Raw genomic sequence first — 57,671 nt, 5'->3', positions numbered from 1 at the left:
TGTGGTGCCGCCATTCTTGGTCCTCGGATTGGTAAATACCAAGACGGTCAAATCAATGCCATCCCTGGCCACAACATGAGTATTGCTACTCTTGGCTGTTTGATTCTTTGGATTGGCTGGTTTGGTTTCAACCCTGGTTCTGAATTAGCGGCTGATGCGGCTGTACCTTACATTGCAGTAACTACTAACCTGTCTGCTGCTGCTGGTGGTGTTGCTGCCACATTTACCGCTTGGATGATGAGCGGTAAGCCTGACCTGTCCATGATTATCAACGGTATCCTCGCTGGTCTTGTGGGTATTACCGCTGGTTGTGCAGGTGTTGGCTTCTTTGGTGCCGTTATCATCGGTCTGATTTCTGGCGTATTAGTTGTCTTCTCCGTTGGCTTCTTCGACAGCATCAAGATTGATGACCCCGTTGGTGCTGTCTCCGTCCACCTTGTATGTGGTATGTGGGGAACTCTAGCCGTTGGTCTATTCGACACATCCGCTGGTCTTTTCTACGGCGGTGGCATCGGTCAGCTGATTTCTCAAGTTATCGGTATTGTTGCCATTGGCCTCTTTACCGTTGTATTCAGCTCCATCGTTTGGACTATTCTTAAGTCTGCCTTTGGTCTACGTGTTTCTGCAGAAGAAGAACTCAAGGGTTTGGATATCGGTGAGCACGGCATGGAAGCATATAGCGGTTTCCTAAAGGACACTAGCGATATGGGCGGTGTTGCATAGGAAAAACTTTAATCGCTGACGTTTGTACAGCTGATTAAGCGCTATTTGAAAGCGATTTCCTCAAAATGCGTAGCTTCTTTTTGCAGAAGCTACGCATTTTTTATGGGGTCTACACCAACAGAGAAAGGACGTTTGACCTTTAGTGATGGATGCTTAGGGGTGTGCATAGTGATAGCTTCCCCTAAGCTTAGTTACAATTCCACCACGGCTTGAATCGGCGCTGATAATGTTGGTGAAGTTAAGGTCATTACTACTAGCATTAATTCAAGCGTAGAGTGAATGGGCAATCCGTCGTCAGTTCTAGATGAGTTGCTTGAGGTCCTACCCTCGTTAAGGCCTCAAATGTACTTCAAAACATCGCTGACGGCTCTTTCCCATGCGATGGAAGATCAGGTGTTGGCAGGAAACGAGCAGCCTTTGATGATTGCGAGTTTTCAGCAGGAACGCTTTTATCGCCAAGAGGCCCATAGATATTTACGTCTAGCTGAGATTACGCCTCAAGTTTATGTGCTGGCAGCAGCGGATACTCAATTTGCCGATAGTCACGGCGCTGCGGCCCATGAAACCATTGCCTTTAACTCAGATGATGCTTTAGTGCACGAATGGCATTTGGTGGTTCTAGGCCAAGAATATACAGCGTGTTTAATCTGTAGGGAACACCATCAAAGCAGTGCCAAGCAGCCAAAAATCTTAAGCGGTGCACCGGCCCTAGACCAGAGTCGTCGATTCGAGGGTATTTGGACGCTAGATCGTCATGTTTGTGAGCGGGCCGCCCAGATTTTGCTCCAGCGCATTGGTAGCTATCGGTCTGATCTGGCACAGAAAGTTTCGGCGGCCCAAGCGCAGTTTTTGCCCACGGGCCTATTAGAAGATTCATCTCCTGACGATGAAGTGGCAGAAGCGTCTCCGTTTGCGCAGCGACTGGTGACCTATGTTCAGGCGAGTCAGTACAAGCTGCTGAAGGCCTATAAGACTATGGCCGCGCAGGAAAGTCGAGAGCGGTTAATTAATTCCATTACGGCGGCCATCCGTCAATCGTTAAATCCAACTGAAGTATTTGCGATCGCAACCCACGAACTCGGCCAACAAATCAACGCCTGCCGATGCATCATCTATCGCAGTAGCCGCCGGTCCACCAGTGTTGACATTCACCACGAGTTTCGCCAGCCCAACGTAGATCCCCTCAAAGGCCAAACATGGCCTCTACTAGACAATCCCCTCTTCCAACAGGTAAAAAACGACCGCGAATCGATCACCCATATCGTAACGCCCCCCACCCCGTCCAAAAGCAAGAAACTGAGCGATAACTCACCCATCCACACCCTGTTTCAAAAGTGGGATATCAGAGCCTGCCTATTAGTGCCCTTAATTTATCAAGACCGCCTACTGGGAGTAATCGAACTACACCAATGTCAAACGCTCCCTCAACCATGGAATAAAAACGATATTCGCCTGGTCGAAGCCGTTGCCGCTCAACTCAGTGTGGCCGTTATCCAAGCAGAAGCTTACGCCAACCTAGAAAACCTCAACCAGCAACTAGAAGCCCTCGACCGCACCCGCAGCAACCTAATTGCCATCACCGGCCACGAACTACGCACCCCCCTATCCACCATTCGAGTGTGCTTAGAAAGCATTTTTACAGAACCCGACATGCCCCTAGAAATGCGGAATGTCATGTTGCAAACAGCCCTAGAAGACTCGGAACGGATGCAAAGTCTAGTTCAAGACTTTCTCACCCTTTCCCGTCTAGAAAGTGGTCGTATCGAATGGAATTTAGAATCTCTCTCTCTCAGTGAGTGCATTGCCCTAGCGTTGAGTAGCCGTAAAACGGCCCATCACTGCTCAAATATTGCGGTCAATTGCCCTGACAACTTGCCGCTCATCCGGGGCGATGGGGAATGGATTGTGGAAGTCCTCACAAAGGTGCTGGATAATGCCTGCAAATTTACCTCTAGCAACGACAGCATTTCCATCGACGCCACTGTCCAAGACGAGACCCTGGTCAAGGTATCTGTCAATGACACCGGCCGTGGCATTGAACCCGAACGTCTAGAAACCGTATTTGAGCGTTTCTATCAAGAAGAAGGCGCACTGCGTCGCTCAGTGGGTGGCACAGGCTTAGGTCTCGCCATTTGTCGCCAGATTATCGAAGCTCAGGGCGGGAAAATTTGGGCCATCTCTAAAGGGAAAGATCAAGGGACACAAATTAACTTCACCCTCCCCATAGCCACCCAATCATCATCCGCTAAAACACCGGGTCAGACCAAAGGACGAACATCGTCAAAGTCAGTCAAAATTTCGGTCTAACCCCAGGCATCATGGCGTCCTATCGGGCAAAGGTTGACCAAAGGTGATCGGTGTTGGCGTCACGGTTTGTACAATGGTCCGTTCCGCCGCAGGTTGTTGAATTGTCTCCCAAGATTGAGGCGCATTGGGCTCAGCAACCAATGCCGGTTCTACCGACTCTTCCACTAAAGCAACCTGAGGTTCTACAGGCTCTATTTCAGGGGGCGTCACTTCAGATACCGCCGCCACAGGTTCACCAACATCTGCAGCAGGCGAGATAGCAGCCACATCAATGGGCGCCGCCTCCACGGGCTCAGCAGCTGCTACCGGTGCGTCCATGGGCTCAGCCACTACCGGTTCATCAATGGGCGCCGCCTCCATGGGCTCAGCTGCTACCGGTGAGTCAGACGGCACCTCGGCTGGCTGCGCAACCGACACTTGATCGCCCGCTGTCTCTGCCAATAACTCATCGGCTCCAGGTGCCTGCATTTCATCATCGTCATCGACCTGTACCGCCGGCGGCGGCTCGTTCTGCAAGTCAGGCAGAGCGGGCACCACTGGAGCCGATTGATCAGGCGCTGGGTTGGTAGCAGCCACCGCTGCAGTGTCCGCCTCTAAAACAGGCACGGTCATGGGTGGCAGCTCAGGTGTGATCCCAGCGCCATCACTGCCCCCAGCGTCGTTGTCTAGCGGTGGCACACTCACCACCTGACTCGTCCCAGACTCATAGGGGTCAATGGGCAACACCGCCTGGGAAGACTGCTGGGGTATTAAGTTCTCGGCAGCCACACTAACGCCAGGCTCCACATTCAGCGTTGGCGCACTGGCAGACCGATCGCGCTCAGATAAATCGGCAGTCTCCACCTCCCCGGAAATCAGGGGCCGAAAACGCCACTGGCGCTGACCATCTTGATCGTCAAATTGAATATCTGCTTGCTCAGGAGAAAGGACGATATCGGGCGATAATTCAATCACGACCCTCACTTGGTCATCGGCCTGTTGAGCCACACGAATCGTCTGGACAGAACCGTCGTAGCGCTGTTCAGCGGACACCTCACCCACCTGTGTTTCAGGGATATCCAGCACCAGTCGAGGAGGCTCTGCTAAGAGAAAAAATTCTGGCAAAACCGTATCTGGCAAAGAAAAGGTGAGCTCATTGGTCGCTGAATCAAACGACCAATTTTGTAATTCTTCCGCCATAGCAGGGGTCGTCGCCATTGCGATCGCGAACAAACTGCACCCCCACGACCGATAAACCAAGTGCTTGAGCCCCATAATCATCCCTCAGCCCAAACAGGGCAGCAGACTATCAAAAGAATACGCTTCAAGATTAAGGGGATATCGTCAGTTGTCAAGGGGAACCGATCTTTTTGATAAAAATTCCCCCAACTCCTTCCATTCATCGTTCAGGATAGAACCATTAGCCACGTACCTACTTGGAGACATCCCACACCATGGAAATGCATGAACTCTTTACCCTCATTCTGCTCCTCAGCCCCGGTCTGCTGCTATCTGCCCTAGTAATGTCAGCCATGGCCTTTGGTGGCTAATTCTTGGTGGTTAATTCCAAGGCAAACGCTACAGTTTTCTTGTAAATCAAATTTTTGAGGTATTGACCATGGTGATGGTGGAATCCACCATGCTGGCATTGGGCACCAAAGCTCCAGCATTTTCCTTAGCAGATGCTGTTTCTGGCAAGACAATTACCCTCGACACCTTTGCCGATAGCCGTGCTCTGCTGGTGATGTTTATCTGCGTGCACTGCCCTTTCGTTAAACATATCGAGCAAGAGCTAGCAAAAATTGGTCAAGACTACAGTACCAAAGGCCTAGGTATCCTTGCCATCAGTGCCAATAGCCTGCAAACTCATCCCCAGGATGCCCCTGAGCACATGAAAACCCAGGCCCAGCAGCAAGGGTTTACCTTTCCCTATTGCTTCGATGAGCACCAGACTGTTGCCAAAGCTTACACGGCCGCCTGCACCCCCGACTTTTTTCTATTCGACGCAGACAAAACACTCGTCTATCGAGGGCAGCTAGACGATAGTCGCCCGAGCAATGGCAAACCCGTCACCGGGAAAGACCTAAGGGCAGCCATTGACCAGGCACTAGCTGGACAAACGCTTTCTGACCAACAGATTCCCAGCGTGGGCTGCAACATTAAGTGGGCCCCTGGCCAAGCACCGTCTTACTTTGGTGCCTAAGCGGACGGAAGATAAAGTAGCTACACGGTCTAGAACATATGGGAACGCGGATTATGGGCTTCCACAAGTCTAAGCTTTTCATATAGCTCGGCTTCTTGCTCGCCCAGCACCTGGGGAATGGCTATACCAATTTCAACAATTTGGTCTCCGCGTTCCTCCGACAACCGACCATAGCCTTTCCCAGCTAAACGCAGTTTCCGCCCAGGTTGAATACCGGCGGGAATGGTCATGGCGACTGGACCATCCAGGGTGGGGATCGTGACCTGCCCCCCCAAAACAGCTTCTACGGGCGTCAAGGGTAAATAACAAACCACATCTCGCCCTTGAATCGTCAAAAAGCGGTGAGTTTCCACCACAATATTCAGGTAAAGATCCCCACCCTTAATCCCCTGACCGCGGAGGCGCAAACGCTGACCCGTCACCATACGTGGGGGCATATCCACCTCTAATGCCCGACCATCCTCTAGCCGCACTCGCTCAGAACCACCATGGAAAGCACGTTCTAAAGGAATCTCTAGGGAAGCTTCAGCATCTCGTCGTCGGAGACTACTTGTGTTGGGGCTACTCGATTTTTTAGGCGCCGCTGGGGTAGGCACGGTGGGGACCTGGGGGACTCCTTGACGATTGAGCAACTGATCGACAAAGCGATCAAAATCCTCAAGATCGCGATAGTCGGCTTCAGACTTTTGCTTTAGCCAATAGCGGCGATAGTCATCGTACTGAGCTCTGCGCTCTACATCCGACAGAATTTCATAGGCTTCACCTAGAGATTTAAAGCGATCCTCTGCTTCTTGGTCGCCTGGATTTAGATCTGGATGAAACTGACGGGCTAACCGGCGATATGTATGCTTAATCGTTTGGGCATCGGCCCCCGGATCAATGCCGAGAATCTCGTAATAGTCTCGAAAGTTTTGCATAGCTGGAGACGTTACCAGACCTCATCCTGGTCACCCCATTCGTCATCGTAACGCTGCGAACCCGCTGAACCGGAGTTAGCGGAATAGCCTCCTGGACGGGGATTGGCAGGTGGGCGCGGCGATGGTCGATCGGTGGGTTTATCGGCCCAAGGATCATCCTCTACTGAGGTATCGGCATTGGGACGATCTCTACCAACAGAGGGATAGTCAGCCGGGGGATATCCACCACCAGCACCGGGCGAACCATAGCCCGAAGGTGCAGGCGGGGCACCAGCAGCCCCTCGCGGGTCTGGAATTTGGCTAGGCTGGCCACCACGATCGTAGGGGGGATAGGCACTATCGTCTCGTGGACCACCGGACTGGTTATAGGCATCCTGACCGTAGGAATTATTGCCAGACCCTTGCCACCTATCGTAATTAGGCTGTTGTCTGGCAGACCCTAGATTATCGCTCTGACCATCGCGCCCCTGGCTGTCGCGCCCCTGGCTGTCGCGCCCCTGGTTGCGATCGCCCGAAAAAGCATCATAGTTATTGGAGCCGCTGTAGCTTTGGCCCTCGTTATAGTTTGGCCCCAAATTGCGATCTGGGTAACGATCTTGATTTGGAGGCGTGTAAGCGTCTTGGCCATAGGCGCTATTCCCCGCCTGACCATAGGTATCTTGAGGTGGACGGCCCTGATGCTGGTCATAGCGATCGCGGGGCTGGGAGCCATAGCCACCAGCACTGTAGCGATCTGATTGACTTGATTGATCGGACTGACTTGGATTTTGACCGTAGCCGCGATCGTAGGATTGCCCTTGGTCATAGCGCTGCTGACCATAGGCATCCTGCCCATAATTATTATTGCCCGCCCCGTGTTGGTCGGCAGACGCGTCATAGTTCCGGCGGTCGTAGCCACGATTGTCGTAACCTTGGCTGTTATTTTGGCCATTGTTGTAGCCACCGGCAGCAGGATTATTGTAGCCACCACCGGCGGCAGGATTGTCGTAGCCACCGCGGGGAGGAGGCGCATTGTAACCGCCCTGACGCGCAGCGGGACGATTCCAACTATCATCCCAATCATCCCAACCACTGCGATTGTCTTGGCGACCAGCCGACCAACTCGGGCTATCCCACTGGCTTTGGCCATTCCAGTCGTAGTCTCGACGATAAAAGTCGTCGTCATCTTCAAACGCTTTTTTGATGGTGTCGCCAATCTGGCTAAAGAGATTGCCGTCGTCGTTATCGGCGTCGTAGAGATAGGCTTCGCGATTGAGTTCGTACAATTCATCCTGCAGCTCAGACTGAATCATATCCACCATGCGTTCGTCTTCGCGTTTCAGGGCATCGCGCAAATCTTGCACCAGGTTATCGATGCGGCGTTTGCGATCGCGCGCAAACTGCAAACCAAAGTCAATAGATACGCTACGCATAGCGCGCTCTGCCTGGAATGTCAGCGTTTCAGCCCGGTTGCGCTTCTCAATGCGCTCCCGCTGGCCACGGTCCACATCGGCAAACTCTTCAGCTTCCTTGAGCATGCGCTGGATATCGTCATCGGACAGGTTGGACGCCTCCTGCACCGTGATGCTCTGCTCCCGCCCGGTGGTCTTATCCATGGCGGACACTTGCAAAATGCCGTTGGCATCAATGTCAAAAGACACCTGAACCTGGGCAATCCCCCGTGGAGCGGGTGGAATCCCCATCAGCTTAAAGCGGCCCAGGGACTTATTATCCATGGCCATTTCCCGTTCCCCTTGCACCACGTGCACCTCCACCACGGTCTGGTTATTTTCAGAGGTGGAAAATACATCCGAACGCCGTACGGGGATAGTGGTATTTCGGGGAATTACCCGCTTCATCACACCGCCAATGGTCTCTAAACCTAGGGACAGCGGGGTGACATCCAACAGCATGATGTCCTTCACCTCTTCGGTGAGGATACCGGCCTGGATCGCCGCACCAACGGCCACCGCCTCATCGGGGTTGACGTTCTGGTTAGGCTCTTTGCTCAGCAGGGAGCGCACCAGATGCTGAACCATGGGCATGCGGCTGGAGCCCCCCACCAGCACCACTTCGTCAATTTGAGACGGGGACACACGGGCATCCGTCATGGCCTGCTGCACCGGAGCCCGTAGGCGACTGATTAAATCGGCACAGAGGGATTCAAACTGCGATCGCGAAAACTTTTTCTCAATGTGCTTGGGGCCATCGGCGGTGGCTGTGATAAACGGCAGGTTAATTTCAGCCGTGGGTAGCCCAGACAGCTCCACCTTTGCCTTTTCGGCAGCCTCGGTCAATCGCTGCAACGCCTGACGGTCCCGCCGCAAATCCACCCCTTCGGTTTCTAAAAATTCATCCGCCAGCCAGTCAACAATTTTCTTATCAAAATTGACCCCGCCTAGCTGGGTATCACCGCTGGTCGATCGCACCTCAAACACGCCATTGCGCACATCTAAGATAGAGACATCAAAGGTGCCCCCGCCCAGGTCAAATACCAAAATGGTTTGGTTAAATTGCTGATCTAACCCATAGGCAAGAGCCGCTGCCGTCGGCTCATTAATAATGCGTTTAACTTCTAAACCCGCAATGCGGCCCGCATCTCGAGTAGCTTGCCGTTGGGCATCGTTAAAATAGGCGGGCACCGTAATCACAGCCCCCGTCACCGGCTGGCCCATGTAGCGACTGGCTTCCTCCGCCAGCTTACGCAGCACCATGGCCGATATTTCTTCCGGGGCAAAGTCCTTATCTAAACGAGGGCAACGCACCTTCACATTGCCAGCTTCGTCCTTGCGTACGGTGTAGGGCACCCGTTTTGAGTCAGAGCTGAGCTCTGTATATTTACGACCCAAATAACGCTTGACGTTGTAGAACGTATTTTGAGGGTTGAGCACCGTTTGCCGCCGGGCCATTTGCCCCACCAAACGCTCCCCTTCCTTACTAAAGGCAACAACCGAAGGGGTGGTGCGCATGCCTTCAGCATTGGCAATGACCACCGGCTTGCCACCTTCGATGACTGAGACGACTGAATTGGTAGTACCGAGGTCAATACCGACGACCTTTCCCATCCGCTAGGTTTCTCCCACTATGGCTGTAGTAGCGATCACCGCCGTCTACACAATTAATCATATATATAGTAGTCGCTTAGTAGTCTAAGCCACTATTGCACCACAGCTTAACTGCATGTACACATCACCATAATGGTCTGGTTAGGACAACATTGTCTATTCCAGAGAACCGTCTATTGATTTTCGATCAAGCGTCGGATTTCATGCACATCATCTAGCTGCGATTGATGCTCCTCGATAGGCACGCCTAATTCAATCGTTGAATTCAAAGAGCGTAAATTTTGCCCCAACGACAGACCGATCTAGCCAATCTATGAATAAATTGCCCTGCAGGAATGTGAGCATAATAAAATCAGTCATTTCAACCAACTTAGCTATAACTGGTTGGAATTCTCTGATAAGATAGATTACACACAAGCGGATGTGGCGGAATTGGTAGACGCGCTAGGTTTAGGTTCTAGTGTCTTCGTGACGTGAAGGTTCAAGTCCTTTCATCCGCATCAAACCTCGGTTTTCAAGTGAAAGCCGAGGTTTTTAAGTATTTTAGACCCTGGTAATTCGTCAAAGGATTTTATTGATCAGCGCCAAGCAACGAACTAGCGGCCAAAAGCAGCTGGCCAGGCGGTTGCAGTTTTCGTAACCCGTTTCCCGAGGGAAAAATCCCAACCCATACTGGATTCAAGTAAGCACATGGGATGAAGGAAACAACGATGGCAACGTTCATGAGATCCAAACTAGCCGTAATAGTAGCCGTGGTCAGCCTGGTGAGCTGTGGTGCGACCCATGAGTTCAGCAGCGGCGACATCAGCACCAAAGCAGGGAGTTCGGTGGAATCAGCGGCTGAATCCGCCAACATTTTGACCGATCAGCCCAATGAACTGGTCGCAATGGAAGCCGATGCCAGCAGCCCCGCCGCCCCACCTCAAGATCCGGCGGTCATAGCGGGGCAACCGCAATTAATTAAACAGGCCCAGCTCAATCTATTGGTGGACTCAGTGGATGACAGCTTAAAAAAAGCGTCCCAACAGATTCGCACTCACCAGGGCGACATTTTAGACCTGCAAGATAACCATATAGAGGATGTTCAGCGCACTGCCTACCTCCGCATTCGAGTCCCCCAGGCTAAGTTAGACCAACTGCTGGCAGAGCTCGCGGCTTTAGGCAGCATCCAGCAACAGGGCTTAAGTGCCGAGGATGTTTCGACACAACTCGTCGATGCCCAAGCGCGTCTACGTAATCTACAAAAATCCGAGGAGTCGCTGCTCAAAATTATGGAACGATCCGGCGAAATCTCCCATGTGTTGGACGTATCTCGGGAGCTCAGTCGCGTGCGGGAACAGATTGAACAGATTGATGCACGGGTGCAAAATCTACAAACCCAGGTCCGCTACTCTACGATTGACCTCACCCTAGCTGCCGCCGTTGCGCCACAGCCCATCGGTCGCCCCCTGGGTGAAACCATCGGTAGTACTTGGCAGGACGCAACCCAGTCGGTGGGTGAACTCACTGTCGGATTGATGCAACTGGGACTGTGGTTATTGGCCTATAGCCCTTACCTATTGGTGATTGCCATTGCGGGTGCCGTTGGCTACCGAACATTGCGAAGACGGCCTAGTGCATAAAGCGGCCCCAGCTGCCCATGGCCGCCCCCCGCATCTAGATCGAACCGGGGGGTTCTAGGCACGGGCGTAATAGTCCTGATACCAAGCAACAAATTTATCCATGCCAACTTCTAACGCCGTACTCGGTGCAAAGCCGACATCGGCGGATAGATCGGCCACGTCAGCATAGGTGGCTTTTACGTCCCCCGGCTGCATAGGCATCATTTCTTTAGCCGCTGTTTTACCCAGGGCCTGTTCAATAATCTCGATAAAGCGCATCAGCTCTACAGGGCTATGGTTACCGATGTTGTAAAGCTTGTAGGGAGCCGCCGTATTAAAGGCATCTTCGGCCAGGGGCTTGGGTAAATGGCGCATTGCTCTAACCACGCCTTCCACTACGTCATCTATATAGGTGAAATCGCGCTGCATTTTGCCGTGGTTGTAAACCTGGATAGGTCGGTCGTTTGCGATCGCATCCACAAACTTAAAATACGCCATATCCGGTCGTCCCCAGGGACCATACACCGTAAAAAACCGCAGACCTGTAGTGGGTAAATCATATAGATGGCTATAGGAATGGGCCATCAGCTCATTCGCTTTCTTCGTAGCCGCATACAAAGACACAGGATGATCCACATTGTCAGTTGTGGCAAAAGGCACCTGGCGATTAGCACCGTACACCGAGCTGGAAGAAGCATAGACCAAATGCTCCACACCATGGTGGCGACACCCCTCCAAAACATGGATAAACCCAGTTAAATTACTATCGGCATAGGCATAGGGGTTTTTGAGCGAATACCGCACACCGGCCTGAGCGGCTAAATGAATCACCCGATCAAACCTATGATTCTGAAATAGCCCATCCATGGCTCCACGATCGGCTAAATCGATCGGTTCAAACCCAAAGGATGGATGGGGCAGCAGCTGGGCCAGACGATCCTTTTTTAAATCAACACTGTAGTAGTCGTTAAGATTATCAATACCGTAAACCGTATCCCCATCGGCCAAGAGGCGCTGAGCTACAAAGAAACCAATAAAACCAGCGACACCGGTTACTAAGACATTCATATATAACTAAAAAATTCCTTTATAACTAAGCTTCCCGTCTGAGCGGCTTCTACAGGGTATCTTTTCCACACCCGATCTAAGCTACGCAAGTACTACATCGTAAACGGTAGCTGATGAACCGTGGATAGATCCCCCTACCCATCGCCACACAAAACATAGAATCACTTCTCAAAATTTGACAAAGCCTTAGAATAATTTGCCCTTCAAAAAGCAATTTGACACAACCAACTACTCACTAATTGCCAGATGATTGATCTAAGCATTTTTGCCATGAGCTTATCGCCATCCAAACTATTTGTTGGTTAATCATGACTAATCCCAAAACACTCAAAGGTTTTCACCAAATACCTTTCACACGATTTTTCCTGATAAAGAAATGTACTTAAGTGCAGTTCAAAAATTCTGTCTAACTAGCATCAAATCTTTTTTTAGAGGAGGAAACAACTGTTCTACATCAGTGCTAGGATTGCCAGAGAACAAATGTGAAAGACGTAAGAAGGACGTAGTAGTAAATGCAAGAAATTGACAAGTCAATATCCTTTGATGGACGGGATATTCGACTTAAGGTGGGTCTGTTTGCCCCCCAAGCAGGCGGTTCAGTCCTGATCGAATCTGGGGAAACCGCTGTACTCGTAACCGCTACACAGTCGAGCCCACGGGAAGGAATCGATTTTTTACCACTACTCGTGGACTATGAAGAGCGGCTCTATGCTGCCGGTCGAATTCCCGGAGGCTTCCTTAGGAGAGAAGGTCGGCCCCCGGAAAGAGCTACCTTAGTCAGCCGTCTCATTGACCGCCCCATGCGGCCCCTGTTCCCATCCTGGATGCGGGACGATATTCAAATTGTGGCCACCACCGTGTCCATGGATCATGACGTGCCGCCCGATGTGCTGGCAGCCACTGGAGCATCTATCGCCACTTTGCTGGCACAGATTCCATTTTATGGTCCCATGGCCGCTGTGCGGGTGGGCCTCATCGGTGATGACTTTATCATTAATCCCACCTACAAAGAAATTGCAGATGGGGATTTGGATTTGATTGTTGCCGGTTCCCCCGACGGCGTCATCATGGTGGAAGCAGGTGCTAACCAGCTGCCTGAACAGGATGTAATTGAAGCGATTGACTTTGGCTATGAGGTCGTCCGCGACATCATTGCAGCGCAAAAAGAAATCCTGGCTGAGTTGGGCATTGAACAAGTCACATTGCCCACACCAGAGACCGATCCTACCCTGGCAGACTTTTTAGCCGATAAGGCCACGGCTGGCATCAAAGATATTTTGAAGGAGTTTGAACTCTCGAAGCCGGAACGGGATGACAAACTGGATGCCCTCAAAGCTGACATTAAGGAACAAGTAGCCGAGCTATCGGAAGACGATCCTATTTGCGTTGCGATCGCAGAAAACGGCAAAGCCTTTGGCAATGCCTATAAGTCTCTGACTAAAAAGCTAATGCGGTCTCAAATCCTAGACGAAAGCGTCCGGGTGGACGGCCGTAAACTGGACGAGGTTCGTCCCATTAGTTGTCGCACCCAAGTACTCCCCAATCGTGTTCACGGCACCGGTCTCTTTAAACGGGGTCTCACCCAGGTAATGTCCGTGGTCACCCTAGGTACCCCTGGGGATGCCCAGATGACCGACGACCTGCACCCAGATGAAAATAAACGCTATCTCCACCATTACAATTTCCCTCCCTATTCCGTGGGTGAAACTCGCCCCATGCGTTCCCCCGGTCGCCGGGAAATTGGCCACGGCGCATTAGCGGAACGGGCGCTCATGCCCGTCCTACCTGCGATGGACACCTTCCCCTATGTCATTCGTGTGGTGTCTGAGGTACTGTCCTCAAATGGTTCCACCTCCATGGGTTCCGTCTGCGGCTCCACCCTCTCCTTGATGGATGCAGGCGTTCCCTTGGCGAAACCCGTCAGTGGTGCAGCGATGGGTCTGATCAAAGAAGGGGACGAAGTACGTATCCTGACCGATATCCAAGGGATTGAGGATTTCCTTGGGGATATGGACTTTAAGGTTGCAGGCACCGACACCGGCATCACAGCCCTCCAGATGGATATGAAAATCACTGGTCTCCCAATGGAGACCATTGCCGAGGCCATCAACCAGGCAAAACCTGCCAGGCTCCATATTCTGTCCAAGATGCTGGAAGCCATTAATGCGCCTAGAGCCGAGCTTTCGCCCTACGCCCCCAGACTACTCACCTTCAAGATTGATCCTGAGATGATCGGCATGGTGATTGGCCCCGGCGGTAAGCAAATCAAGAGCATTACTGACGAAACCGGTGCCAAGGTAGATATTCAGGATGATGGCACCATTACGGTCTCGTCCCTAGATGGCGCTGCCGCTGAACGGGCGCAGGCCCTAATCGAAGGGATTACCTTCAAACCATCGGCAGGGGACGTTTATATGGGTAAAGTAACCCGTATTATTCCCATCGGTGCGTTTGTGGAATACCGCCCTGGCAAAGAAGGCATGATTCATATTTCTCAACTTGCCGATTATCGAGTCAACAAAGTTGAAGATGAAGTCACCTTGGGAGAGGAAGTCTTGATCAAGATTCGTGAAATCGATAATCGTGGTCGAGTTAACCTTACCCGCTTGAACATTCACCCTGATGAAGCCGCGAAAGCAAGGGCCGCCGCCGCTGGATCGGAGGATGAGGATTAAGTAACCAACGGTTAAGTTTCACTCCTCTGTAACGCCCCGTTTTAGACGTCGTTGGACAACAGTAGCGTCTAAAACGGGGTTCTTTAGTTGCGTTCGGTTCAGGTTTCTCGGTACGATGCTGGATGCAATATTGAGAGCTAAGTTATACATCCGTGCGAAGAATTGTTATCGCTGGTAACTGGAAGATGCACAAAACCCAAGCGGACAGCTTGGCGTTTTTGAATGGATTTCTACCCCAGCTAGAAACCACTCCTGAACAGCGCGAGGTTATTTTGTGTAGCCCTTTTACAGCGTTAACCTCCCTGTCTAAAACACTCCATGGCTCTCGGGCTATGGTAGGTGCACAAAATATTCATTGGGAAACATCGGGCGCATATACGGGGGAAGTCTCCGGAGAAATGTTGACTGAGCTTGGGGTTCGTTATGTAATTGTTGGCCATAGCGAACGTCGCCAATATTTTGGGGAAACGGATAAAACGGTAAATTTGCGTCTAAAAGCGGCACAAGCCTCAGGGTTAACGCCTATTCTCTGCGTCGGTGAAACCAAGGAACAACGGGATGCCGGTGAAACCGAAACCCATGTCGTTGGCCAAATTGAAAAAGCATTAGCCGGTGTTGATCAAAGTAAGTTGATCATTGCCTATGAACCGATCTGGGCCATTGGCACCGGTGATACTTGCGCATCTGATGAAGCGAATCGTGTTTGTTGGCTCATTCGCTCTCAGCTCGCCAACAAGGATGTCCCCATCCAGTATGGTGGCTCGGTTAAGCCGGGTAATGTGGACGAAATTATGGCTCAACCAGACATTGATGGTGCCCTGGTAGGGGGCGCTAGCTTAGAAGCTGAGACGTTTGCTCGCATTGTGAATTACGTCAGCTAGCCTGGGGGGCTAACCTAGCCTAGGGGGCTGATTTAGCCGGGGGGCTGATTTAACTATCGAGCCCCTGATTAGCATCAAGCTTTTGACCATTGAGCTGGCTATTTTCTGGCGATGCCTCGTCGCTATGTAGATAATAGTGAGCGTGGACATAGATGCGATCGCGCCCTTGCTGCTTAGCATGGTAAAGGGCCAAATCTGCCGCCTGCAAAAGATCTTGGGGACAAAGGTGGTGCTTGGGAATCACCGTTGCAATCCCCATAGTTAAGGTAATGTTTTCCGATACCTCAGACGTCTCATGGGGGATGGCAGCTTTTGCCAACTGCTCTTGAATCGTCAAGGCCACGTTGTGCCCCCCTGACGTATCCGTATTGGGCAAAACCACTGCAAATTCTTCCCCCCCATAGCGAGTCACCAAATCGGCAGGGCGACGAATGCAACGGGCAAGCACCTGACTCACCTGAGTCAGACAAACATCACCTGTGGGGTGGCCATAGTAGTCGTTATAAAGCTTGAAATAATCGATATCACACAAAATTAACGTCAGCGGCTGATTTTCCCTAGCTAGGCGTTGCCATTCCGTCTTGAAATAAGTATCAAACTGACGACGATTTGCTAAGCCAGTCAAACTATCTGTCAACGCCAGGGACTTCAACTCGCGATTATGTAGTTTGAGAGCTTCATAGTGGCGACTATGGTCCAGGGCCACACCCACCTCATCCACTAGCAGGCTCGCCTGCTCCTGGTGCTCCACAGTCCATAGATGAGCCCTCCGCTTTGAGCCAATCGCCACTAATCTACAAGGCGACGAATTTTGACCAGAGGCTCGCGGTAAATGCATTGGCATCAATAACCAAGATCCAGCCAGGTCTGGCGGGCACTGCTGTTCGCCATTGTGATGGAATGCCTGATTAGGCACGGTCATCCCATCACAATGGGAAAGTTTTGCGTTTACCTGCTCTAAGGCGAGGTAATCACTTAACGCATCTAAATGGTCGGGTTCGGATAAACAAGCTGGCCGATAAATCGGTTGCCAGCGACCATGTTTCTTTTCTAAAAGAAAAACCCAATCTGCCTGAAAAAACTGCAAAAAATCATTCACAATCGTGTGCTGAAGTTCATCGATCGCTAAGCTGCGGTGAATACGCCGAATGACATTCCTTAAATTAATATGCCGCTGCAACTGCTGCTGGAGCACACAGGCCAAGGATTCTTCAGAATCAGGGCAATAGGACATCCTAGGAGTAGGTTCGAGAATTTGATGAGACTGCCTCATGCAAACAGCACGCGGATTCGAAAACTGAAAGTTGTCTAATTGACCACGCAAAAATGATTTCAATCCCGCAACCCAAGATTGCAGTTGGGTTAATTTATAAATAGAGAGAATTTGATACATAGGATGCCCATACAGAAAGCAATATAAGCAGTGACAGTATCCATAAATGTTGACCGATCTTTGTAGCCCATAGGCACCACAAACCGACAGCGCCTAAGACATGCTTAAGACGATTCAAATCAGCGTATTTTTTGCACTTAAAATCTTGTGCACCTGTCTGTACTATCCCTAAGATCATCAAAAAATCCAGGCATAGTTAACTGCAACAGGCTCTATACAAATAGACGCCAAAAATCAATCAACGAATAAGAATTGGCCATGTTATTTGTGGCTGACATTGCTAAAAACTCAAAACCACATAAACCTACATCTACAAGTCTTGAGTAGACACCAGGAACACCAAAAATTCAGAATAAATAGCTGTGAAATTCTCTACAAGGTAGGAAAATTATTTTTCGCACACACCCTTAGTACAAAAAACAATTGCCCTCAACACCCTAACAAACGGATTTGAATTCCAGTATTCAATACAGTTCTATTAACTTCTATCGTAGAAAGACTGAAATTATTTTTTCTTCGTAACAATTAGCACCCATAAGGCACTCAAAACATTGATGCAAGAGGGTTTTTAACCAAAAAATATTTTTTCTATAATCAATAACCCATGTGTCTAATATTTAGAAATATGACAATGTCAGCGGCTCAAATGACTTTCAGTCACTAACATTCGCAACAACAGACATTCGGATGGGATTTTATTGAGCCCCGCGCTGTCACTATTTCCAACCCATGGAAAAATCCCTAGGGATGCAGATAGAAATTGTCGCCCAAAAATCTGACTCCAAAAATGTACAGTCAGGACTCAATAGTGAAGGCCAAAGCTGACAGTAATTCCTACTGATGGAAAGTTTTTTTTGGTAGCTTAGGCTACATTTAAAAGAGGATTTATAGAGTTGCAAACATCTAGGTCATACGGTCAAGCAGACCAGTACCTGACCTCAACCATCCATAGGCTGCTAAAGCTTAAGAAAGTTGTCTAACCCTTTGACCAAAGAAGGTGGCCAACGCCGAACATTTTTCACCCAGTCCAAATCGCTGTAGCGGCGATCTAGACCACGGGCCGCAGCCCACTGACTTTCCGCTTCTCCCCGATGGCCCGTTTCCCAAAGAACGGCGGTTAATGCCGCTCGTACGTCTGCATAGTTGGGATACTTACGGGCCAGACTTTTTAATACTTGTAGAGATTTTGCTTGGTCGCCGACCTCAAAGAGGGCAATTCCGTAATTAGCATAGCCGAGAGAAAAACTCGGTTGCAGGGTAATTGAGTGCTCATAGTCCTGTAGGGCTGCATCCCAATCGCCTTGGCCTCCTTGGGCATTGCCTCGATTGTTGTAGGCGGCTGGATCATCGGGGGATAGCTTCAGCACGCGATTGTAATCATCAATGGCGGCCTGCCATTCACCAGCGGCTTCATAGGCAGCACCTCGGTTGAGATAAGGATCTGGCTGTAATCCATCCAGGGCAATGGCATGGGTATAGTCTTGCACGGCTGCATCAATTTTATTTTGACTGACCCGCACGTTGCCACGGTTACTCCAAACAGCAGGTTCATCGGGCAATGCGTCGATCAGCTGAGTCCACACCACCTCGGCTAAATCAAATTTACCGCTACGGGTGAGGTCAAAGGCCTGCTTCCGCAGTGTGGCAATATCTCCGGCTGGGATATCTGCTGGCGCCGCCGCCACCGCAGGGGCAAACACGGCCGCACCGAGGGTGCCAACGAGTAGCCATAAACTCAAAACAACCGTCAATAACCAGCGCATAGCAGAGACATTACGTTTTCATTCTTAGTCTAAAGCGAAATTTAGTTTGTCCATAGCTATGACACCAGGGGAGGCTTCGAAATTTTGATCCAGTCTGCGTCTACGTAGGCAATGACGCCCCCTGGAAATGGATCTGTCTGACTGCGATTGGGTGCCGTGGCTAAACAGACAAGTTTTTCAATGTGATCAAAGCTGGGTTGCTGGTCGAGGACTGCTTGTAAAACACGCCGGACAACTCGACGCTGCAAAGCCAAAGGGGCCTCCCGCAATGGGAAGCGACGGATGCGGCAGACACCTGGTGATGTTTCAACGACATCGCTATGGAGTTGGGCAGCTTGATTTTCTAAATAGGTGACTTCAGCGGTAAAGATCTCAGCGGTTTGAGCTAATGTGGCTTCTACGCTTGGGTTAAAGTGCGATCGCAAATAAGGCATCAATTCTTGCCGAATGCGATTGCGTCGATAGCGCCAGTCATCATTAGAGGCATCCTGCCATATCGGCAAATCTCGGTCTTGGCAAAATTCCCCAGTCTGCTGACGGGTTATGGCCAACAAAGGTCGGGTCACCAAACCAGCTAAGCCTTCCGCGCCGAGAGGCCGCTGCCAGCTCAAAGCTTGAATACCATCTGCCCCACTGCCTCGCAATAGGTTAAACAGGACTGTTTCAGCGCGATCGGTGGCTGTGTGGCCGGTCACCACATAGGCATAGCCATGGGTCTGGGCAATGTCTGCAAATTTTTCATACCGCCAAGTGCGGGCTGCGGCTTCCGTTGGAACCAAGTCGACGGCTGTCTCAAGAAAAAATGGCAACTGCCATTGCTGGGCCAACCGTGCCACATGGGCCGCATTGTCTGATGAATCATCGCGCCAGCCATGGTCGCAGTGGAGCAGACCCAACCGCCAGTTCCATTTTGGCTGCAGATCCATCAGTAACTGAGCCATACACAAAGAATCCTGCCCCCCCGACACCGCCATCAAGATGGAGGAATCTGGGGGAAGCAGGAATTTTGCCTTAAGTAAGGTATGAATCTGCGCGTGGAGCTGAGTCCAAGGCATTACATGAAATTAGTGGGTTAGCTATCTGAGTTAGTTAGCTTATCAGTAATTTCAGACGCCTTATCCATACCCTGCTGACCTAGGTTTTCAGCCTGGTCCTTTAGATTGCCAGCTTGGTTCTTAGTTTGATTGGCCATGTCATCGGCTTTACCAGCAACAGTGTTAGTTGCATTATTGACGCCGTCACGCACCCGATCCCATAGGGAACGAGGGGCATCCTTAGCCGCACCGGCTCCACCCTTAAGGGCATCGCCTGCTTTGTTGGCCATATCGCCCACACCACCGGTAACAGCATCCGCACCATCGCGCAAGCTGTTACCAGCGCCATCTAAACCGCCCTTCAGGCCAGAACCCATGGCACCAACACCGCCTTGGACGGCATTACCGGCGCTATCCAAACCGCCCTTCAGGCCAGAACCCATGGCACCAACGCCGCCTTGGACGGCATTGCCAGCGTTGCCGAGACCACCCTTAATGCCATCAACACCTTGCTGAGCAGCACCGTGGAGATTACCGATGCCACCTTGCGCGGCATCACCCGCATTCTCAAGGCCACCTTTCACAGCGCCGAGACCGCCTTTGGCTGCATTCCCAGCATTCTTGACGCCACCTTTAGCGGCATCACCCAGATTGCCTAGACCGCCCTTAACAGCGCCCAGACCACCTTTGGCAGTGTTGCCCACATTGCGCACACCGCCCTTGGCAGCATCGCCAACATTACCAAGGCCACCTTTCACATTACCAAGGCCACCCTTGGCAGCATCGCCGACATTACCAAGGCCACCTTTCACATTGCGCACACCGCCCTTGGCAGCATCGCCGACATTACCAAGGCCACCTTTAACGGCACCGAGGCCACCCTTGGCAGTATCACCAACGGCATTTAAGCCACCTTTAGCAGCATCACCCGTTTTACGAGTAGCGGCCCAAGCAGCGCCACCGGCCGCAGCGGCAGCACCGCCCGCAGCAGCACCAGCTTTACCCAAACCGATGGAACCCTTGGGTCCTGGAGTCTTAGCGGCATACGTGGAATCGGCAGCGGCAACATAAGCAGGATCATCACCCCGCTTGCGACGGCGCTCACCCCAAGCAACTAACGCCAAACAACCGGCTGGGACTAACATTAGCCACCACAGATTGAGGCGCGTCTGCGCTTTAGGGTTGCGATCGCTCACAGCCTGGTCCACAGCATCGGCTGTGCCTTGCACCGCATCGCCAGCAGCACCAGCGGCACCTTTCACAGCATCACCGGCGGCACCAGCCACATTCCCGGCCGCATCACCGGCACCTTTCACAGCATCACCGGCCGCGCCAGCAGCCCCTTGAATAGCATTGCCAGCGGCCCCAACGACGTTACCCGCAGCATCCGTTGCCCCTTTCACAGCATCACCGGCGGCACCGGCGGCATCCCCCGCAGCATTCGCTAAGCCCGCCAAGGGATTCACCGATTTCAATGCGGTCTGACCAGGGGCACCGGTGGCGTAGCCCAAAAAGGCTGCACTACCCACAGAAGGCTCACCCTTGTAAACAAAGGCAAACGGCTGAGAGAACGGATAGCGCGCATCGGTGGGCATGGTTTTATGCATGGGCAGCGTACGCACGCCATCCATGGCATCTACTTCCTCAACCAAGGCGTAGCTAATACCGTCTGTACCCAGTTGCTCAACAATATCTGACGTACTATCGGCACCCAACTGAGTGGCATTGGAACCAGTCGCAAACTCAGCCGCCTTGAACACAGGGTAGGCCGACAAAGACGTACGGGTCTCGCTGACATCAGGACGATCGACTAAACGAATGGCACCACTGGGGCCACCGACTTCGGACCAATCCTGGATTTCACCGCGGAAAATCTGAGCAAACTGCTCGCTAGTTAAACTGCCGTCGAAGGGATTGTCAGCACCGACAATAATTGCAATCTTGACACGCTTCACATCTTCCGACGCTAGACCTTGGCCAAGTTCAGCGTCACTCAGGGGACGGCTAATGGCGGCCAAATCTACGTCGCCGCTAAGTACGGACTCAATGGCTTGGTCGGCACCCACCGTATCAATACTGATATCAGAGCCCGTGAACTTATCTTCAAAACCAGTTTTAAGGGCATCACTGATTACGGTCATGGCATCAGAGCCACTGCTGACCTGAACTGTAGTACCAGTGGGCACGTTAGCAGGCACCTCAAAGGTCGCCGCTGTAGCTACGGCAGTAAACCGAGAAAATGGCTGACTAGGTGCAATAACTGTGAGTAGTGCAACCGTAGCCGCCAAGGAGAATGCAGAGCGGGGCTTAAGCATGTCGAAAACCTCGTATTAACAAGAGCTGTGTAAACCGAAACTCCATAGGACCCAACCTGAAACCTGAATCAGCAGATTACAGAACTATCAGCAATTTTATCGCCCCAAGGAAAAATAATTTACCTTGAGATGTCCGGAAAACCCTACAAAAACCTAGATACCTTAAGTAACCAAGGTGAAATACAGCATTTTGATCCTAATTCACACTGAGAATTGGGTCTTATAGGCTAAAAAGCTATCCAACCAAACCAAGTATAAAAAATAACTAGACAACATTTCCTGCTGCATTTGCCCTGATTACCCAGCGACATGTGGCGGAAAAAGTAGCCTAATGTCTTTAGAAAAAGACATTTTGTCTTTCATTCAAGACATGGGTTGGAATGTATCGTTTTTAACCGTATGCCCCTGACTCAGTAAGCAAGAAATAACTTCAGTTTTTTTTTATTTACCCACTGGGATCTCGTAAAGCTTTATTGCCAAATTGCGGATCAAGCCAAAATCTTGCCCATATAACCTGATAACGACGAGTTCCTACGGCGGTAACCTCGGCAAAAATAAAAATTCTAAAGACTGATGACATCAAAATCGATGCCCTCTCAAAAATCGAGTCCGGCTATATAGTTGTGTATGCTCTGCGGTCACACTCCATGGTGGTCAGCGTGTTTTATATGTAGCGACGGGTGTCCTAAAGGAGGCCTGAGCCAAATCGAACATGGGTAACGGAAACGATCAACCAATTAATTCAAATTCCTCCGACAATCCTGGCGATATCGAAAGAGATCGGGTTGAAGCTAATACCTCTGCATCAGCCTCCCCACCTAGAAAATCGGTCAAAGCATCGCCAAAAAACGCCAGCAAAAGTAGTCGTGCGGCCCTATCAGCACGATTAAAACGATCGAAAGATGTCGAACTTTTCGTGTTTGATGAGACCGACCAAGGAGACGAGAACACGTCCCCCCTCGTCGATGTATCCACCATTGATTTAGATGTGGATACGGCGGATAGCCAGCCAAAGCAGCAAATCACGTTAAAAAGTGAGCAGGGAAGGCTATTGCTGCTGCTACCGTCGTCCTCGACTACGAGCTTTGCGCCATCAGAATGGGAGGAGCTATGTCAGCAGCTCACGCTGCGGTTAAATTCTGGTGACCGATTTCTCCAACCCAACACCACAGTTCATTTAATTGCCCGAGACCGTTTGCTGGATGGTCGCCAATTACAGGAAATTGATGAGCTTTTAAGTGCCGCTCAGCTACATATGAAACGGGTTTATACCCAGCGTAGACAAACGGCCGTTGCTGCTGTTACTGCCGGATATTCGGTGGAGCAAAATACCAAACTAGACCATTTCAACCAGAGTCCAGATGCGGGAGAAGCGTTAGATGCGCCTCTCTATCTGCAAGCTACCGTGCGTTCTGGCACTGAAATTCGTCATCCAGGGTCAATTGTAGTCCTCGGCGATTTAAATCCTGGCGGCTCCCTGGTGGCAGCGGGAGACATCTTTGTGTGGGGGCGTCTCCGGGGGGTGGCCCATGCCGGGTCCGAGGGCAATGCCGATTGCCGCATCATGGCCCTACAGATGGAACCCACCCAGCTCCGCATTGCCGATAAGGTTGCCCGCGCGCCGGAAAAACCACCCGCTCACTATCAACCGGAGGTGGCTTATATCAGCCAGGGAAGCATCCGGATTGCGATCGCAGCTGATTTTGCCCAGCTCCCCGTAGACACCCCTTAAAAAAAGGCTCGATGGCAAACCTTTTATCGTGCAGCGAGACGAACCTCAAAATTCCTAAAGGAATTTTCTATAAAATTTGCCACAACGTGCGATTATTGCCCTACTTGAGCCCAATCCCCCACGAATAACGTCCTCAATCGCCCATTGAATCCATGGCTATGAACCGCATTATCGTTGTTACCTCCGGCAAGGGAGGTGTTGGGAAAACTACATGCACAGCCAACCTGGGAATGGCCCTCGCCAAGGCAGGCAAACGCGTTGTTGTCATTGATGCCGACTTTGGATTACGAAATTTAGACCTGCTCCTAGGTCTAGAAAATCGTATCGTCTACACAGCCCTAGATGTGCTGGCTGGTGAATGTCGCCTTGACCAAGCCCTCGTCAAGGATAAGCGGCAGCCAAATTTGGCCCTGCTGCCCGCCGCCCAAAATCGCTCGAAGGAGTCCATTACTCCGGAACAGATGAAAAAACTGGTGCGGGCCCTGTCCAAAGCGTATAACTTTGTCTTAATCGACAGCCCCGCTGGCATCGAAATGGGTTTTCGCAATGCCATTTCAGCCGCCCGCGAAGCCATCATCGTCACCACCCCAGAAATCTCTGCGGTGCGGGACGCTGACCGGGTCATTGGCCTGCTAGAAGCGAATGACGTTAAGGCAATGCGATTGATCATCAACCGGCTCAAACCAGCCATGGTGGAGGCCGAACAAATGATGTCGGTCAAAGATGTGCAAGATATCTTAGCGGTGCCTCTCCTGGGCGTTATTCCTGACGATGAACAGGTAGTTGTATCCACCAACAATGGAGAACCGCTAATTTTAGGCAAAGAACTCACCAAAGCAGGCATCGCCATTTCCAACATTACCCGACGGCTACAAGGGGAAAAAGTCCCCCTGATGGATCTGAGTGCACCGAAGGAAAGCTTTTTTAAAAAATTACGTCAACTATTTACATAATTTTACCCAGACGGTCGACGGGCGGCGACCGTTGCGCTTACGCCCCGCCTAATCAAAGACGACCATGATTAGCGATTTTCTCGAAAGACTTTTTGGCACCCGTGAAACGGTAAGCCGTGAAACAGCAAAGCAGCGGCTGCGCCTGGTGCTAGCCCATGACCGTGCGGATCTTTCTCCCCAGATTTTGGAAAAGATGCGCCAGGAAATATTGGACGTGGTTGTGCGCTACGTGGAAATAGACACCGAGAGCCTGGAGTTTTCGTTTGAATCGGATCAGCGAACGACGGCCTTAATGGCCAACCTGCCCATTCGACGAGTGCGGACCAACCCATTAGAGCCGGATACGCCCGTAGAAGAGGCGGAAGTCCAGCAGCTGGAATTGGACGAAGTGGATATTGACCTCGACGACGTCGTCGAAGAAGTCTCCGAAACCGCCGATATCCCCATGGATTAAGCCTGAAAAATTGGCTGTCTGCTGTCTGTTCTATACAGCCTTGCGAAAACAGCGCCATGCAGACCCACAGGACATGGTTACGGGACCCAGGTCATCGCCACTGGCGATTGTATTCGTAGATCGCGATCGCACCTGCCGTTTGCACATTGAGCGATTCTACTTGGCCATATTGGGGAATAGTCAACGCCTCATCGCATCGGGACACCACATCATCAGGGATTCCCGTCAGTTCTCGCCCTAAAATCAAGAGCGTATTAGCCGCAAATCGATAGTGCCCCAAAGACTGGCCATGGGGATGTACAGTCAAGGCCACCCGCCGACAGTCAGTCTGTTGGCCAAGCCAAACTCCCAGCTCCTCAGGGGGACAATAATCCACAGTCTGCCATTGCTGAGCTGACGCCGCTATTTTACGAAACTCCCACGCAGAGATGGTGGGCGCGGGCAAAATCAATCGCTCCACACCTAGCACCTCACAGGTTCGACACAGGGCTGCTTGGTTGGCAATTTTTTCAACTAACGAGGCACATACCGTTAGACGGGGAACCGATTCCTGCACGTCGGTACAAACTCCCAAGGCAAGCAGGCTATGAGCCGCTAGGAACTAGCTCAATATTCAGCTCATTCACTGGGCGACGGCGGAGTTCTTCGGATTCTGTACGGGGCAGCAAGTTGAAAACATCACGGAACACATCGTCTACCACTTCGTACTCCAGGGCACCGGTTTGATCAAACTTCACCTTGCCGCTGCCATCTAGGACCAAGGTTTGAGGGACTGAACCTGTGAAGTAATACCCTGGTTCATCAGGGGTAAACGACTCTTTTAGTGGAATAGCATCAGCCATCACCGGCACAAAATTCGCCACTCGACCATAGGGGGCCTGCAGCTGGGAAATCACAAATGAGTATTCTTTGCAGTCGCGACTATCGTCCACATAGAAAAACAGAAGCGTGGGTTTTTCCTGCTTGAGGGACTGGGCCAACGTTACTCGCGGGGGCACAATCGCGCCGTTACCGGCATAGAGCGCAAAGATATTACCGTCATACCGATCGTCAGTGAGGCTGGCCAACGCCTGCCCCGGAACGCAAAGAATAGGAATTAGCACCATTGCGATCGCGCAAACCACCGTTAGCCGACGTAGGGCTGCCTGGAAAGACAAGGCTCCACCTAGCAGCTTCACTCCACACTTGACCATATCGCCCATTATTAAATGTAAATACCTTTTGGTTTACCCGATCACACCCTTACCATTACGCCATAGAACGGGCACTCCCTACGACCAAAGGCTCTAAAGGGACGCGAGGAAGGCTGAATTATGTCCCCCGAAAACTGCCGATCACTGTCTGCAACTCTGCTTTTGCATTGGCATAATCTTCCGCCGCAGTCCAAGCAACCACCTGATAGTAGTGCTCAGCCCCCTCAATGGTGGTGTGTAAATACACCACCGGCTGACTATCAATGCGGCCGCGCACTTCGTACTGCTTAGCATTCAGACCATTCAAAGACGTTAACCCAGTGACCACTTCTGGCTGTTCCTGAGCCAAGCCCCAATCCAAATAGCTCAAATATTGAGACGCATTATCCGATAAGTCAAAGCCACTAATCACACCATTGGCTTCGGTGCGCTTTTGATCGGCTAGCACCAAAACATACATGGTCCGATCTTCCCGCGCCGCATAAAGATCCGCATCGGGGCGCAGATTATCGCGCACATCGCTCCATCCCTGGGGAAGAGTGAGCTGCACATTACTCACTTCATTCTTGAGTAACTTTTCCCCCGTCGATAGGTTTTGAATGGAAATGGCATTGATAACGTCTTTCGTCCGTTCACCAAAGCGATTACAACCCGATAGGCCCAAAAGTAAACAAGCAGAAAGAATAATTGCACCCTTAGGAACCATCAGAGGTTTTCTCGGCAGTCCAAGCTGAAAATCCATGGAACTTATCCCAGATCCAAAACAATTGCTGGCATTTTATAGCCTTCGTCCCTTTATTAAGAACGCTATTTCAGAAAAACCTCCACAACCGCAAGATTTCAACTCACCATTTACCCCAATCGGCCGAAACGTTTACCGCATCCTGAGGACTTTAGCCTATGCTGGACTATGGAAATTTCTTCATAAAAATTAGAGGCCATGCTCAGAGCTGGAATCGTCGGGCTCCCCAATGTAGGCAAATCCACCCTTTTTAACGCGCTGGTTGAAAACGCCAAAGCCCAAGCCGCTAACTTCCCGTTCTGCACCATTGAGCCCAACGTGGGCGTGGTTGCCGTCCCCGATCAACGTCTGAATGTCCTCACGGAAATCTCCAAATCAGAGAACACCGTACCCGCTCGTATGGAATTCGTCGATATTGCCGGTCTAGTCAAAGGGGCGAGCAAAGGCGAAGGGCTGGGCAACCAGTTTTTGGCGAACATCCGAGAGGTCGATGCCATCGTCCACGTCGTGCGCTGTTTTGAAAACGACGACATCATCCACGTGGACGGCTCTATTGATCCACTGCGGGATGCAGAAATCATCAACCTAGAGCTGGCCCTGGCAGACCTCGACCAAATTGAACGCCGCATGGATCGCGTGCGCAAGCAAGCACGCAAAGATGCTGATGCCAAAGCTGAACTCACTGTTCTCGAAAAAATTCACCCCGTGCTCGCCGATGGAAAATCTGCCCGCACCGTTGAACTCGAAGAGGACGAAGAAAAGCTGATCAAGTCCCTCGGATTTTTGACCCGTAAACCCATTATCTACGCCGCCAACGTATCTGAAGATGAACTAGCCGAAGGCAACGCCTGGGTGGAAAAAGTCAAAGGCTTGGCCGCAGAAGAAGATGCCCAAGTGGTGATCATTTCTGCCCAGGTGGAAGCCGAACTGCTAGAACTCCCCGCAGATGAGCGAGCAGACTTTTTAGAAGCCCTGGGCGTAGAAGAAGGGGGCTTAAAATCCCTGATTCGAGCCACCTACAACCTATTGGGGCTACGCACCTACTTCACCACTGGCCCCCAAGAGAGTCGCGCTTGGACCATTATTGCCGGCATGTCTGCCCCCCAAGCAGCAGGCGTCATCCACACCGACTTCGAACGGGGCTTTATTCGAGCCGAGACCATCTCCTATGCCGATTTAGTGGAGTATGGCTCTATGAACGCAGCGAAGGAAAAAGGCTTACTCCGCAGCGAAGGCAAAGACTACACCGTTCAAGAAGGAGATGTGATGTTGTTCAGATTCAACGTGTAATGCCTCAACGTTAAACCGTAACGTTACGAAGTGAAACATTAGCCCCTCAACGCCTTCGGCATAGGTGGTTACAGCTGTTTTCCATAATCTTTTTATGGATATATGCCCCCAGAGACTACCTATCCAAGGCAGATCCGATTAGAATCTGTCCAAACGCTATTCTCAACTAGCTGGGACACGTGGTGGCTAATCGGTTTCTCAAACTCCCGTTCACTATTCCCGCCTGGGCCATCCTCTCTTTGATGATGAACGGCATACTTTTTGTCGCGCTTTTAATGGTTTGGCAAGAAGCATCTGATGGTAGTGACCCCTCTGTCTTACCCCAGGCAAGTGCGGCCCATGCTGAGCAAAGCACTATCGCCCCCACCGACCCCGCTCCCGCCGCCGCCCCACCCACTCGCAAGAAGCTGACCTATGAACAGTGGGTCACATTGTTAGGCCAAGAACTGAATGAAATGGCCAACAAACATCCTGAACACCTGACCATTTTGCTAGGGGATTCCTTAAGTCTGTGGTTTCCAGCGGAGCTGCTGCCGGGGCGTCGGGTGTGGATGAACCAGGGCATTTCTGGAGAAAAAACCCATACGTTGCTATCGCGCTTACATCTATTAGATGTGGCTGAAGTGGACACCGTTTTTCTGATGATTGGCATCAATGACTTGATCTGGGGCCAGAGCGACCAGCAAGTGCTAAAAAATTATCGAGAAATTATGGACTATTTGGACAGCCAACACCCCCAGACCAACGTGGTAGTCCAATCAATTTTGCCCCACGGTGCCGAGACGGCCACCTGGGAAAGTCGCCACCTGCTGCTGGAACTGCCGAACGAGCGCATTCGCACCATGAATCAATCGCTGCAAGCGATCGCAAAAGACTACGACGCCCATTACCTAGAACTGTATCCAATTTTCTCCAACGGAGAAGGTAACCTCAGGCCGGATCTCACCACCGATGGCCTACACCTCAACCGCGAAGGCTATTTAGTCTGGCGAGCGGCCATTTCCCTTTACAGCCAGCTAGAACTCTAATTTCGGCCACAACCCAGCTCTGCCAAACCGTCACAAGCACCCCAGTCCGACCGCTCACCGCTTTTCGGTAGACTAGATATATCTTCTGTGCCTCTTCATAAAACCAATGGATACCAGAGCTTTTCGCCGTAGCCTCAATAAATCCGATAACTACTACCGCAATCAGGGTTTTGGCGAAAAAGAACAGATCGCCACTCAAATGGGCGAAGAGTACCAAAGCGATCTAGTGCAAACCATTCGGGACCAGGGCTATACCTACACCCAGGGAGACGTCACCATCAAATTAGCTAAAGACTTTGGCTTTTGTTGGGGGGTGGAACGAGCCATCGCCATGGCCTATGAAGCCAGACAACATTTTCCCAGCCAACGTATTTGGATCACCAACGAAATCATCCACAACCCTGGCGTCAATCAACGTTTGAAAGAAATGAACGTTGGCTTTATCCAGGTGATCGACGGAACTAAGGACTTTACCGTGGTCGGTGACGGGGACGTAGTGATTTTGCCCGCCTTTGGTGCCAGTGTTGAAGAGATGAAACTGCTGAGCGACCGAGACTGCACCATCGTGGACACCACCTGCCCCTGGGTTTCCAAGGTATGGACGACCGTGGAAAAGCACAAAAAACGCGCCTTCACATCCATCATCCATGGCAAATATAAACACGAAGAAACCGTTGCCACTAAGTCGTTTGCCGATACCTATTTAGTCCTACTCAATCTAGACGAAGCCCAATATGTGGCCAACTATATTTTGAATAGTGGCGATTCTCCAGAGGAGAGGCTACGGCAGCGCAACGAATTTCTCACCAAATTTGAGCATGCCTATTCCGAAGGCTTTGACCCCGACCGAGACCTTGACGCCGTCGGCATTGCCAATCAAACCACCATGCTCAAGGGAGAAACCGAGCAAATTGGTAAATTGTTAGAGCGAACCATGCTCAAAAAATATGGCCCCCAAGCCATTAACGACCATTTTTCTAGCTTTAACACCATTTGCGATGCCACCCAAGAACGGCAAGATGCCATGTTTGAACTGGTGGACATGAACATGGATCTAATGGTGGTCATCGGCGGCTTTAACTCATCTAACACCACCCATTTACAAGAAATTGCCATCGAACGGGGCATCCCGTCGTATCACATTGATGGTCCCGATCGCATTGCCCCTGACAATCAGATTGAGCATCAGCCACTGCACGAGGCAATCACCACCACCGAGGGCTGGCTACCAGCGGGCAAAATTGTCATCGGCGTGACATCCGGCGCATCTACGCCAGATAAATCCGTCGCACAAGTCATTCAGCGAATTTTTGAGCTAAAAGCAGCAACCCCTGCTGCCGCTGCTGTTTAGACTTAACCAACAGTTCTGTACAGACATTAGTCTACATATCCTCACCTAGCCCAGGAAATTCCTCTAAGTGAGAATATTTACCGACACTTTCTGTATCATCTAACCGCTCCAACCATCAAGACGCTCTGATATGATCACCCGCGTTCTCCCCATTAGCAGGTGGTCATATCAGAGCGTCGTACGATGTTCTAAGTGGCAACCTACGGGCATTCCAACTTAAAATAGATAGCCAGACAGGATCTATAGCGCTAAACTCTTAGTTTCTGATTTGTTTTGAGAAAATTCCTCAGATCAGGGTTAGTAAAAGTTTACGAGCATCCGATGAAGAGATGAGGAGCAATGGATAGAAGCTCCGTAGTTTCACGTAAATTAGATATATAAAATCAACCGCAGCAGCATAAAAATCGATGTGCGATTTTATACTGGCTGTATCTTGAAAACGAATCAAATTTTGCTTCCGTGGGGGCACGGGTGCCATGACATCCGAAAATCGTTCATTCTTTTGAGTAGACTTAGCTGACGCCTGATATAGACTTAGCTGATTATCTACCAGTTCCTGATTAAGTCCTAGTGACTATGGTCCGTAAAGATATCCAGAACGCCCAACAAGTCCTATACGACTTTTTTCTCTACAGTGTTCAGACGGAACCTGTCGATATGGTTTTAGCGACCTTCCGTCGTCTGTTTGTGGACTATACCGAATCGTCCACCGAATCAGATCTGCCTGTAGCACTATATTCCATCGTCATTGCCAATAGCGAACGGCAGTTTCTATTTACCCTGAAGCGTGTTTGCTACATTTTGATCAATAACTGGGGCATTCAGCGACGGCCAGATGCGATCAAAACGCTCATCGAAATGTTTGACGACAGTGCGATCCAGCGCCCCGGAGTGGCTCTAATTCTGAAGCGGCTGCGGTCCTGGATGCAAGACTTTATCTGTAGTCAAGATTTTCAAGATTTACGGCTTTTTGCCGCTCGGTATGATCAAACGCAACACTGGAGCACTCGCTACACCTCTTATTTGTTAGCGCCCCAGTACCTGAATCTAGATAATCCTTTAGAACAACGAGAAGCGGCCCGATCATTATCAGCGCAGTTAAAGTCTAAGTTTCGCTTTGATTTGGCCATGTATACGGCCAAATCGCAAATGAAGTCGCCCCCTAGCACCATTGATAATCCAACCGTGTTGGGAGAAACGGCCATTAATCTGATTAAGATGCTGCTGCTACAGCCTGGGCGGTTTGGCTACGACAATCTGGCCAGTCTATTGCACAAGCAATGCGACCAGATTGACTATTGGAATTTCAAGCGGGCGCTCCTGCACTACCTGGTCTATGCCTTACCACACACAGCGATAACTTACTCTCTACGAGACAAGCTTCCCGATACGGTTTTAGACCTTTATCGCCATAACGATAAGGAAACCATTAATGAGGCACTGATGTTGCGGACGTGCAAACGCATCGTTGATGCCCTCACCACCGAAGACGGGGAACAACCGTCTCAATTTTTTAGTATGTTTCTGGCCCAAGGCAATCCTTTGGTGCTGGTTATTTTATTGCTCAAGGTGGCCTTGTTCTGCCCCAAGGTTCAAGCCCATTTAGAACTACGCATTGCTAGCTTAATTCGCTACTACGAGATCTATTCAGAAGAAGACTGCCGCTGGGTCATTAATTTCTTTGAGGTCTTTCGCATCACCTTTGCCGTCCATACAAGCGGCACGATGTACAATCTGGTGCAAGTGGGCACCAACGAACCAAATTCGTCTTCGCTTAGTACGTATCGAATCTTTTCCCAGCTACGGCAGCAGCATCTGAATCTTGAGCAAGTGGCGGAAACGTTGGAACGCCGGTTTTTATCGGAAGAACCGGTAGAAATTCAGCCCTATACCCCCGATGTTGAACCGCTTGCCCCTAGCATGCACGATGCGATCGCAAGTTAGTCTTGCTGGCGAGCAAACTGATAGGCACCGTTGATGGAAAGTGCGATCGCAACAGCTAGCAACACCGGTATTGCATACCAAGGAAACTGATCTAAAGACTGATAGGCTGCGGCCCGCAGACCCACAGTCGTATAAGTCAGCGGCAGCAAATAAACAATCCCCTTCAACAACGTAGGCAACGTAGCCGGGTCAAAAAAGGTGCCACCCAAAAACGACATCGGCACAATCAAAAAATTATTGAATAAGCCCACACTCTCCAGAGACTTAACGTTTAGCCCCACAATCACACCTAGACCGGCAAACACCGCACAGTTCAGCACAAGCAGCAGCAAGAACAACGGATTCAGAAAACTCCACGGATCGCGGGTCACCACAACCGCCACCAAAATCACCGAACCAGCCGTCAGCAAACCTCGCACAATGCCCGCCATCATCTTGCCCAAATGCATCGACAGCGGATGAATGGGGAAGAGTAGCATTTCCTCAAAATTCTTCGTAAATAGACGCTCTCCACAGATAGAGAACGTGGTTCCCCCAAAACTAATCACCATGGAAGACAGCGCCACCATGCCAGGCAAAATAAACTCTAGATAGCTATCTCCCACGGCCGGTGGCGCCACCCGATCAATGGAACTGCCCAGGCCTAAACCAAACGCCAAAATATAGATCAAAGGAGAGACCAAACCCGACGCTGCCACCTGAGGAATGCGCACTCGCAAATCTAACCAATCGCCCCAAAATATCGTTAAACTATCCGCCAGCAGCGTTCGTAAGGTATGGATCTTTAAAGCTTTCACGTCAAGCAATTGTTAAATATATCTTTATTATCGGTGGTGTTGGAACAGTTCATCCGACATAAAGGTAAGAAATTAGTCAATTAGCCTGAAAACTCTGAAGAACTATTACACTTCCTCACAAACGATGTAAACAATGTCATGCGCGGTGATAGATTTGTGAGCGATAAGGTTGAGAGATAATATTTTTCATGTCTGAAGAACTTACCGGCAAAACTCCGATCTTTGGTGGCAGCACAGGTGGCCTGCTATCCGCTGCTGAACGTGAAGAAAAGTACGCTATTACCTGGAGCAGTAAAAAGGAACAACCTTTTGAAATGCCCACAGGTGGCGTAGCCATCATGAATTCTGGCGAGAATCTGCTTTACCTAGCTCGTAAAGAGCAATGCCTGGCTCTCAGCCGTCAACTAAAAACTAAGTTTAAGCCCAGAATTACTGACTATAAGATTTACCGCGTCTTACCCAGCGGTGAAACTACTTTCCTACATCCCGCTGACGGTGTCGTACCTGAGAAGGTGAACGAAGGCCGTGCATTCAATGGCAAGAAGGATCGTCGCATTGGCGAAAACCCCAACCCTGCAACTATCAAGTTCAGTGGCAAAGATCCCTGCGAAGTTTAGAGATTGTCCCAGCGTTACGACAATCGTAATCGCTTAGATCAATCACTACGGTTTTTGGAAGAGGTAGCCCTTGGGCTGCCTCTTTTTAATGGGATGCCCTCGCCAAATCTCCCCAACGCAAAGACCGCTACTTTTGTATCGGGTCCCACCATGGGTACTCGAATCTGATAACTATTTAGCCCAGAGCACCGGTGCGGCAAATCTCCTTTTCCTAGCAGCATCCCTAGGCATTAAAGTTGGATATGATTTGTGCACACCGCCCACACACTTCATGATTGCTCCCGATTTAGCTACGTTTCGACAACTTGCCACCCAGGGTAACTTTGTTCCGGTCTACCAAGAATGGGTCGCCGATCTAGATACCCCTGTATCGGCGTGGTGCAAAGTATGCGCAGGTCAGCCCTATAGCTTTCTCCTAGAATCTGTGGAAGGTGGAGAAAATATAGGACGCTATAGCTTACTCGGATGTGATCCACTGTGGACCCTAGAAGCCCGGGGAGAACTGACCACCCAACGCTTTAGAAACGGTGAGGAGCACGTATTTAAAGGCAATCCGTTTGACATTTTGGCAGACTGCCTCGCCCCCTATAACCCGGTGAAGCTCCCTGAACTCCCACCAGGCATCGGCGGACTCTTTGGCTTTTGGGGCTATGAGCTAATTCAGTGGATTGAACCGACTGTCACGACCTATCCCGCCCAGAAAGATGAACTACCGGATGGGCTATGGATGCAGGTGGATAGTTTGTTGATTTTTGACCAGGTAAAGCGGAAAATTTGGGCCGTCAGCTATGCGGACCTACGCGATCCTGACGTCGATTTGGAGCAAGCGTATCAGGCAAGCTGCGATCGCATCACCACCCTAGTCAATAAGCTCAACCTGCCCCTAGCCAGCCAGGACAGCCGTCTAGCCTGGACCCCACCCGGCAGCAACCCAGACATCCAGCTCAATTACACCAGTAATCGCAGCAAAGACGAATTTTGCCAAAGCGTAGACACCGCCAAGGCCCACATCAAAGCCGGTGACATTTTCCAAGTAGTCATTTCCCAACGACTCACCACCGACTATCGCGGCAACCCCTTCGATTTATATCGCTCCTTAAGGCTGGTGAATCCCTCGCCTTACATGGCCTACTTCAACTTCCAGGACTGGCAAATTATTGGCTCTAGCCCAGAAGTGATGGTCAAAGCCACCCTAGAAGGCGACGACGAAAAACTAACCGCCATTGTGCGGCCAATTGCAGGCACCCGACCACGCGGGAAGACCCCAGCAGAAGATGATGCCTACGCAGATGAACTCCTGGCGGACCCCAAGGAAATTGCTGAACATGTGATGCTAGTGGATCTAGGCCGCAATGACTTAGGCCGCGTATGCACCAGCGGCACCGTCAGCGTGGATGAACTGATGATCATCGAACGCTATTCCCATGTGATGCACATTGTTAGCAATGTGGTGGGCGAACTGGCCCCAAATAAAACCGCCTGGGATTTACTCAAGGCATGCTTTCCCGCAGGCACGGTTAGCGGTGCCCCCAAAATTCGGGCAATGCAGATTATTAACGACTTAGAACCCTGTCGCCGCGGTCCTTATTCCGGCGTCTATGGCTACTACGACTTCGAAGGGCAGCTAAATAGCGCCATTACCATCCGCACCATGGTGGTGGAAAGCAAAGACGATGGCAGCCATCGCATTAGCGTTCAGGCTGGGGCCGGTCTGGTGGCCGATTCAGTCCCCGAAAGTGAGTATCAAGAAACGCTCAACAAAGCCAAAGGCATGTTAGAAGCCGTTAGATGTCTACAAAACCATTGATCCTGATATATACCAGAAGGAGCGACACCGTACATAATTTCGGATCTATTGTGAGTGGCCTGTAACAGCAGAGCTACTCATAGATAAGCTTATCGCTATACTAGCCCCAGGAAATCGTCAGGAACACCATGGCTCGCATTAACCTGCTCGATACTCGAACCAGTAACTTTGGGGAGTTGATTGGCAATGGTAAAACTTACCAAGTCCCCATATTTCAACGGGACTATTCTTGGGGGCCAGAAAACTGGGAGGACCTGTGGCAGGACATCGTTAGCCTATATGAAGGCAAAAGCACTAGCCACTACATGGGAGCAATCGTCTTACAAAATCATTCCACCACCGACAAACACTTTACGGTTATTGATGGTCAGCAGCGATTAGCCACTTTGAGCATATTGGGCATTGCAGTGATCCAAAAAATTAAGCAGCTTGTCGCACAAGGTATTGATATTGACGACAATGAAAAACGTCAGAAAATCCTGAGACGAACGTACTTAAGTGATGAAGACCCACGTTCTTTAAAGGCTTCTAGTAAGCTTGTTCTAAATGAAAACAATAATGATTTTTATCAAAGCTATCTGATCAATTTCAAATCGCCGAAGAACATACGATCACTAAAAAAATCAGATCAGTTGCTTTGGAAAACATTTCAATATTTCTCTGAAGAGTTAGACAAGCTAACCGACATAGCTACTGATGGGTTCAAGCTAGCAGAGTTTCTTACAGACACAGTCGCTCGGAAACTACTCTTTATTCAGATCAATGTAGACGATGAGATCAATGCGTACACTGTTTTTGAAACGCTGAATGCAAGAGGTATTGAACTAAGTACTACTGATTTACTCAAAAATTACTTATTTTCGCTATTTGAGACATCTACAGATCTCGAAGCCGCCCAAAGACAATGGCGTAGAATTGTCAATACGGTTCCAATGCCAAAGTTCCCTGATTTTCTACGCTATTATCTCAGCCTGAGTAATATACGAGTGCGTAGTGGACAATTATTCAAAATTGTTCGCAAAGATGTAATGGATGCAGAGCAAGCATTTCGTTTACTAGACGAACTCGAAGCTTACAGCTCTCTATTCATTGCCCTGGGCGATGCTAATGATGATTTTTGGCGAGACCTGCCAGAAGCTCAACCCTTTATTCGAGAAATTAATTTATTCAGGGTAAAGCAAGCTTATCCAACATTATTCGCAACATACGAGCACTTTGAATCCGATAATTTTATCAAGACTCTTGAACTTATATCTGTTCTATCATTCAGGCACTCGATTGTCAGTGGATGGAATCCAAACGAGCTGGAAAAGCTTTACAACGAGGTAGCAATGAAAGTTGCGACTGCAAGGATTAAAACGCCCCGTCAAGTCTTCGAAGTTCTCAAGAAAGTCTACGTTCCAGATGAGAAGTTCCAGCAAGATTTTGCCTTGCTCACAATTCCTACAAAGGGACAGAAAAAATTAGTTCGATATATCTTACAAAAACTAGAAGAAGATGCGGCTCAGCGTTCCGATGAGATGGATAGCTTTTCAATTGAGCACATCCTGCCCGAATCTCCCAATGAAAAATGGTATCAGGACTTTTCAGATGATCAAATAGATGAGTGGGTTTATCGACTTGGCAACCTTACTTTATTGGAAGCACGATTAAACAGGCAGATTGGAAACGAACATTACCACGACAAGTTAAAAGTTTATCAAGAGAGCGTTTATGCACTCACGCAGGATATTGCAACTCCAGATTGGGACACAGAGGCTATAGCTAAGCGCCAAAGACGCTTAGCTAAAAGGGCAACCCATATTTGGCGCAGTAGCTTTGCTAGTTAACGTCCACAGGATTACAGAAGATGTAAAAACTTATCTTCTTTGCCTAGGGCTTTGACCGCTTTCTTGATTTCCTGGGTACGGTCTTTTTTCACAATCAGGGTGGCATCACCATCGCGAACCACGACCACATCTTCTAGACCGATGGTGACCACCACTTCCTCTTCATTCGAAGAGTAAACAATACAGCCATTCGTGTCGTGGGCCTGGTGCTCACACATGTCCACATTAGCCTTGTCGCCTTTCATCAAACGCTCGATGGCGTTCCAGTCTCCTAGGTCGTCCCAGCCAAAGTTAGCGGGCATCACATAGGCTTTCTGGGTTTTTTCCATCACCGCGTAGTCAATGCTGAGCTTTTCTAGCTCGGCATAGGCATCCACACCTTTGCTCAGCAGGGGGCCCATCAACTCAGGCGCATAGGTCTTGAGTTCGTCAATCATCAAACCAGCGGGGAAAATAAACATGCCGCTGTTCCAGCTGTAGCGACCGCTGGCTAGGAACTCTTCGGCCACGCTGCGTTCGGGCTTTTCGGTAAAGCGGCTCACTCGATAAGCGGCTAGCTCGCCATATTGACCAGCGTCATCGCCCTGCTCAATGTAGCCATAGCCCGTGGAGGGGAATGTGGGTTGAATCCCGAGGGTGGCAATAGCCCCCTGGCTTTGGGCTAGCTCAGCGGCAGCGAGGATAGTGGCCCGAAACTTAGGCTCATCAGTGATGTAGTGATCGGCGGGGAAGAAACATGCGATCGCATCATCCCCATGACGTTTTGCCACTTCTAAGGTGGCCCAAGCCACAGCAGGAGCCGTATCGCGACCCTGGGGCTCCACCAAAATATTTTCATCGGGCAATTCAGGCAACTGATCTTTCACGCCATCTGCCAAATGAGACGCCGTAATTACCCAAATAGAATCCCAGCCCCCTGCCAACGGCAACAAACGATCGGCCGTGGACTGCATTAAACTGCGGCCACTACCATCTAGACACAAAAACTGCTTAGGATGCTTCAGGCGACTCACTGGCCAAAAGCGCTCTCCCTTCCCTCCCGCTAAAATAATTGGCACTAATTTAGGAGTTTGATTGATAGTCTGTGTCATTGTTTACTTAATGAAGTTAAATTACAACGTTAAAATTAGGGGTCTCTATACGGTAGTCCTGAGCAATATTAGCTACTCCGCAACCCTTAGGCCATAGATGCAGCTTAATATTGGTTAACTTATTACCTATGTGTAGAACATATCAAAACAGCTAGAAAATTCCCCTGTTGGAAAAACTTAATTGCGGTTCTAGCATGTCTATATATTGACCACCTCCCATACCCCACCACCCAAACACCCGATTTAAATCAGTTCACATTCTGACCTGCATCTATAGGTACGTATGTTGACTGTGGGTATCACCATAAAACTTGGCCTAGTTGGGTAAACCCCAAACAGGCCCTTTAAAAAAGCTCCATGATCCCTCGTTTATTCCTTAAGGCAAACTCTACTGCCACGAGCACTATGCCAAAGCGCCCTTCCCTACTAGGCAATATCGTTCGAGTTCTTGCCTGGGCTGGCATTTTCGGCACAACCGCAGTGGTTTCAGCCGCAGCTGGTGCCGCCTTCATCTTGACAGTACCTTTGCCCAAGGGCATGGGAGAAGCGACCGCCAATCCACCATTGAGCGACCTTTGGCAATCAGGCTTTCGCTATCAGGTTTCTCGACCCGTCAACCTTTTGATCATGGGTTTGGATGAAGCCACCGATATCGAAGGGGCAGCCCCCACGGATTTAGTGGGGCGTACCGACACAATGCTCCTAGCGCGAATCAATCCTGATACGGAATCCATTAATGTGATGTCGATTCCACGGGATACACGGGTGGAAATCCCAGGGTATGGCATCGACAAAATCAACCAAGCCAATGTGGAAGGGGGCGCTGAACTCGCCGCTCAAACCGTTAGCTACAACTTTAATGAAGTAGAAATTGACCGATATATTCGGGTCAGTACAGCTGCATTTCGTGAAATTGTCGATTTAATCGGCGGGGTGGAAGTGCTTGTCCCCAAAGCAATGCAATACGAGGACAAAACCCAAGGCCTCGTCATCGATTTAGAGCCGGGTTGGCAAACCTTAAGTGGCGAAGAAGCTGAGCAGTTTGCCCGTTTTCGTCAAGATAATTTGGGTGATATTGGCCGCGTACAGCGACAGCAGGTGTTGCTGAAAGCTTTGCGCGATCGCATGCTGAACCCCACCGTGATTGCCCAAGTGCCACAAATTGTGCGCATCCTGCAAACCCACATCGACACCAATCTATCGACGGAAGAAATTCTAGCCCTGGCTGGCTTTGGTCTACAGCTCGACCGAGAAGCCCTGAACATGGTTATGCTGCCAGGCAATTTCAGCGATCCTGAAGAATATAAGGCCAGCTATTGGATTGCAGACAAAAATAGTGCCAATGAAGTAATGCAGCGCTTCTTTGACACAGAACCGGCCCCAACCTTACTCGCCGCAGATCGTCCCCGTCGTTCCGTCAGTCGCCTAGATATAGCCGTCCAAAATGCATCTAGGGACCCCTATATGGCCCAGTTGGTGGTTGATCACCTGCGCACAGAAGGCTTTCGCAATGTCTATCTAATCGATGACTGGCCTGATTTTAATCACCAGACCACAGTCATCGCCCAACGAGGAGATATTAGTAGAGCCGAGTTTTTAGAAGCTGTACTGGGCGTTGGTAGAGTCGTCGCAGACTCCACGGGTGATGTGGATTCAGATATTACTATCCGCGTTGGTGATGATTGGACAGACCAACTATTTCAGTCATCATCCACATCAGACGCCTCGAGATTTGAAACTGAGTCAACGTTTGACACCGAAGCAACGTTTGAATCAGACCCTAGGTTTGAATCCGATTCTAGGTTTGAAACTGCCCCTAGATATGAATCGGATTCTAGGTTTGAATCGGATTCTAGGTTTGGTAATGACCCTAGGTTTGAATCCGACCCTAGATATGAAACCGAATCTTCGTTTGAGACCGATTCTAGATATGAAGCCGAGTCCTCTTTCGAGACCGGCCCTAGATATGAAGCGGACTCAACATCAAACGAAACGGACTATAGCCAGAGCAGCTATCCATTCTAGCCACCATGCTGTCATCCCTTGGCATCACAATAATATTAGCTATGGCCTGGGTGTTGCTAGCAGCAACACCAGCACAGTAGGAATAATACTGTTCTAGCCCAGGGCGTCCATCAATGGCTCCCAGGCCATCACATCGGCCATGAGAGTGCGATATCCCAAAACATTAGGATGCAGACCATCGGTGCTTAGCCGAGCCTGACACCAATCGTCTCCCTGGGAACGCCATCTCTGGAAGAGATCCAGATATGGAATGTGTCGCCCTTCACAGGCAAGGCGAGTCATTTGGTTGTAGCGCACCTGATCGGCATTGGAAAAATGCAAGATATTGGCATAGGGCATGGCCGCTTCATTCACGGGCACCATGCCGACAAAAAAGACAGGGCACAGGCCCTTTGCCTGGTCGAGCAAAGTGTGCAGCTCTTGGGTAAACGTGACCTCATCAGTCATGGGGCGACCGTTGGCTTTTCCTAGCCGCGCACTGTCATTCAGCCCCACAGACAGGACTAGTAAATCAGGCACTTGACGCCGCAGTTCACCTCGGAGCTTAAACTCACGCTCCAATCTACCGGCAACCCGTTGCACACCATCCCCCCGCACCCCCAGGTTGTAAATTATGGGCCCTGGCTGCGAGGGATCCATCCACTGACGGCGAAGACGTTCGACCCATCCACCCCCTTCGGTATCGCCATAGCCATAGACGAGACTATCGCCCACAATCACAACTTTTTTAGGATGGGTTGCTTGGGCGGGACCACTGACAGACGCGGCAGCACGATTAGCAAGGGCAGCCATAGAAAAACCTTGAATGGAATTAGCGGAGCAATGAAAAAGCAGACGCTAGATGGAATGACAAATTTCTTAACCTTGAGTCTCCTGCAAATTAACATTTTGCACAACTCATTTTCAATTCTTCATACTGCCTATCGAAAATCAGGCCCCTTCTTATAGCAAAACCCGAGGTGCGATCGCACCTCGGGCTAACATTATTCACTATTCAAAACCAATTGATACAGCCGTTAACTCATAGCAGCATTACTCCGACCATAGGCATGCTGAACGTCGTACCTCGGCTTCCCCTGTACGCGGCTACCAGCACCAATCACATCCATGGGCATCCCAACACCAACAGCCGCTCGACTGAGCAAAGAACGCTGGCGATTGGTTACAGCATGGCGATTAAACGCCGCCCGAAGTCGAGCAGATTCTTGTACAGACATATCCATAGACCTCCTACGGAAATAAAATCACAACACTAATTAGTGTCATCATCGCTTCATTAACAGTGTAGACATAAATTCAGTATAAATAGATACTTTTTGGGTTTAATTTTGTAAACAGGTGGCAGCCATTCCCCTGCCATTGCAACCGAAGCGCCCCTGCCATCAGAGCAGCCCCCTCTCCCCAGACTTGACCTCCCCAGCCATTGTCACTGCTAACAAAAAACGCCAGCCCGAAGGCTGGCGCTAGACCAAAATGGCCAATTATTCAAAATTCACCCACAAATTAGCAATCGTAGTAGAGCGCTAGCTCATAGGGATGGGGACGGATATCCATGGGGATCACCTCGGTATCGAGCTTGTAGGAAATCCAGTTCTGAATGAAGTCTTCAGTGAAGACACCACCAGTCGTCAAGAACTCATGGTCGCTTTCTAAAGCAGATAATGCTTCCTTCAGAGAGCCAGGAGTAGACGCAATCTTAGCCAGCTCTTCGGGGCTAAGTTCATAAATATCCTGGTCAATAGGCGCAGGCGGCTCAATCTTGTTCTTGATGCCATCAATACCGGCACACAGCATTGCCGCAAACGCCAGATAAGGATTAGCAGTGGGATCAGGACAACGAAACTCAAGGCGCTTAGCCTTGGGATTGTCACCAGATAGGGGAATCCGCACCGCCGCAGAACGGTTACCGTTGGAGTAAACCAGGTTCACAGGAGCCTCAAAACCAGGTACCAGACGCTTGTAGGAGTTAGTACTGGGGTTTGTAAAGGCCAACAGAGCGGGGGCATGCTTGAGGATGCCGCCAATGTAGTAAGTGGCCAGGTCACTCAATCCTGCATAGCGCTCACCCGCCATCAGAGTGTCGCCACCCTTCCAAATAGACTGGTGGGTGTGCATACCAGAACCATTATCCTCAAACAGAGGCTTAGGCATAAAGGTAACGGTCTTGCCGTACTTCTTAGCCACGTTCTTGATGCAGTACTTATACGTCATCAACCAGTCAGCAGCTTCGATCATCTCACCGAACTTAAAGCCCAGCTCACACTGACCACCGGTTGCTACTTCATGGTGATGCTTCTCAATGGGCACACCACAGTCTGCCATAGTCAACAGCATCTCAGTTCGCATATCCTGGGATGTGTCAGTGGGCGCTACGGGGAAATAACCGCCTTTATAGTTGGGCTTATACCCCAGGTTGCCACCTTCTTCTTCGCGGCCAGTGTTCCAACGGCCTTCCACGCTATCTACGTAGTAGTAGCTGGAGTTAGACGTAGAATCGTAGCGAACATCATCAAAGATGAAAAACTCAGCTTCGGGACCAAAATAAGCCGTATCGCCGATACCGCTAGACTTCAAATAATCTAAAGCTTTTTGAGCAATCACACGGGGGCAACGCTCGTACCATTCACCGGTACGGGGCTCTTTAATGGAGCAAACGAGGCTCAAGGTGGGCTCCTTCATAAAAGGATCGATCCAAGCTGTAGCTGGATCGGGCACCATGGACATGTCCGACTCGTTAATGGCTTTCCAGCCCCGAATACTGGAGCCATCAAATGCCACACCGTCGGTAAAGCTACTCTCATCAATCTGGCTACGATGCACCGTGAGGTGTTGCCATATACCAGGCAAATCGATGAACTTAAGATCAATCATTTGAATGTCTTGATCTTTGATCATCTGCAAAACTTCTGCGGCAGTCTGAGCCATGAATTACTCCTTTCTATGCATTCACTAGAGCCGTCTTCAACATATTGCCTGCAATATATTTGAGACAATGTAGGCTTTGCAGTACGGACAGGCCAACATTATTTAACGGCCAAAAGATTAAACAATGAGTCAGACTAAAATGTACTGCCTGTTAGAAAGTTTCTAGATTTTGCAACAGGAAAATGCATGTTTAGCAAACTTGCTCCATACACAAACAAATGTGCAGAGCGAGCACTCACTTTAACTTAGGACCCTTAAATCCGACGGTGGGCAATACCGTAGTACTTAATTAACAGCTCAGCCATGCTTTAAAAGCAGTGGCGTTTGCTGGGGGCAAAGCTTGGATAATCCTATGGAATACGAATACCTGGGAATTGTATCTCTTGTTACAAATTCAGGTTTTCTCTAGCAATCCTATGCAAAATCGACATAGGGCACCTGGCATGGGGCCAAACTTGTTCACACTGAGCATCGGCCTTGGGCAATAGATAACTGCACTGCCAGAAGACTCCCTGCAAGCATGGAAGATCATTGCAAAAGATTACGGATTGTTAAAAAAACCGCACCAATTCGGCTCTCTTTCTAGAGCGTTGCCTGCTGTTTAATCCACCGTGGTAGACTAAATTTTGGCATCAGGGTATTGGTAAGCGTTGTCACTGAACGGGTTTCAAGCTTCAAAGGCAATCGCAAAATACTATGGATGGATGCCAGACAGGCATTAGGATCGCTCTTGCGCTTGTTCTCATATTTGTGACCTACCCATGGTCGGTCACGGATTGTATGGGAACTTTCCCCCTAGCTTGGTTATAAATTTCTATTTGTTTGTTGAGTCGCACATTAGTCGCACTGGGAGAAAGATTTCATGCGGGATACGGTGACGGGTTTAATTAGCACCTATGACATCACAGGTCGTTATCTCGACCGCGACGCCATTGATTCTTTGAAGGCTTATTTCGGTAGTGGTACCGACCGGGTTAAAGCGGCGGCTTATATCAGTGCTAACGCGTCTGGCCTTGTGAAGGCTACAGCTACCGAGCTTTATGAGCGCATTCCTGAGTTACTGCGTCCAGGCGGCAACTCTTACACCACACGTCGCTATGCCGCGTGTCTACGGGATTTAGATTACTACCTGCGCTATAGCAGCTATGCCTTGGTAGCGGGCAACTGTGATGTGCTGACAGAGCGAGTTCTCAATGGTTTGCGTGAGACCTACAACTCTTTGGAAGTACCTGTCGGCCCCACTGTCATTGGTATTCAGATTATGAAGGACGTGCTAAAAGAGCAGCTGATGGCCCAAGGCATTGATGATGCGTCTTTTGTAGACGTTCCCTTTGACCACCTTGCCCGTGAGCTGGGTGAAGTCAGCGTTTAGTTAATATCTAAGGACTTGAATTGAATAGCTTGGAATGGGGGGCTCAGCGGAGCTCTCCATTTTTTTTTGCCCTTTTAGCGATATCAGCAACGATAAATTCTTTGGTCTTAATATCCCATGGCTTATTTAGGCATTGATTTTGGTACGTCTGGAGCGAGAGCGATCGCAATTGAACCCCAGGGTTCAGTCCTGGCAGAATGCCGCTGTGCCTATGCGTCTAACAACGCTAGCGCCCAGGACTGGGAGCACACCCTATGGGCATTACTCGACCAGATACCGCAGACCATTCGCCAAAGGCTACAAGCGATTGCCATTGACGGAACTTCAGCTACGGTTTTGCTCTGCGATCGCAACAATGCCCCGATCACTGAGCCTTTGCTCTACAACGATTCCCGTGGGGGCGCACCCACCGTGGCACCTGTAGATAGCCCAGCCCACAGTGCCACATCCAGCCTAGCCAAAGCCCTGTGGTGGCACACCCATCTACCGGACCATCGGCTGCACCAAGCCCACTATTTGGTCCATCAAGCCGACTGGTTGAGCAGCCTGCTCCATGGCAAACCGGGCATTAGTGACTATAACAATGCCCTCAAACTAGGCTACGACCCCCAGGCACTGGCCTATCCCCAATGGCTAGCAGCGTTAGACATTGCCCCGTGGCTACCGGCGGTAATCGCACCGGGCACCGAAATAGCACCGATTCAACCTGCGATCGCACAAAAATTTGCCATCCCCAACCAATGCATCATTAAAACTGGCACCACCGACAGCATTGCCGCGTTCCTAGCCAGTGGCGCTAGCGCCACTGGGGAAGCCGTCACCTCCCTAGGGTCCACCCTGGTCCTCAAGCTCCTAAGTTCAGTCCCTATCAACGACGCCAAAAGCGGCATTTATAGCCATCGCCTGGGTAACCAGTGGCTTGTAGGGGGCGCATCCAACACTGGCGGCGCTGTGCTCAGCTATTTTTTCAGCAGTGATGAGTTACACAGCCTCAGCCAGCGGATCGACCCAGCTCAACCCAGCCATCTAGACTACTATCCCCTTTTAACCCCAGGGGAAAGATTCCCCATCAACGACGCTGAGCTATCGCCCCGGATGACCCCAAGACCTGAAAACTCCGTTGAATTTCTCCATGGGCTACTGGAGAGCATGGCCCACATTGAAGCCATGGGCTACCAAAAACTGATGGACCTTGGCAGCGGCGCTGTACACAGGCTGTATACAGCAGGGGGGGGAGCCCAAAACCAAGTGTGGCAAACCATACGCCACAATATCTTGGGTATTCCCATGGGCGCTGCCCTACATACTGAAGCAGCCTACGGCACAGCCCGGCTAGCGGCAGGCTTAGTCGGCAGCAACCCCCAATAGCCCCAGACCTATCCATAATAAAAACCAGCATCTCTCACGAAATGCTGGTCTCTAAAAATTCTCAACATATCCCAATCGTTGAAAACGTTAGAAGTTGAGCTGATCGCCACGGCGATACTGCATGTAAGCCGCTACAAATAGACCGGCAAGTGTAACCGGAATTAGGCCCAAAACAATCCCTAGCAATAAAGGTTCAATCACGCCGCGTTTCCTCAATGACTTATTTATAAAGCTCGCAAAAGCAATGCCAGCTACACATTACTTTGTCTACTTTTATATTAGGCCATTCCTTTAATTGATCCTAGCCCCCTGGGATAACACCCCCTGATCCACATTGGGCAACTCAAGGACATTACACAGACCATCCAGTAATATTCCTGAAGCCGAGTCAAAGCCTTATGGCAGAAGCTTTTTCACGGCTAGCTTAATGAAAGCTACAGATTTCAAAGCTATTTTCAAGGCGAAATAGGTTGCACTGTATCCTCAGAAAACTTTAAAGTATGTATCATTACGCGTAATGAACAACTGTTACGTATTCCTGTGACCCAGAACGCAATCGATAGTCCTAGTCTTAATCCATCACCTCCAGACAGCCAGACTAATCGGCTGATTGTTCAATTTGTTCTGGCCGCAACTATTATTTTGGTTTGTGTCCTCCTTGTTGTTTGGGGCATCCACAAGGTCCAGGTGTCAGATCCCTACGTTCACGATGTACTGACATCCAACGGTCGTCTGGAGCGGGGCCAGCAGTTATTTTGGCAAAACTGTGCCACATGCCATGGCCTTAAGGGCACTGGCGAGGTTGGTCCAGATCTACAGCATGTTTCGGAGCGAAAATCTCAGATAGCCCTGATAAAACAGGTCACTAGCGGAAAAACTCCACCCATGCCTCAGTTTCAGCCCAATACTCAAGATATGGCTGATTTGCTTGAATTTTTGAATAGCCTATAGGTATAGCTTGAATCCCATATATGGCGATCCCCCGCATGTCCAGCTGACATGCGGGGGATTGTTTTTTGAGCTAGATGTTGCCGTTAGCTAGATGTATTGGCCGTACGCTCCATACCTAGCTGAATCAACCGATCAATCAGCTGCTCAAATTCCACACCTGTGGCCTGCCAAAGCATCGGGTACATGCTAGTTGCGGTAAATCCTGGAAAGGTATTAATTTCATTAATTAACACTTCACCGGTGGCTTCAATATAGAAAAAATCTACCCGCGACAAACCAGCACCATCAATCGCTTGAAAAGCTTGAATCGCCTGTTCTTGAATAGTGTTAACAACGTCAGGGGGTAACTTGGCAGGAATAGCGAGTTCGGCCTGACCACTGGTGTATTTGGTTTCATAGTCATAGAAATCAGCATCGAAACTAATTTCACCAATCACAGACGCTTTTGGATTGTCATTACCGAGAATGGCGCACTCTACTTCACGGGCAACAACACCCGCTTCCACAATAATGCGGCGATCGTAGCTGGCGGCACTGTCGAGGGCGGCTTCTAGCTCTTGGCGATCCTTAGCTTTGGCAATGCCCACGGAGGATCCCAAATTAGCTGGCTTTACAAAACAGGGATATCCCAAGGTGGTTTCAATATCGTCACAGAGTTTGGGAAATACACAGGGATTGGAATAGACTTGCGATCGCAAAACTTCCATATACTTCACCTGGGGTAAGCCCACCTGGGCAAATGCAGACTTCATCGCCAGCTTATCCATCCCAACCGCCGAAGCCAACACCCCGCAGCCCACGTAGGGCATCTGCATCAGTTCTAACAAGCCTTGAATAGTGCCATCTTCGCCGTTAGGACCATGGAGCACAGGAAACCAAATATCAATCTCTGGAATTGATGCTGGGATACGGTCCATGGGAGAGACGGCCCCCTCTCCGACAGCTAAAGGTTTACCAGCCGTGAGCACCCCATGGGCATCCACGACCCATACCCCGTCTTTGCGGATGTAAACAGGAACCACATCATACTTGTCTGCACCACTCGCCAAACCTCGAGCGATGGCCTGAGCTGAGAAAATAGATACCTCATGCTCTCCAGAACATCCACCAAACAATAAGCCTACACGCACCTTTGCCATTGATTTGGCCCCTCTAATACTCCACAAAGATATTAAGGGGTTAGCCTATCACAGCCCCAATCGCCCAGCCCCAACCCCAGGCTCGAAAGCCGCCATATGGCCCACCATAAAAAGCCCCTCCATGGTGCCCTCCCAAAAATGGGCAAAAAAAACTCCTAAGCTCCAAAGGAGCCCAGGAGTCAGACATCAGGGTGCATCTACCAGCTAACTGTCCATGACATTTCATCTGACTTCCGGACAGAACTAGAATTCTCATCGCAGCACATTGCACACCACTGCCAAAAATGAACAAAAAAAACTCCTAAGCTCCAAAGGAGCCCAGGAGTCAGACATCAGGGTGCATCTACCAGCTAACTGTCCATGACCATAGGCCTAACTTCCGGACAGAACTAAAAATCTCATTGAGTTCAAGCGATTTGGCCTGCAAGCTCAAAAAAACCATCAAGATTCACCAGACAGCGTGAAAAAAAGAACATCACCAGAGATAATGCCAGTGACCTTCTGAGCTGACCCAAAATCTGTGAAGTATTTTTTCTTGTCCGACGGGTGGACAACCGGCAGAGTGTGGGAGTTTGGCGGCCTATGGAATGAAATTGCCTGGCAGCGCAAACCCACAATGAATAAGCTAAACCTCTATATCGAAGAAACCACCGAAAAACTGTGGCTGTACCAGGTTGAAGATACTGTCCTCATGGTGGAGGTACTTCCCGAGGGAAGCGCCAGTAACAGCATCGGCCAGGTAGTCCTCAAGCGTTTGATCACGGCAGAACAAGTGATCGAACGGCTTTGTGAAACAGCTGCTCAAACTGACTCCCATTTGTCCATGGTGCGATCGCTCCAGTGATCCTGCTTCAGCTAGCAAGAGCCCATAAAACTATGGGTCTGTCCAGGGCTAAGATGTGGCCCGCAAATTACTCACAGCCCGCTGCAGCGACGCCAGCGCCCGATTGTATCCCAACGCGGCACTGACCCAGTTACCCTCCGCCTGGGTTAACTCAGACTGTGCCGTCAACACATCTAGCTGTGTACCCACACCCGCATCGAGACGCAGATTAGCCAACTCCAGGGCTGTTTCCGCTTGCTCAATGGCGGTGCGTGCCGTACGTACATTTTCCTCGTTGGCACGGAGCGTAAAATAGGCCTGTTCCACATCAAAACGAATCTGATCAAGCTGTTCAGAAAAGCGTTCCTCGGCAATCGCAGCATTCGCCTCCTGTTGCCGAGCCTGCGCCCGCGCTGCACCACCATCGGTGAGCACCATACTAAACTGAAGACCAAGCTGATAACGATCCGTATCGAAGAAATCAAATCCTTCGTTTGGAGCGCCTAGGCCATCACGGGTACTACCCAGCACATCCTCTCCACTATATTGAGCAAATACGGTCAACTGTGGACCATTGGCCGCCCGCGCCGCCCGCGCTTGCTGTAGCCCAATTTCCCGTTGAGCCAACTGCTGCTCTAGCTCCACACGACTTTGGAACGCCAACAAAATACTATCCTCTAGGGTCAGGCTCCAACGTTCATAGGTCGTTTCCCAGTTATCGGGGGCCGGCACTAAGGTGGCCTTCAGGTTTACCGTCGACGGCACATTCAACAACCGAGCCAGGTTACGTCGGGCAATTTGCTGCTGAGATCTCGATTGAATCAAGTTTTGCTGAGCATTAGCCAACTGCACATCGGCCCGCAACACATCGAAGCGGGTTCCCACACCAGCCTGACGCCGCAGCTCATTATCCCTCTGGTTCCGTTGGGCTTCTTCTACAAATGACTGGTTAATCCGAATTTGCTCACCGCTCTCTTGCAAGTCGTAGTAAAGGGTTGTAGTCTGCAGCCTTAACTCCTCGCGGCGACGGGTGACCTCCAGTTCCTGTAAGCGCACTTGCTCCTCGGCAGCACGAACAGTCGCTTTCCGCTGGCCCGACGTAAAGATGTCGTACTCAGCCCGCAATGGATTGATATTTAGCTGAGTATCGGTTTCGGTACCCAAGCCATTGTCCTCACCAAACGGGCCTGGGGTAGTCGTTCTGGTTAAACTACCTTGGACGAATGCAGAAGGAGAAAATGCAGCCTCAGCCTGATCTAAAGACGCTTCGGCCTGCTCCAACTGCAGCAAGGCTACCTGCAAATCTTGATTATTAAAATAAGCCAGCTCCAGAGCTTCTTCTAAAGAAACCGTTTGCTCTGCACCTTCTACTAGCTTTACTTCCGATTCCAATGTCGGAACCGTCAACGGATTGGGATCCGCTAATAACTCCGTCGGGGGCAAGTCTGTCTGATCCAACAAATCTTCCTCAGCCGTAGACGGTGCTTGCCCCGTTTCCGGAACAATTTCTCCTTCAACGATGCCTTGATTTTCAATCGGCGCCGCCACTTCTGGAGCCTCGGTTTCAGGCTCAACCAATGGAGCCTCGGCTTCAGGCTCACTAGATGTAGCATCGATTTCAGGTTCACTAGATGGAACCTCTACATCAACAGCATCTTCAGTAGAAATATCCCCAGTCTGCTCCAGCAGTGGCTCTTCAACCGCATCCACACTCGGTACAGGTTCCTCCCCTACAGGTTCCTCCCCTACAGGATTGTTTTCAGGGGGTTCATCTGTGGGCAAATCTGGCAACTGGGCCAGCGGACTCACCTCCGAAGCCTGGGGCAGCTGGGTTAATTGATTTACCTCAGCAGGCAAAATAGCCCGAACGTGGGTCGGCGATGTTTTAGAAAATTTAGGCGATGCCAGGGTTACATCTGCCGGAGCTAGTACATTAGGAGTTACTACATTGACAGACACCTGGGAGTCTGAAGCAGACACGTCAGCATCCGACAGCAGCTCTTCCGATGGCACAGCAGCTACTTGCACAGCAGCAGACGTAACTGACTCGCTACTAGTGGCTGAGTCCTCAGCTAAAGCCTTAGCTAGTGCTGGAAATGGTAGTAAGGATAGCGCGCCTCCAAGCACAGCCATCCGCAGCAATAATGATTGGTTGATGTATCCCATAGTGTTTGCGTCAATATATATAGCCAGTAACTAATAATTCGGGCACAAGCCAGACAGCCAAGCGAACTGGAGTATCCACCAGTGATCAATCGCCAAGCTTCCCTATTCTTGTTCAAACCCACATCTACGATGTCCGGGCCAGCTAGCTAAAACCTACAAGTTCGACAACGACTAGGGGGCCTCTAAAGCGACACATTCCTTTAAAAGTCCATCAATTCCATCCACTGGCACAACTGGGCACCGTAAACCATCAATGAGTGTTGCAACAGTCATGTCATCCAGAAAATAAGTATTTTCAGGATTGCTATGGTTACTTTGCTTCAGCATTAAAGCAGGCAGCAAAATCGCATCACCAAGATGGCGGTCCTTTAACTTTTCTAAGATATCGTAACCTGTGAGTAGTCCCGTCACCGTAATCTCTTGACCCCAATAATCACTATTGAGGGCCGCCATGGTTACCGTTAAGCCCTCTACCTGATTGAGTCGATCCACGATGGGCTCGAAGGCTTTTTCCACCGCATTACCCACGACCCAGGTGTAGTGTTTGGGGTTGTCGATTGCATCAGGCAGCACCCTAGCAGCCTGGTCAAACTGCTTGAGAAATAATTGAATCGACCCGACCCCATTACCAATTTGAGGATACGTCTCATAGTGGGCCTCAGAAGGTAGGGCCTGACGAGCAATTAAAAACCATTCGTCCGCTAGCCAAGCAAAGGTGGAGCCGAGGGTTTCCCTAAATTCTGCCTGTAGCTGTTGCACCTGCACAATGACCTCCTGTGCTTTAGAGGTATTCACAGGCACTAGCTCATCTTCTGTGGGTCGAAAACGCGTTAACCCCACAGGAACTACAGCAGCTGAGGCCACAGCTGGCATATCCCCCACATGAAATCGAGCTAGATCGCGCAACGTCTGTTCTAAATGGGGACCATCGTTAATGCCAGGGCACACGACTACCTGGGCATGAATCTGTAGGCGATGCTCTTGAAACCATTGCAGATGGTCTAAAAGAAGACCGGCCCGAGGATTTTTCAGGAGCCGCTGCCGCACGTCTGGCTCCGTCGCATGTACGGATACGTATAACGGAGATAACCGCAGCCGCGCAATGCGTTCCCACTCAGCAGGCGGCAAGTTGGTTAATGTCAGATAGCTGCCATAGAGAAAGCTGAGGCGATAGTCATCGTCTTTAAGGTAGAGGGTATCGCGCTTGCCGGGAGGTTGCTGATCAATAAAACAAAAGGGACACCGATTGTTGCACTGAATCAAACCGTCGAATAAGGCGCTTTCAAACTCCAGCCCTAAATCTTCGTCAAAATCTTTTTCAATTTCGATGGTGTGTGCATCACCGGAGGTGTCTAAGACCTCGAGGGTGAGCCATTCATCCGAGCATAAAAAGCGATAGTCTATCAGGTCCCGAGGACGGGTACCGTTGATAGACACCAGCCGATCGCCTGGCTCAAAACCAATCTCCTCGGCAATGGATTCACTGATAACGCTGGTAATGACGGCTGGCTGAATCGACCCACTACGCATACATGCTTGCGCTAGACAATTACTCCATCATACTAATGCTGAGGAGAAACAGGGATATTGCAATTTTTGTAGCTTATGGATGCTTCATAGCAAAGCTAATGCATGGGCATAGGGTCTGGGCGAACATAGCCTGGGCTACATATGTTTATTGGCAACACTGTATTTGAAAAAGCTATGTTCACCGCTAAGCCCGCAGCAGGGTGAGGGGTCTAAACGTTTTGAATCGTGTTAGTGGCGATCCCGGCAAGAATGGCAACACCGAAAGCAAGGCGATACCAAACAAATACCCACGTACTATTGCGACGGAGAAATTTGATCAACCACGCGATCGCAAGGTAAGAAGAAATCACAGCTGCAACTAAACCGCCGATCAGGGGCATCAGGCTAGCGTCTCCCACCATGGACATTTCTTCTAGCAAGCCTTTGAGCTCCACTAATCCAGAGAGCAAAATAGCTGGAGTACCGAGTAGGAACGAAAAACGCGCTGCCGTATCTCGCTCTAAACCTAAAAATAAGCCCGCTGTCAGGGTAGAACCAGATCGAGACACACCGGGGACTAAGGCCAGCGCCTGGCCAAAACCAACGCCGATGCCATCCCACAGGTCCAGCTTCTCAAAATTACGCTTACGGGTGCCGACTTTCTCCGCAATTCCCAGAAAAATAGCCATCACAATCGAAGTGATTGCGATCGCTTGAGTACTACGAATCACCGACGTCTCGTACTGAGTTTCAAAAAATAATTTAATGATTAATCCACAGAACACAATTGGGATTGAGCCCAAAATAATCCCAAGACCTAAACGAAAATCTGTAGACCGATAGCGCTTTGCAAGTGTCGCGCTAATCATATTTTTCGATACCGTGGTCAAATCATCCCAGAAGTACCACAAAATAGCGGCTAAACTACCCAACTGAATCACCGCCGTAAACGCCACACCAGGGTCTCCCCAACCTAGGGCCACTGGCACAATTTTCACGTGGGCGGTACTACTAATCGGCAGAAACTCTGTCAGCCCCTGAACAATACCAATCACAATGGCTTGGAATAAATTTATTTGCGCAGCTTGACTAGCAGGCGCTTGGGCCACAAGCTCCAACAATGGGGACACGGTCATAAAAGATACTCCAAAGCTCAAACTATAAAATCTATTCATAATTGGGCCTGATACAGGCCACCTTAAAGGACACGAACCCTCTAGACTCGCATCCGGACTTCCACAGGAAATCGACTTCTATTTTCAGCCTTACCCACCAACCATCCCAAAGAAAACCTAAAGTTTCACAGAGAATTAATTGATGCTAGCTAAGCTTTCGCTGGTAACTAAATTGGCCTGCTGACGTTACATCATTATTGGCCAAACAATATCGAAACATAGCAAATTGCTTTTAGCAGCACTGGTGCTGCATACAGTTTTTACCGTTTCCGGCATTCAGCATTCACTAATAGGGTGAACGACGAACGCCGCAAAAAATTTACACATCGCAATATTATCTAGGTCGCCATTTATAAAGCTACGGTTCCTGAGCGACCCAATTAGCATGTTATGTTAACAATAATTAACCTCTCTCAGAATTCAATTGAATTCGTTAGGAAGCATTGCTGTCCGATACGTCACCTCAAACTCAAATCTCTGATCGGCTTCCCTTAGCTGATGGACTTTCTCAAAATCAATCTGACGACTCCCAAACTAAGCGTTTACCAGCTTTCCTGGCGGCAGCATTCTTAGTTAGTGTGCCCGTCTTCATCCAAGCTCCCCTCGTCCGGGTGCAGCCATGGGTGAGTTTGGCAATGACCCTATTGTGGATAGTCAGTGGTTTTCAACTATTGCGCTACCGTTCGCTAGAACTCTGGGGAGACCTGGCCATAGGCTTTTCGTGGACATGGCTCGCAGGTAGTATTTACTGGGGCTGGCTACGTGAGAATCCCTATATCCATTTACCGATTGAGGCCATTGGATTACCCATCGTCTTGATTCTCATCAGCCAAAAACGCTTAATGGTGGGCAGTTACTTCTATTTAGGCTCATTGCTCGGCACCGCAATTACAGACCTATATTTTTATTGGGTCAATCTTCTTCCCTACTGGAAACAAGCCATGCAGGTAGAGCCTGCCGCTGTCGGCCCAGTTCTCCATAACGCCCTCTTAGAGATTCAAAATCCCATTGCCGCTATCAGGGCCATGGTTTTGCTCACTATTTTGATGCTCATGGGGAGCTTTGCCATGAAAGAGCAACATACCCATAGTTGGGCATTTGCAGGCGCCGTGCTGAGCACCATCTTGGTAGATGCCCTATTTCTAGCAGCAGCAACCCTCGCTTAATCTGGCCGACTAAAATGCCGTTGCTGATTTGGGATGAAGCCCAGCAGGTGATTGTGCAATTGATCAGGCGCATCCAGATCAAATCACCGCCCAGATCAGCAATGCATCAGAATTATCGTTCCACAGGGAATATGCTTCCCCCATCTAGGGTATTGACAAATCAGAAAAACTATTCCAACCTATGCGTCTAGTGTGCAGCTACAAACAATTGCGATTAAAGATATAGAAAACGTTCACAGTTTTGACTATAGATGTATAAAAGCGACTGTATTGTGGAATATAACGCACAATAAATAAGCACAAAGACTATAGTGCTGTTAGAAAGACTAGCGTTAACGTATAGGTCATAGGCTTGCTCGAAGTGTCGAGGTATAGTGTTATTCCCTGAAAAGACTCCGCAAGTTGGACCTTATTTGGTCCTCAAGACAGATTCAGGTCAACGTCATCTTTCGTTGATCGGCAATAGCTGCTGGACAATTGGCCGCAGTGACGATAATAACTTCGTTCTGCCAGACCGATGGATTTCCCGTAACCATGCCATGCTCCAGTTTATGGAAAGTGGGGAATTTTATTTAATCGATTTGGGCAGTCGCAATGGTTCGTTCGTAAATGGTCGCCGTGTGAGCGTGCCCGTTACGCTGCGCAATGGAGATGCGCTGACGTTTGGTCAGACTGAGCTCCAGTTTTACTGTCCTGCGCCAGAACCAGCGAACGCAAGCAATTCACTGAATTCTAAAGATCATGAATCAACCGCCACAGCAACTTTGCATGTGCGTAGATTGATATCCGTCATGGTGGTAGATATTCGTGACTTCACCGTGATGACTCGCCAGCTAGACGAGAAGGTTTTATCCGAAGTCATTGGTACTTGGTTCCGACACGCTGGCAATATCATTGGTGAATATGGCAGCTGGGTGGATAAATATATTGGCGATGCTGTGATGGCCGTATGGATTCACGGCACTCAAGAGGTAGAAGCCGAGGAAATGTTGAAAATCAGTCGTGCCATTAGTGCATTGAATGATATGACACGGCAACTCCACAAGCAGTTCCCATTGCCATTTCCACTGCGGGTAGGCGCTGGTGTAAATACCGGCTATGCCGTCGTTGGTAATACGGGAACTGGTGACCGTCCTGACTATACGGCTCTCGGGGACACGGTTAATGCTGCCTTTCGCTTTGAAAGCTCCACTAAGCAGTTGGGGTTGGATGTCGCCCTGGGTGCGGAAACCTATAAGTATTTAAGTAAGCTAGGCGCTAATGAGCAAACGTTTAAGCGCTATTCGGCCTTACTGAAGGGATACGATAAGCCCCTCACCACCTACGCCTGCACATTTTCTGACCTGGATCGCTTTTTAATCAGCTACGATCGCAAATCCTCAGTCACAGTCAAATAGGTCTGATGCCCTCAAATCGGCCCCTAAATCGACAAGATTGAGTAACAGTCCGCAACGGATTCTCAGCATTCCTAAACATTGGCACAGTGAAAATGATACGCTTCTCATTAATGCTGTGTATTCGATTTTATAAATCCGGCGGAGAGAGATGAAACGATTCTTTGGCCTATTAATGGCGCTTGGACTAGTATTTGGTACTTTGGTGAGCGATGCTCAACCCGCAGTTGCAAGCATGTTGAATACCGATGCCATGCTTGTGGCTGAAGTTAAGCTTCCTCGTAATAACGTTGATGACAAGCTCGCCACAGAGTACGGCTATAAGCTGGACGTCAACAACACTAACGTTGCGGCGTTTAGAAAATATCGGGGTTTATTTCCAACAATTGCTGGCAAAATCATTCGGAATGCTCCCTACGAAAACTTAGAGGACATTCTAAATATTCCTGGCTTAAGCGACGTTGAGAAGTCTCGTATCCAGGAAAATATGGATATTTTCACTATTTCCCCCCCGGACCCGGCTTTGGTTGAAGGTGATGACCGTTATAACAACGGTGCTTATAAGTAAGCCATTCACTTCGGACTTTGCCTCAGCGGGAAATAGATTTTACAGCGACTATTTTCCGCACAGTAACGAGCAGACAAGATTATAAGGTCTCAATTCCTTAGTATTGTCTGGATCCATCATTGCTCTTGATAGAGTGGTTTAATCCCTCTTTCAGGAGCATTTTTATTGGTGCAGTCCTCTCCTTCCTTACCTCAGCTACCGTCACAGTTTGATGTTTTAGTGGTGGGTGGCGGCGCAGCCGGGCTTTACTCAGCGCTATGTTTACCGGCAACGCTCCAAATTGGGCTGATTACTAAAGATACGCTGTCTGTATCGGCCAGTGACTGGGCCCAGGGAGGAATTGCAGCTGCGATCGCACC

General features: G+C 49.9%; 44 protein-coding genes, 1 tRNA gene and 2 pseudogenes (2 of these 47 only partly in view). 26 read left to right on the top strand and 21 right to left on the bottom strand.

All coding sequences use genetic code 11. The annotated features are described in order from the left end of the window. On the top strand, nt 1-723 hold the 3' end of the coding sequence (locus tag IXB28_RS14255; protein ID WP_215619267.1) for an ammonium transporter. The gene continues 738 nt to the left of window position 1, outside the view; the window shows 723 of its 1,461 coding nt (coding positions 739-1,461); the start codon falls outside the window, past its left edge; its stop codon occupies nt 721-723. 279 nt (nt 724-1,002) lie between these two features. Beyond that, nucleotides 1,003-3,030 carry a DICT sensory domain-containing protein gene (locus IXB28_RS14250; protein WP_215619266.1) on the top strand — a complete coding sequence of 676 codons (2,028 nt, stop codon included), beginning with the start codon at nt 1,003-1,005 and terminating at the stop codon, nt 3,028-3,030. 9 nt (nt 3,031-3,039) lie between these two features. On the opposite strand, the gene IXB28_RS14245 is transcribed toward IXB28_RS14250, so the two are convergent. After that, the gene (locus IXB28_RS14245; RefSeq protein WP_215619265.1) at nt 3,040-4,227 is read right to left on the bottom strand and encodes an AMIN domain-containing protein; all 1,188 of its coding nucleotides are present in this window, start codon (nt 4,225-4,227) and stop codon (nt 3,040-3,042) included. 400 nt (nt 4,228-4,627) lie between these two features. Here IXB28_RS14245 and IXB28_RS14240 point away from each other — a divergent pair, with 400 nt between their 5' ends. Next, a complete protein-coding gene (locus tag IXB28_RS14240) occupies nt 4,628-5,212 on the top strand; it encodes a thioredoxin family protein (RefSeq protein WP_215619264.1) in 585 nt (194 codons plus the stop codon). Between the two features lie 29 nt (nt 5,213-5,241). Here the strand turns inward: IXB28_RS14240 and IXB28_RS14235 are convergent, their stop codons facing one another. Further along, nucleotides 5,242-6,129 (bottom strand): DnaJ C-terminal domain-containing protein, encoded by an 888-nt coding sequence (locus IXB28_RS14235; protein WP_215619263.1) that lies wholly within the window; start codon nt 6,127-6,129, stop codon nt 5,242-5,244. A gap of 827 nt (nt 6,130-6,956) precedes the next feature. Next, nucleotides 6,957-9,173: pseudogene (gene dnaK, locus IXB28_RS14230) on the bottom strand (molecular chaperone DnaK); the annotation flags it as partial. Between the two features lie 417 nt (nt 9,174-9,590). Between dnaK and IXB28_RS14225 the strand changes: the two are divergent. Both IXB28_RS14225 and IXB28_RS14220 read left to right on the top strand, forming a co-directional pair. After that, a tRNA-Leu gene (locus IXB28_RS14225) sits at nt 9,591-9,673 on the top strand. 222 nt (nt 9,674-9,895) lie between these two features. Next, the gene (locus tag IXB28_RS14220; protein ID WP_215619261.1) at nt 9,896-10,795 is read left to right on the top strand and encodes a DUF4349 domain-containing protein; all 900 of its coding nucleotides are present in this window, start codon (nt 9,896-9,898) and stop codon (nt 10,793-10,795) included. A gap of 54 nt (nt 10,796-10,849) precedes the next feature. Here the strand turns inward: IXB28_RS14220 and IXB28_RS14215 are convergent, their stop codons facing one another. After that, nucleotides 10,850-11,842, bottom strand: a complete 993-nt coding sequence (locus IXB28_RS14215; RefSeq protein ID WP_215619260.1) for an NAD-dependent epimerase — start codon at nt 11,840-11,842, stop codon at nt 10,850-10,852. 512 nt (nt 11,843-12,354) lie between these two features. Here IXB28_RS14215 and IXB28_RS14210 point away from each other — a divergent pair. Together IXB28_RS14210 and tpiA are read left to right on the top strand one after the other, a co-directional pair. Then, nucleotides 12,355-14,517 (top strand): polyribonucleotide nucleotidyltransferase, encoded by a 2,163-nt coding sequence (locus IXB28_RS14210; protein ID WP_215619259.1) that lies wholly within the window; start codon nt 12,355-12,357, stop codon nt 14,515-14,517. A 152-nt stretch (nt 14,518-14,669) separates the two neighbouring features. Then, complete coding sequence (tpiA, locus tag IXB28_RS14205; protein ID WP_215619258.1) at nt 14,670-15,398, top strand: triose-phosphate isomerase; 729 nt, start codon at nt 14,670-14,672, stop codon at nt 15,396-15,398. A 49-nt stretch (nt 15,399-15,447) separates the two neighbouring features. Here the strand turns inward: tpiA and IXB28_RS14200 are convergent, their stop codons facing one another. The 4 genes from IXB28_RS14200 to IXB28_RS14185 all read right to left on the bottom strand — a co-directional run bounded on the left by IXB28_RS14200 (nt 15,448) and on the right by IXB28_RS14185 (nt 21,903). Continuing rightward, the gene (locus IXB28_RS14200) at nt 15,448-16,632 is read right to left on the bottom strand and encodes a diguanylate cyclase (protein WP_215619257.1); all 1,185 of its coding nucleotides are present in this window, start codon (nt 16,630-16,632) and stop codon (nt 15,448-15,450) included. A gap of 1,115 nt (nt 16,633-17,747) precedes the next feature. Beyond that, nucleotides 17,748-18,554, bottom strand: a complete 807-nt coding sequence (locus IXB28_RS14195) for a tetratricopeptide repeat protein (RefSeq protein WP_215619256.1) — start codon at nt 18,552-18,554, stop codon at nt 17,748-17,750. A gap of 56 nt (nt 18,555-18,610) precedes the next feature. Next, entirely contained in the window at nt 18,611-19,609 is a 999-nt protein-coding gene (tilS, locus tag IXB28_RS14190; RefSeq protein WP_215619255.1) for a tRNA lysidine(34) synthetase TilS, read from the bottom strand. A gap of 17 nt (nt 19,610-19,626) precedes the next feature. Beyond that, nucleotides 19,627-21,903, bottom strand: coding sequence for a substrate-binding domain-containing protein (locus tag IXB28_RS14185; RefSeq protein WP_215619254.1), 2,277 nt, complete (start codon nt 21,901-21,903; stop codon nt 19,627-19,629). 712 nt (nt 21,904-22,615) lie between these two features. Between IXB28_RS14185 and minC the strand changes: the two genes are divergently transcribed. From minC to minE, 3 genes and pseudogenes are all read left to right on the top strand, one after another. Next, the gene (minC, locus tag IXB28_RS14180) at nt 22,616-23,635 is read left to right on the top strand and encodes a septum site-determining protein MinC (RefSeq protein ID WP_215619253.1); all 1,020 of its coding nucleotides are present in this window, start codon (nt 22,616-22,618) and stop codon (nt 23,633-23,635) included. A 158-nt stretch (nt 23,636-23,793) separates the two neighbouring features. Beyond that, complete coding sequence (gene minD / locus IXB28_RS14175) at nt 23,794-24,588, top strand: septum site-determining protein MinD (protein ID WP_215619252.1); 795 nt, start codon at nt 23,794-23,796, stop codon at nt 24,586-24,588. A 64-nt stretch (nt 24,589-24,652) separates the two neighbouring features. Continuing rightward, a pseudogene (gene minE, locus IXB28_RS14170) lies at nt 24,653-24,910 on the top strand (cell division topological specificity factor MinE); the annotation flags it as partial. 223 nt (nt 24,911-25,133) lie between these two features. Here the strand turns inward: minE and IXB28_RS14165 are convergent. The 3 genes from IXB28_RS14165 to IXB28_RS14155 all read right to left on the bottom strand — a co-directional run bounded on the left by IXB28_RS14165 (nt 25,134) and on the right by IXB28_RS14155 (nt 26,977). Further along, on the bottom strand, nt 25,134-25,598 hold the full coding sequence (locus IXB28_RS14165; RefSeq protein ID WP_215619250.1) for a TrmH family RNA methyltransferase: 465 nt from the start codon (nt 25,596-25,598) through the stop codon (nt 25,134-25,136). A gap of 28 nt (nt 25,599-25,626) precedes the next feature. Beyond that, entirely contained in the window at nt 25,627-26,235 is a 609-nt protein-coding gene (locus tag IXB28_RS14160; RefSeq protein ID WP_215619249.1) for a thylakoid membrane photosystem I accumulation factor, read from the bottom strand. A 118-nt stretch (nt 26,236-26,353) separates the two neighbouring features. Beyond that, a complete protein-coding gene (locus IXB28_RS14155; RefSeq protein ID WP_215619248.1) occupies nt 26,354-26,977 on the bottom strand; it encodes a hypothetical protein in 624 nt (207 codons plus the stop codon). A 198-nt stretch (nt 26,978-27,175) separates the two neighbouring features. On the opposite strand from IXB28_RS14155, the gene ychF reads away from it, so the two are divergent. The 4 genes from ychF to IXB28_RS14135 all read left to right on the top strand — a co-directional run bounded on the left by ychF (nt 27,176) and on the right by IXB28_RS14135 (nt 32,590). Further along, nucleotides 27,176-28,267: a redox-regulated ATPase YchF gene (gene ychF, locus IXB28_RS14150; protein ID WP_215619247.1), complete on the top strand. Its 1,092-nt coding sequence runs from the start codon at nt 27,176-27,178 to the stop codon at nt 28,265-28,267. Nucleotides 28,268-28,449: 182 nt separating this feature from the next. Continuing rightward, nucleotides 28,450-29,295 (top strand): GDSL-type esterase/lipase family protein, encoded by an 846-nt coding sequence (locus IXB28_RS14145; RefSeq protein ID WP_326521051.1) that lies wholly within the window; start codon nt 28,450-28,452, stop codon nt 29,293-29,295. A 106-nt stretch (nt 29,296-29,401) separates the two neighbouring features. Then, complete coding sequence (locus IXB28_RS14140) at nt 29,402-30,646, top strand: 4-hydroxy-3-methylbut-2-enyl diphosphate reductase (protein WP_215619246.1); 1,245 nt, start codon at nt 29,402-29,404, stop codon at nt 30,644-30,646. Between the two features lie 576 nt (nt 30,647-31,222). After that, the gene (locus tag IXB28_RS14135; protein ID WP_215619245.1) at nt 31,223-32,590 is read left to right on the top strand and encodes a hypothetical protein; all 1,368 of its coding nucleotides are present in this window, start codon (nt 31,223-31,225) and stop codon (nt 32,588-32,590) included. Here IXB28_RS14135 and IXB28_RS14130 read toward each other — a convergent pair. Beyond that, the gene (locus tag IXB28_RS14130; RefSeq protein WP_215619244.1) at nt 32,587-33,387 is read right to left on the bottom strand and encodes an ABC transporter permease; all 801 of its coding nucleotides are present in this window, start codon (nt 33,385-33,387) and stop codon (nt 32,587-32,589) included. The two genes, IXB28_RS14135 and IXB28_RS14130, sit on opposite strands and share 4 nt — an antisense overlap. A 188-nt stretch (nt 33,388-33,575) precedes the next feature. On the opposite strand from IXB28_RS14130, the gene psaD reads away from it, so the two are divergent. The 3 genes from psaD to IXB28_RS14115 all read left to right on the top strand — a co-directional run bounded on the left by psaD (nt 33,576) and on the right by IXB28_RS14115 (nt 37,640). Then, nucleotides 33,576-34,004 carry a photosystem I reaction center subunit II PsaD gene (psaD, locus tag IXB28_RS14125; protein WP_215619243.1) on the top strand — a complete coding sequence of 143 codons (429 nt, stop codon included), beginning with the start codon at nt 33,576-33,578 and terminating at the stop codon, nt 34,002-34,004. A gap of 271 nt (nt 34,005-34,275) precedes the next feature. Further along, nucleotides 34,276-35,811: an anthranilate synthase component I gene (gene trpE, locus IXB28_RS14120; protein ID WP_215619242.1), complete on the top strand. Its 1,536-nt coding sequence runs from the start codon at nt 34,276-34,278 to the stop codon at nt 35,809-35,811. Nucleotides 35,812-35,939: 128 nt separating this feature from the next. Then, a complete protein-coding gene (locus IXB28_RS14115) occupies nt 35,940-37,640 on the top strand; it encodes a DUF262 domain-containing protein (RefSeq protein WP_215619241.1) in 1,701 nt (566 codons plus the stop codon). An 11-nt stretch (nt 37,641-37,651) separates the two neighbouring features. Here IXB28_RS14115 and IXB28_RS14110 read toward each other — a convergent pair whose 3' ends face one another. Further along, on the bottom strand, nt 37,652-38,731 hold the full coding sequence (locus IXB28_RS14110; RefSeq protein WP_215619240.1) for a mannose-1-phosphate guanylyltransferase: 1,080 nt from the start codon (nt 38,729-38,731) through the stop codon (nt 37,652-37,654). A 405-nt stretch (nt 38,732-39,136) separates the two neighbouring features. On the opposite strand from IXB28_RS14110, the gene IXB28_RS14105 reads away from it, so the two are divergent. Continuing rightward, complete coding sequence (locus tag IXB28_RS14105) at nt 39,137-40,756, top strand: LCP family protein (protein WP_246559792.1); 1,620 nt, start codon at nt 39,137-39,139, stop codon at nt 40,754-40,756. Between the two features lie 93 nt (nt 40,757-40,849). Here IXB28_RS14105 and IXB28_RS14100 read toward each other — a convergent pair whose 3' ends face one another. From IXB28_RS14100 to glnA, 3 genes are all read right to left on the bottom strand, one after another. Then, nucleotides 40,850-41,548 carry a GDSL-type esterase/lipase family protein gene (locus tag IXB28_RS14100; protein ID WP_215619239.1) on the bottom strand — a complete coding sequence of 233 codons (699 nt, stop codon included), beginning with the start codon at nt 41,546-41,548 and terminating at the stop codon, nt 40,850-40,852. Nucleotides 41,549-41,772: 224 nt separating this feature from the next. Beyond that, nucleotides 41,773-41,979, bottom strand: a complete 207-nt coding sequence (locus IXB28_RS14095) for a hypothetical protein (RefSeq protein WP_246559791.1) — start codon at nt 41,977-41,979, stop codon at nt 41,773-41,775. 280 nt (nt 41,980-42,259) lie between these two features. Continuing rightward, nucleotides 42,260-43,681 carry a type I glutamate--ammonia ligase gene (gene glnA / locus IXB28_RS14090; protein WP_215619238.1) on the bottom strand — a complete coding sequence of 474 codons (1,422 nt, stop codon included), beginning with the start codon at nt 43,679-43,681 and terminating at the stop codon, nt 42,260-42,262. 862 nt (nt 43,682-44,543) lie between these two features. Here glnA and apcB point away from each other — a divergent pair. Together apcB and IXB28_RS14080 are read left to right on the top strand one after the other, a co-directional pair. Continuing rightward, entirely contained in the window at nt 44,544-45,053 is a 510-nt protein-coding gene (gene apcB / locus IXB28_RS14085) for an allophycocyanin subunit beta (protein ID WP_215619237.1), read from the top strand. Between the two features lie 117 nt (nt 45,054-45,170). Further along, nucleotides 45,171-46,421 (top strand): FGGY-family carbohydrate kinase, encoded by a 1,251-nt coding sequence (locus tag IXB28_RS14080; protein WP_215619236.1) that lies wholly within the window; start codon nt 45,171-45,173, stop codon nt 46,419-46,421. 87 nt (nt 46,422-46,508) lie between these two features. Here the strand turns inward: IXB28_RS14080 and petG are convergent, their stop codons facing one another. After that, on the bottom strand, nt 46,509-46,622 hold the full coding sequence (gene petG / locus IXB28_RS14075; protein WP_006516887.1) for a cytochrome b6-f complex subunit V: 114 nt from the start codon (nt 46,620-46,622) through the stop codon (nt 46,509-46,511). Between the two features lie 339 nt (nt 46,623-46,961). Here petG and IXB28_RS14070 point away from each other — a divergent pair, with 339 nt between their 5' ends. After that, nucleotides 46,962-47,372: a cytochrome c gene (locus tag IXB28_RS14070; protein WP_326521050.1), complete on the top strand. Its 411-nt coding sequence runs from the start codon at nt 46,962-46,964 to the stop codon at nt 47,370-47,372. Nucleotides 47,373-47,455: 83 nt separating this feature from the next. Here IXB28_RS14070 and IXB28_RS14065 read toward each other — a convergent pair whose 3' ends face one another. After that, a complete protein-coding gene (locus IXB28_RS14065) occupies nt 47,456-48,511 on the bottom strand; it encodes a D-alanine--D-alanine ligase family protein (RefSeq protein ID WP_215619235.1) in 1,056 nt (351 codons plus the stop codon). A gap of 520 nt (nt 48,512-49,031) precedes the next feature. On the opposite strand from IXB28_RS14065, the gene IXB28_RS14060 reads away from it, so the two are divergent. Next, nucleotides 49,032-49,355, top strand: a complete 324-nt coding sequence (locus tag IXB28_RS14060) for a hypothetical protein (protein WP_215619234.1) — start codon at nt 49,032-49,034, stop codon at nt 49,353-49,355. Nucleotides 49,356-49,403: 48 nt separating this feature from the next. On the opposite strand, the gene IXB28_RS14055 is transcribed toward IXB28_RS14060, so the two are convergent. From IXB28_RS14055 to IXB28_RS14045, 3 genes are all read right to left on the bottom strand, one after another. Continuing rightward, nucleotides 49,404-51,467, bottom strand: a complete 2,064-nt coding sequence (locus IXB28_RS14055) for a TolC family protein (protein WP_215619233.1) — start codon at nt 51,465-51,467, stop codon at nt 49,404-49,406. A gap of 204 nt (nt 51,468-51,671) precedes the next feature. Next, nucleotides 51,672-53,030: a TIGR03279 family radical SAM protein gene (locus IXB28_RS14050; RefSeq protein WP_215619232.1), complete on the bottom strand. Its 1,359-nt coding sequence runs from the start codon at nt 53,028-53,030 to the stop codon at nt 51,672-51,674. Nucleotides 53,031-53,239: 209 nt separating this feature from the next. Continuing rightward, entirely contained in the window at nt 53,240-54,145 is a 906-nt protein-coding gene (locus tag IXB28_RS14045; RefSeq protein WP_215619231.1) for an undecaprenyl-diphosphate phosphatase, read from the bottom strand. A 593-nt stretch (nt 54,146-54,738) separates the two neighbouring features. Here IXB28_RS14045 and IXB28_RS14040 point away from each other — a divergent pair. From IXB28_RS14040 to nadB, 4 genes are all read left to right on the top strand, one after another. After that, nucleotides 54,739-55,350 carry a DUF3120 domain-containing protein gene (locus tag IXB28_RS14040; RefSeq protein ID WP_246559802.1) on the top strand — a complete coding sequence of 204 codons (612 nt, stop codon included), beginning with the start codon at nt 54,739-54,741 and terminating at the stop codon, nt 55,348-55,350. Between the two features lie 413 nt (nt 55,351-55,763). Continuing rightward, nucleotides 55,764-56,747 carry an adenylate/guanylate cyclase domain-containing protein gene (locus tag IXB28_RS14035; protein WP_216863038.1) on the top strand — a complete coding sequence of 328 codons (984 nt, stop codon included), beginning with the start codon at nt 55,764-55,766 and terminating at the stop codon, nt 56,745-56,747. A 148-nt stretch (nt 56,748-56,895) separates the two neighbouring features. Beyond that, on the top strand, nt 56,896-57,312 hold the full coding sequence (gene psbU, locus IXB28_RS14030) for a photosystem II complex extrinsic protein PsbU (protein WP_215619228.1): 417 nt from the start codon (nt 56,896-56,898) through the stop codon (nt 57,310-57,312). Between the two features lie 168 nt (nt 57,313-57,480). Beyond that, nucleotides 57,481-57,671 carry the start of an L-aspartate oxidase gene (gene nadB / locus IXB28_RS14025; protein WP_215619227.1) on the top strand. Its footprint extends 1,483 nt past the window's final position, so 191 of the gene's 1,674 nt are visible here — the first part of the coding sequence; it begins with the start codon at nt 57,481-57,483; its stop codon lies beyond the right edge, outside the window.

The sequence above is a fragment of the Leptothoe kymatousa TAU-MAC 1615 genome (assembly GCF_018739865.1).
Lineage (GTDB): Bacteria > Cyanobacteriota > Cyanobacteriia > Phormidesmidales > Phormidesmidaceae > Leptothoe > Leptothoe kymatousa.
This window is presented reverse-complemented; position numbering and strand designations above follow the sequence as displayed.

Coding starts and splice junctions, on each gene's coding strand:
- IXB28_RS14250 (WP_215619266.1), top strand. CDS start 1,003: ATGGGCAATCCGTCGTCAGTTCTAGATGAGTTGCTTGAGGTCCTACCC.
- IXB28_RS14245 (WP_215619265.1), bottom strand. CDS start 4,227: ATGGCGACGACCCCTGCTATGGCGGAAGAATTACAAAATTGGTCGTTT.
- IXB28_RS14240 (WP_215619264.1), top strand. CDS start 4,628: ATGGTGATGGTGGAATCCACCATGCTGGCATTGGGCACCAAAGCTCCA.
- IXB28_RS14235 (WP_215619263.1), bottom strand. CDS start 6,129: ATGCAAAACTTTCGAGACTATTACGAGATTCTCGGCATTGATCCGGGG.
- IXB28_RS14220 (WP_215619261.1), top strand. CDS start 9,896: ATGAGATCCAAACTAGCCGTAATAGTAGCCGTGGTCAGCCTGGTGAGC.
- IXB28_RS14215 (WP_215619260.1), bottom strand. CDS start 11,842: ATGAATGTCTTAGTAACCGGTGTCGCTGGTTTTATTGGTTTCTTTGTA.
- IXB28_RS14210 (WP_215619259.1), top strand. CDS start 12,355: ATGCAAGAAATTGACAAGTCAATATCCTTTGATGGACGGGATATTCGA.
- IXB28_RS14200 (WP_215619257.1), bottom strand. CDS start 16,632: ATGTCCTATTGCCCTGATTCTGAAGAATCCTTGGCCTGTGTGCTCCAG.
- IXB28_RS14195 (WP_215619256.1), bottom strand. CDS start 18,554: ATGCGCTGGTTATTGACGGTTGTTTTGAGTTTATGGCTACTCGTTGGC.
- tilS (WP_215619255.1), bottom strand. CDS start 19,609: ATGCCTTGGACTCAGCTCCACGCGCAGATTCATACCTTACTTAAGGCA.
- IXB28_RS14185 (WP_215619254.1), bottom strand. CDS start 21,903: ATGCTTAAGCCCCGCTCTGCATTCTCCTTGGCGGCTACGGTTGCACTA.
- minC (WP_215619253.1), top strand. CDS start 22,616: ATGGGTAACGGAAACGATCAACCAATTAATTCAAATTCCTCCGACAAT.
- minD (WP_215619252.1), top strand. CDS start 23,794: ATGAACCGCATTATCGTTGTTACCTCCGGCAAGGGAGGTGTTGGGAAA.
- IXB28_RS14160 (WP_215619249.1), bottom strand. CDS start 26,235: ATGGTCAAGTGTGGAGTGAAGCTGCTAGGTGGAGCCTTGTCTTTCCAG.
- IXB28_RS14155 (WP_215619248.1), bottom strand. CDS start 26,977: ATGGATTTTCAGCTTGGACTGCCGAGAAAACCTCTGATGGTTCCTAAG.
- ychF (WP_215619247.1), top strand. CDS start 27,176: ATGCTCAGAGCTGGAATCGTCGGGCTCCCCAATGTAGGCAAATCCACC.
- IXB28_RS14140 (WP_215619246.1), top strand. CDS start 29,402: ATGGATACCAGAGCTTTTCGCCGTAGCCTCAATAAATCCGATAACTAC.
- IXB28_RS14135 (WP_215619245.1), top strand. CDS start 31,223: ATGGTCCGTAAAGATATCCAGAACGCCCAACAAGTCCTATACGACTTT.
- psaD (WP_215619243.1), top strand. CDS start 33,576: ATGTCTGAAGAACTTACCGGCAAAACTCCGATCTTTGGTGGCAGCACA.
- trpE (WP_215619242.1), top strand. CDS start 34,276: ATGATTGCTCCCGATTTAGCTACGTTTCGACAACTTGCCACCCAGGGT.
- IXB28_RS14115 (WP_215619241.1), top strand. CDS start 35,940: ATGGCTCGCATTAACCTGCTCGATACTCGAACCAGTAACTTTGGGGAG.
- IXB28_RS14110 (WP_215619240.1), bottom strand. CDS start 38,731: ATGACACAGACTATCAATCAAACTCCTAAATTAGTGCCAATTATTTTA.
- IXB28_RS14105 (WP_246559792.1), top strand. CDS start 39,137: ATGCCAAAGCGCCCTTCCCTACTAGGCAATATCGTTCGAGTTCTTGCC.
- IXB28_RS14100 (WP_215619239.1), bottom strand. CDS start 41,548: ATGGCTGCCCTTGCTAATCGTGCTGCCGCGTCTGTCAGTGGTCCCGCC.
- IXB28_RS14095 (WP_246559791.1), bottom strand. CDS start 41,979: ATGGATATGTCTGTACAAGAATCTGCTCGACTTCGGGCGGCGTTTAAT.
- glnA (WP_215619238.1), bottom strand. CDS start 43,681: ATGGCTCAGACTGCCGCAGAAGTTTTGCAGATGATCAAAGATCAAGAC.
- apcB (WP_215619237.1), top strand. CDS start 44,544: ATGCGGGATACGGTGACGGGTTTAATTAGCACCTATGACATCACAGGT.
- IXB28_RS14080 (WP_215619236.1), top strand. CDS start 45,171: ATGGCTTATTTAGGCATTGATTTTGGTACGTCTGGAGCGAGAGCGATC.
- IXB28_RS14065 (WP_215619235.1), bottom strand. CDS start 48,511: ATGGCAAAGGTGCGTGTAGGCTTATTGTTTGGTGGATGTTCTGGAGAG.
- IXB28_RS14055 (WP_215619233.1), bottom strand. CDS start 51,467: ATGGCTGTGCTTGGAGGCGCGCTATCCTTACTACCATTTCCAGCACTA.
- IXB28_RS14050 (WP_215619232.1), bottom strand. CDS start 53,030: ATGCGTAGTGGGTCGATTCAGCCAGCCGTCATTACCAGCGTTATCAGT.
- IXB28_RS14045 (WP_215619231.1), bottom strand. CDS start 54,145: ATGACCGTGTCCCCATTGTTGGAGCTTGTGGCCCAAGCGCCTGCTAGT.
- psbU (WP_215619228.1), top strand. CDS start 56,896: ATGAAACGATTCTTTGGCCTATTAATGGCGCTTGGACTAGTATTTGGT.